44 protein-coding genes and 8 pseudogenes (3 of these 52 cut by a window edge) are annotated in these 57,671 nt (G+C 68.0%); 26 read left to right on the top strand and 26 right to left on the bottom strand.

The annotated features are described in order from the left end of the window. Positions 1–167 carry the 5' end (the start) of a hypothetical protein gene (locus IM697_RS23770; RefSeq protein ID WP_194038058.1) on the bottom strand. 670 nt of this gene lie to the left of the window's left edge, so 167 of the gene's 837 nt are visible here — the first part of the coding sequence; the start codon lies at positions 165–167; its stop codon lies beyond the left edge, outside the window. Then, positions 167–1,864, bottom strand: coding sequence for a KAP family P-loop NTPase fold protein (locus IM697_RS23775; RefSeq protein WP_194038060.1), 1,698 nt, complete (start codon positions 1,862–1,864; stop codon positions 167–169). The genes IM697_RS23770 and IM697_RS23775 overlap by 1 nt, the downstream gene beginning before the upstream one ends. A gap of 453 nt (positions 1,865–2,317) precedes the next feature. Between IM697_RS23775 and IM697_RS23780 the strand changes: the two genes are divergently transcribed. Beyond that, positions 2,318–2,509 (top strand): hypothetical protein, encoded by a 192-nt coding sequence (locus IM697_RS23780; RefSeq protein ID WP_194038062.1) that lies wholly within the window; start codon positions 2,318–2,320, stop codon positions 2,507–2,509. 580 nt (positions 2,510–3,089) lie between these two features. After that, on the top strand, positions 3,090–5,717 hold the full coding sequence (locus IM697_RS23785; protein WP_194038064.1) for a DEAD/DEAH box helicase: 2,628 nt from the start codon (positions 3,090–3,092) through the stop codon (positions 5,715–5,717). Between the two features lie 51 nt (positions 5,718–5,768). Here IM697_RS23785 and IM697_RS23790 read toward each other — a convergent pair whose 3' ends face one another. The 8 genes from IM697_RS23790 to IM697_RS23825 form a co-directional block, all read right to left on the bottom strand. Beyond that, complete coding sequence (locus tag IM697_RS23790; RefSeq protein WP_194038066.1) at positions 5,769–6,347, bottom strand: DUF6262 family protein; 579 nt, start codon at positions 6,345–6,347, stop codon at positions 5,769–5,771. After that, positions 6,344–8,938 (bottom strand): tyrosine-type recombinase/integrase, encoded by a 2,595-nt coding sequence (locus tag IM697_RS23795; RefSeq protein WP_194038069.1) that lies wholly within the window; start codon positions 8,936–8,938, stop codon positions 6,344–6,346. The genes IM697_RS23790 and IM697_RS23795 overlap by 4 nt, the downstream gene beginning before the upstream one ends. Then, positions 8,935–9,231 (bottom strand): tyrosine-type recombinase/integrase, encoded by a 297-nt coding sequence (locus IM697_RS45495; protein ID WP_265582664.1) that lies wholly within the window; start codon positions 9,229–9,231, stop codon positions 8,935–8,937. The genes IM697_RS23795 and IM697_RS45495 overlap by 4 nt, the downstream gene beginning before the upstream one ends. 1,065 nt (positions 9,232–10,296) lie before the next feature. Further along, positions 10,297–10,992, bottom strand: a complete 696-nt coding sequence (locus tag IM697_RS23805) for a DUF6308 family protein (protein WP_194038071.1) — start codon at positions 10,990–10,992, stop codon at positions 10,297–10,299. 108 nt (positions 10,993–11,100) lie between these two features. Beyond that, positions 11,101–13,005 carry a hypothetical protein gene (locus IM697_RS23810; RefSeq protein WP_194038073.1) on the bottom strand — a complete coding sequence of 635 codons (1,905 nt, stop codon included), beginning with the start codon at positions 13,003–13,005 and terminating at the stop codon, positions 11,101–11,103. Between the two features lie 144 nt (positions 13,006–13,149). Then, the gene (locus tag IM697_RS23815; RefSeq protein ID WP_194038074.1) at positions 13,150–14,643 is read right to left on the bottom strand and encodes a ThiF family adenylyltransferase; all 1,494 of its coding nucleotides are present in this window, start codon (positions 14,641–14,643) and stop codon (positions 13,150–13,152) included. Beyond that, positions 14,640–15,011 (bottom strand): hypothetical protein, encoded by a 372-nt coding sequence (locus IM697_RS23820; RefSeq protein WP_194038077.1) that lies wholly within the window; start codon positions 15,009–15,011, stop codon positions 14,640–14,642. Before IM697_RS23820 ends, IM697_RS23815 begins: the two co-directional genes overlap by 4 nt. Further along, positions 15,008–15,271, bottom strand: a complete 264-nt coding sequence (locus tag IM697_RS23825; protein ID WP_194038078.1) for a hypothetical protein — start codon at positions 15,269–15,271, stop codon at positions 15,008–15,010. Before IM697_RS23825 ends, IM697_RS23820 begins: the two co-directional genes overlap by 4 nt. A gap of 334 nt (positions 15,272–15,605) precedes the next feature. Here IM697_RS23825 and IM697_RS23830 point away from each other — a divergent pair, with 334 nt between their 5' ends. The 9 genes from IM697_RS23830 to IM697_RS23870 all read left to right on the top strand — a co-directional run bounded on the left by IM697_RS23830 (position 15,606) and on the right by IM697_RS23870 (position 26,185). Continuing rightward, complete coding sequence (locus tag IM697_RS23830) at positions 15,606–15,983, top strand: hypothetical protein (RefSeq protein WP_194038080.1); 378 nt, start codon at positions 15,606–15,608, stop codon at positions 15,981–15,983. Positions 15,984–16,030: 47 nt separating this feature from the next. Then, positions 16,031–17,176 (top strand): helix-turn-helix domain-containing protein, encoded by a 1,146-nt coding sequence (locus IM697_RS23835; RefSeq protein WP_194038083.1) that lies wholly within the window; start codon positions 16,031–16,033, stop codon positions 17,174–17,176. Between the two features lie 125 nt (positions 17,177–17,301). After that, entirely contained in the window at positions 17,302–19,512 is a 2,211-nt protein-coding gene (locus IM697_RS23840; RefSeq protein ID WP_194038085.1) for an ATP-binding protein, read from the top strand. A gap of 31 nt (positions 19,513–19,543) precedes the next feature. Beyond that, positions 19,544–21,652, top strand: a complete 2,109-nt coding sequence (locus IM697_RS23845; protein WP_228044132.1) for a helicase associated domain-containing protein — start codon at positions 19,544–19,546, stop codon at positions 21,650–21,652. 206 nt (positions 21,653–21,858) lie between these two features. Continuing rightward, complete coding sequence (locus IM697_RS23850; RefSeq protein WP_194038087.1) at positions 21,859–22,686, top strand: RNA polymerase sigma factor; 828 nt, start codon at positions 21,859–21,861, stop codon at positions 22,684–22,686. After that, positions 22,683–22,841, top strand: coding sequence for a hypothetical protein (locus tag IM697_RS23855; protein ID WP_194038089.1), 159 nt, complete (start codon positions 22,683–22,685; stop codon positions 22,839–22,841). The genes IM697_RS23850 and IM697_RS23855 overlap by 4 nt, the downstream gene beginning before the upstream one ends. A 496-nt stretch (positions 22,842–23,337) precedes the next feature. Next, positions 23,338–23,628 (top strand): hypothetical protein, encoded by a 291-nt coding sequence (locus IM697_RS23860; protein WP_194038091.1) that lies wholly within the window; start codon positions 23,338–23,340, stop codon positions 23,626–23,628. A gap of 1,064 nt (positions 23,629–24,692) precedes the next feature. Continuing rightward, on the top strand, positions 24,693–24,893 hold the full coding sequence (locus IM697_RS23865) for a hypothetical protein (RefSeq protein ID WP_194038093.1): 201 nt from the start codon (positions 24,693–24,695) through the stop codon (positions 24,891–24,893). A 404-nt stretch (positions 24,894–25,297) separates the two neighbouring features. Next, positions 25,298–26,185, top strand: a complete 888-nt coding sequence (locus IM697_RS23870; RefSeq protein ID WP_194038096.1) for a hypothetical protein — start codon at positions 25,298–25,300, stop codon at positions 26,183–26,185. A gap of 88 nt (positions 26,186–26,273) precedes the next feature. Here IM697_RS23870 and IM697_RS23875 read toward each other — a convergent pair whose 3' ends face one another. The 5 genes from IM697_RS23875 to tap form a co-directional block, all read right to left on the bottom strand. Next, positions 26,274–26,660 (bottom strand): hypothetical protein, encoded by a 387-nt coding sequence (locus tag IM697_RS23875; protein WP_194038098.1) that lies wholly within the window; start codon positions 26,658–26,660, stop codon positions 26,274–26,276. A 55-nt stretch (positions 26,661–26,715) separates the two neighbouring features. Next, complete coding sequence (locus tag IM697_RS23880; protein WP_194038100.1) at positions 26,716–27,552, bottom strand: hypothetical protein; 837 nt, start codon at positions 27,550–27,552, stop codon at positions 26,716–26,718. Positions 27,553–27,731: 179 nt separating this feature from the next. Beyond that, on the bottom strand, positions 27,732–28,337 hold the full coding sequence (locus IM697_RS23885; protein ID WP_194038102.1) for a hypothetical protein: 606 nt from the start codon (positions 28,335–28,337) through the stop codon (positions 27,732–27,734). 426 nt (positions 28,338–28,763) lie between these two features. Beyond that, positions 28,764–29,321: a telomere-protecting terminal protein Tpg gene (tpg, locus tag IM697_RS23890; protein ID WP_194038104.1), complete on the bottom strand. Its 558-nt coding sequence runs from the start codon at positions 29,319–29,321 to the stop codon at positions 28,764–28,766. Positions 29,322–29,331: 10 nt separating this feature from the next. Continuing rightward, positions 29,332–31,554 (bottom strand): telomere-associated protein Tap, encoded by a 2,223-nt coding sequence (gene tap / locus IM697_RS23895; RefSeq protein ID WP_194038106.1) that lies wholly within the window; start codon positions 31,552–31,554, stop codon positions 29,332–29,334. Between the two features lie 275 nt (positions 31,555–31,829). Between tap and tpg (IM697_RS45970) the strand changes: the two genes are divergently transcribed. Continuing rightward, complete coding sequence (gene tpg, locus IM697_RS45970; RefSeq protein ID WP_194038108.1) at positions 31,830–32,384, top strand: telomere-protecting terminal protein Tpg; 555 nt, start codon at positions 31,830–31,832, stop codon at positions 32,382–32,384. A gap of 18 nt (positions 32,385–32,402) precedes the next feature. Here the strand turns inward: tpg (IM697_RS45970) and IM697_RS23905 are convergent, their stop codons facing one another. The 4 genes from IM697_RS23905 to IM697_RS23920 form a co-directional block, all read right to left on the bottom strand. Beyond that, positions 32,403–33,503, bottom strand: a complete 1,101-nt coding sequence (locus tag IM697_RS23905) for a hypothetical protein (RefSeq protein ID WP_228044134.1) — start codon at positions 33,501–33,503, stop codon at positions 32,403–32,405. 13 nt (positions 33,504–33,516) lie between these two features. Continuing rightward, positions 33,517–34,260 (bottom strand): AAA family ATPase, encoded by a 744-nt coding sequence (locus tag IM697_RS23910; protein ID WP_194038111.1) that lies wholly within the window; start codon positions 34,258–34,260, stop codon positions 33,517–33,519. Next, positions 34,257–35,849 (bottom strand): Mu transposase C-terminal domain-containing protein, encoded by a 1,593-nt coding sequence (locus IM697_RS23915; protein ID WP_194049839.1) that lies wholly within the window; start codon positions 35,847–35,849, stop codon positions 34,257–34,259. Before IM697_RS23915 ends, IM697_RS23910 begins: the two co-directional genes overlap by 4 nt. A 101-nt stretch (positions 35,850–35,950) precedes the next feature. Then, the gene (locus IM697_RS23920) at positions 35,951–37,057 is read right to left on the bottom strand and encodes an AAA family ATPase (RefSeq protein ID WP_194038113.1); all 1,107 of its coding nucleotides are present in this window, start codon (positions 37,055–37,057) and stop codon (positions 35,951–35,953) included. Between the two features lie 348 nt (positions 37,058–37,405). Here IM697_RS23920 and IM697_RS23925 point away from each other — a divergent pair. The 6 genes and pseudogenes from IM697_RS23925 to IM697_RS23945 all read left to right on the top strand — a co-directional run. Continuing rightward, positions 37,406–37,852 (top strand): annotated as a pseudogene (locus tag IM697_RS23925) (transposase); the annotation flags it as partial. Positions 37,853–38,174: 322 nt separating this feature from the next. Further along, entirely contained in the window at positions 38,175–38,423 is a 249-nt protein-coding gene (locus IM697_RS23930) for a hypothetical protein (RefSeq protein ID WP_194038114.1), read from the top strand. Positions 38,424–39,125: 702 nt separating this feature from the next. Then, positions 39,126–40,356 (top strand): annotated as a pseudogene (locus tag IM697_RS23935) (IS110 family RNA-guided transposase). 34 nt (positions 40,357–40,390) lie between these two features. Continuing rightward, a pseudogene (locus IM697_RS44890) lies at positions 40,391–40,589 on the top strand (transposase); the annotation flags it as partial. A gap of 303 nt (positions 40,590–40,892) precedes the next feature. After that, positions 40,893–41,444 carry a hypothetical protein gene (locus IM697_RS23940; protein ID WP_194038117.1) on the top strand — a complete coding sequence of 184 codons (552 nt, stop codon included), beginning with the start codon at positions 40,893–40,895 and terminating at the stop codon, positions 41,442–41,444. A gap of 1,040 nt (positions 41,445–42,484) precedes the next feature. Beyond that, positions 42,485–43,365 (top strand): IS5 family transposase gene (locus IM697_RS23945; RefSeq protein ID WP_228044136.1). Its coding sequence is split into 2 segments (ribosomal slippage): positions 42,485–42,859 and positions 42,862–43,365, totalling 879 coding nucleotides; the frame shifts between segments, so codons are not numbered across the junction. Between the two features lie 70 nt (positions 43,366–43,435). Here IM697_RS23945 and IM697_RS23950 read toward each other — a convergent pair. Continuing rightward, on the bottom strand, positions 43,436–44,206 hold the full coding sequence (locus IM697_RS23950; RefSeq protein ID WP_194038123.1) for a transposase family protein: 771 nt from the start codon (positions 44,204–44,206) through the stop codon (positions 43,436–43,438). 173 nt (positions 44,207–44,379) lie between these two features. Between IM697_RS23950 and IM697_RS23955 the strand changes: the two are divergent. Beyond that, a pseudogene (locus tag IM697_RS23955) lies at positions 44,380–45,516 on the top strand (IS701 family transposase); the annotation flags it as partial. Positions 45,517–46,005: 489 nt separating this feature from the next. Here the strand turns inward: IM697_RS23955 and IM697_RS23960 are convergent. The 3 genes from IM697_RS23960 to IM697_RS44895 form a co-directional block, all read right to left on the bottom strand. Beyond that, positions 46,006–46,218 (bottom strand): hypothetical protein, encoded by a 213-nt coding sequence (locus tag IM697_RS23960; protein ID WP_194038125.1) that lies wholly within the window; start codon positions 46,216–46,218, stop codon positions 46,006–46,008. A gap of 228 nt (positions 46,219–46,446) precedes the next feature. Beyond that, on the bottom strand, positions 46,447–46,749 hold the full coding sequence (locus tag IM697_RS23965) for a hypothetical protein (protein WP_194038127.1): 303 nt from the start codon (positions 46,747–46,749) through the stop codon (positions 46,447–46,449). A 45-nt stretch (positions 46,750–46,794) separates the two neighbouring features. Then, entirely contained in the window at positions 46,795–47,130 is a 336-nt protein-coding gene (locus tag IM697_RS44895) for a DUF4158 domain-containing protein (protein ID WP_228045008.1), read from the bottom strand. A 208-nt stretch (positions 47,131–47,338) separates the two neighbouring features. Between IM697_RS44895 and IM697_RS23975 the strand changes: the two are divergent. From IM697_RS23975 to IM697_RS45975, 7 genes and pseudogenes are all read left to right on the top strand, one after another. Next, positions 47,339–47,800: pseudogene (locus IM697_RS23975) on the top strand (NF041680 family putative transposase); the annotation flags it as partial. A gap of 452 nt (positions 47,801–48,252) precedes the next feature. Further along, the gene (gene adhE / locus IM697_RS23980) at positions 48,253–50,940 is read left to right on the top strand and encodes a bifunctional acetaldehyde-CoA/alcohol dehydrogenase (RefSeq protein ID WP_194038129.1); all 2,688 of its coding nucleotides are present in this window, start codon (positions 48,253–48,255) and stop codon (positions 50,938–50,940) included. Positions 50,941–51,627: 687 nt separating this feature from the next. After that, positions 51,628–52,045, top strand: a pseudogene (locus IM697_RS23985) (transposase); the annotation flags it as partial. Between the two features lie 611 nt (positions 52,046–52,656). Beyond that, positions 52,657–53,199, top strand: coding sequence for a GNAT family N-acetyltransferase (locus IM697_RS23990; protein WP_194038131.1), 543 nt, complete (start codon positions 52,657–52,659; stop codon positions 53,197–53,199). 66 nt (positions 53,200–53,265) lie between these two features. Then, positions 53,266–53,733, top strand: coding sequence for a GNAT family N-acetyltransferase (locus IM697_RS23995; RefSeq protein WP_194038133.1), 468 nt, complete (start codon positions 53,266–53,268; stop codon positions 53,731–53,733). A 313-nt stretch (positions 53,734–54,046) separates the two neighbouring features. Next, positions 54,047–54,523: a hypothetical protein gene (locus tag IM697_RS24000; protein WP_194038135.1), complete on the top strand. Its 477-nt coding sequence runs from the start codon at positions 54,047–54,049 to the stop codon at positions 54,521–54,523. A 171-nt stretch (positions 54,524–54,694) separates the two neighbouring features. Next, positions 54,695–55,180 (top strand): annotated as a pseudogene (locus IM697_RS45975) (transposase family protein). 472 nt (positions 55,181–55,652) lie between these two features. On the opposite strand, the gene IM697_RS24015 reads toward IM697_RS45975, so the two are convergent. Next, a complete protein-coding gene (locus tag IM697_RS24015; RefSeq protein WP_194038140.1) occupies positions 55,653–56,156 on the bottom strand; it encodes a hypothetical protein in 504 nt (167 codons plus the stop codon). 1,049 nt (positions 56,157–57,205) lie between these two features. After that, positions 57,206–57,671, bottom strand: a pseudogene (locus IM697_RS24020) (transposase) (its annotated part continues 2 nt past the right edge of the window); the annotation flags it as partial. After that, positions 57,670–57,671 carry a 2-nt sliver of a hypothetical protein gene (locus IM697_RS24025; protein ID WP_228044137.1) on the bottom strand. 466 nt of this gene lie beyond the right edge of the window, so only 2 of the gene's 468 nt are visible here; its start codon lies off the right edge, out of view; its stop codon straddles the right edge of the window (only 2 of its three bases are visible, at positions 57,670–57,671). The pseudogene IM697_RS24020 and the gene IM697_RS24025, both read right to left, overlap by 4 nt.

The raw sequence follows: 57,671 nt of genomic DNA on the forward strand, positions 1-57,671 counted from the left end.
AACGCCTGCACAACGTCGTCGAGGAGCTGCTGCTGACTGTCGGGCAGGTCTGTGGTGTCCGGGGAGTCGGCGGATCCCGTTCCGGTGGCGGGCAGGGCGTCGAAAGCGTCATGGGCCGCGCTCCACTCGGCGGAGCCGCTGCCTCCGTAGGAGCCCGAAGTACCCATCAGGGTCCCTCCTGTTCCAGCTTGGCCGCTTCCCTCACCATCGGGTCGATGTCTGTCGCCTCTGCCAGGCGTGCCGCCAGGTCGCGCAGTTCCCCGCTGTCGCTGTCGGCGATGTCCAGGGCGGAGGCGGGAGTGAGGTTGCTGCGCATGTCCCACAGGCCGTCGGCGATGCGGCGGCGCAGATCCTCGGTGGCGTTCGCGAAGTACAGGAGGGACTCCACGAGCGGCTCGCTCTGCTGTTCCCGGCGGCCGCGCTCCAGCAGGGCCTCGACGACGGCCTGCTGCTCCGTGACCGGGCGGGCCGTCACCTCTTGCTGCGCGGTGCGCCGGTGCGGCTCCGACTGGCCGGCGAGGTGGGAGACCCAGGTGACCTGCTCCTGGGTGAGGGAGGCGGCCGCGGTGAGGCTCACCAGGGAGGCGGCCAGGCTGAGATAGGGGCCGATCGGGGCCGTGGTGAGATCGGGTTCGGACGCGGCCCAGTGCCTGCTCGTCTCACTGACCTGGTCCGGTCTGTCGTCGCGTTCCCCCTTCCCCCATGCCTGCCAGTGCGCGAGGAGTTCACTGCGGGCGGCGTCCTGGAGTTTGACGAGGGTTTCGAAGTCCTTGCCCGGGCTGTCTTCCAGCAGCATGAGCTTGACGATCACCGAGGGGTCGATGCTGATGCCCTGGCTCTCGGCGATCCGGGTCCGCAGGGCGAACGCGTTGAGGAAGCGTTTGATGCTGCGTGGGCTTCCGGACCGGTCGGCCGACAGACCGGTGGCCAGCCGGTCGGCCAGGGCGAGCGAGGCCACGTCGGGCTGCCACGGAAGATTCTGCAGGTCCGACAGGACCGGGGACTGCCCTGCGGCACGCCGCTGCTGGGCGTGCTCGACCAGTCGTGTGTAGTGCTCCGGCGAGCACTCGTGGGCCGAGAGCAGCAGCGTGATGAAGGTGGCTGCCTCGTCGGCGCCGATCCGCGGCAGCGACAGCGGCACCTGGACGATCTTCTCCAGGTAGCGGTGGGCGAACCGCTCGCTCCGGCCCGTGGCGTCCAGGCTCGCTGCGATCGACTCGCGCACCATGTCCTGGTCCGCTGCCAGGACGAACGCGACCTTCTCCACCGACAGGAAGAGCTTGATGGCCTCCAGCGTGGCCATCACCGCGTCGGGCAGACAGCGGTCCAGGTCGTCGACGAGCACGACCAGGCGCTTGAGCTGTGTCAGGTCCTTGAGCAGACTGGCGAACTCCTTCCGGAAACCCGCCAGACTCCTGGGATCGCTCTTCGAGCGGGGTGTGAGGGCCTCGACCAGGTCTGCGGACTGAGCGACCAGCGATCCCTTGGACAGGCTGACCGCAACGCGTGACCAGCTCACCCGTTCAAGAAGCCCATTGATCCTGTCCGGCAGGCCGTCCTGTGCCTTGTAGGCCGTCAGAAGATCCTGCAGGACTTCACCGATCACGCCGCCACGCACATCGAACTGGTCGTCGAACTCCCAGGGATCGAGACGGATCACCCGGTAACCGTCTTGCCCGTCCAGCTCCTTGTGCAAAAGTCGCAAAACCGTCGACTTCCCGCCGCCCCAGGGCGCGGCGATCCCGATCGTCACCGGGTCCAGATACGGGATCTCGAGCGTGGTCACCACCGTGTCGACGATGGATGCGAAGCCCAGCAGGTCCACACCCGTGGGATTGTCGTCCCACAGTCTCATTTCGCTCATCACGCCCCCAGCCTGCTGCCGCGCTCCGCCGGCGCCACGCGCACGCGCAATCGGTGGCCGGGCCCGGCCAAGCGGCCCCACAGGCCGCCTCACGTGCCGCTGACTCCTGTGCCGTTGACTCCTGTGCCGTCAACGCCCCAGCGCCATCCGGGAGCGGATGTCCCTGACCACAACGCGCCACGCCCCCTCTTCGGCCGTCATACTTACCACAACAGCAGCAATGGCCACAGCAGCTGACACGCCGTGACAAACATCTGCCCTTGTCACAGGATCACTCCGTACCCTCCCAGCGCCGACGCCGGAAGCTCCCTGAGCCCGGCCAGGGCTCTCACTCAGCTGGGAGGCTCAGCCGCCCCGAGCATCCGGGGCGCGCCCCTGCGTAGAGCACCGACCTGCCTCGTGAGACATGGAAACTCAGCTCCGCCAGCAGCGGCAGGCCCACAGACCGCCGCCATGCTGAACTTCTACGCCAAGCACGGCGGTACGACCGACACCGACGCGCACCTGGGCACATCCGTCGAGAGCGCGCCCGCTCCACGCCGTAACACGGGCGACGGGACGACGAGGACAGAGGGCGCCCACAACCTGAAGATCAACTACGACGCGGTCGCATCTGGCACCCAAGCCAAGAAATCATCTGTCTAGTTACGACATCTTCCGTCTATTCACAGCATCACAGGTGAGATGCCCAGTCAGCCTGCCATCCAGCAACGCACCTGATGAACCACAGCAGTTCAGATGCCATACCAGTCAAGATCACAACATCATCTCTGAACTCTAAGCACAGCAGGTCAGCAGCGCTCTCACGTCGTAACTACATAGAAGATCGACACACTGCGCGTATCGCTGACCGTCTTTGAGGCCCTCACAGTTCGGTGTCCGGTGGTAAACGCTCCCGCCTTTGGTGACATACACCCTTCGGGGAAGGTTGGATCGCAATGTTCGGCAGTGGTCGCACTGGGAGGCGGGGAGGAACATGACTTCGCAGAAGTCTTCAGCCATGGCCACTATTATCGTGCCCCTGACTTGGTACAGCAATGCCTTTCCAGACCGGCGATCGTCGCGAAATGGCCTTGCGGTGACGGGTTCTGAGCAGGTGGAACATTGACAGGGGATGACCCGTTCGACGGCCCGAGTTATGAGAGAGCAGGGAAATCAGCAGCAACTCCTGAATACGTTACTCGTCCATCTCTTTGTTATCCGATAAAGAAAATTTGGAGTGCCGGTGATCCAGCTCAGAGAGCACCAGGTGGATGCGACCGCGCGTATCCGTAGGTGGGTGGGGTTCCCTGCAAGGTCCTCTGTGCCCGGGGAAGGGGCGCGCGCCACAGTGGTGTCGGCCACCGGGTCCGGCAAGACGATCACAGCCGCGTGGGCCGCGCTGGAACGCTTCCACGGCGGGCGGATCCTCGTCATGGTCCCCACCCTCGACCTGCTCGTGCAGACCGCCCAGGCGTGGCGGAAGGTCGGCCACACGGGGCCGATGGTCGCCGTGTGCTCGCTGGAGAAGGACGACGTCCTGGAGCAGCTGGGCGTGCGGACCACCACGAACGCGATCCAGCTGGCGCTGTGGGCCGGGAAGGGGCCGGTGGTCGTGTTCGCCACGTACGCCTCCCTCGTGGACCGCGACGACCCGGAGGACCCGCTGGGCCAGGGACGCGTTCGCGGGCCGCTGGAGGCTGCTCTGGCGGGCGGAGAGCAGCTGTACGGACAGACCATGGCCCCGTTCGACCTCGCCGTGGTCGACGAAGCCCACTCCACCGCGGGTGATCTTGGTCGGCCGTGGGCGGCGATCCACGACAACACCCGCATCCCCGCGGCCTTCCGGCTCTACCTGACCGCCACCCCCCGCATCCTCGCCTCCCCCCGGCCGCAGCGCGGCCGGGACGGGCAGGAGCTGGAGATCGCCACCATGGCGTCCGACCCGGACGGCCCGTACGGCGAGTGGATCTACGAACTCGAGTTGTCCGAGGCGATCGAGCGCGGCATCCTCGCCGGGTTCGAGATCGATGTGCTGGAGATCCACGACCCCTCCCCCGTCCCCGGGGAGTCGGAGGAGGCGCAGCGGGGCCGGCGGCTGGCGCTGCTGCAGACGGCGCTCTTGGAGCATGCCGCCGCGCGGAACCTGCGCACGGTCATGACCTTCCACCAGCGGGTGGAGGAAGCCGCCGCGTTCGCGGAGAAGATGCCGCACACGGCCACCGAGTTGTACGCGGCCGAGGTCTCCGACGAGGCCCTGGCCGAGGCGGACGCCCTGCCGAAGTCGTCGATCGACGCGGAGTTCTACGAACTGGAGGCCGGCCGCCACGTACCCCCGGACCGGGTGTGGTCGGCATGGCTGTGCGGCGACCACCTCGTAGCCGAACGCCGGGAGGTCCTGCGTCAGTTCGCCGACGGCCTCGATGCCGGCAACAAGCGCGTGCACCGGGCGTTCCTGGCCAGCGTGCGGGTCCTGGGCGAAGGCGTCGACATCGTCGGCGAGCGGGGTGTGGAGGCGGTGTGCTTCGCCGACACCCGCGGCTCCCAGGTGGAGATCGTCCAGAACATCGGCCGGGCCCTGCGCCCGAACCCCGACGGCACGAACAAGGTGGCCAGGATCATCGTGCCCGTATTCCTCCAGCCCGGCGAAGACCCGACCGACATGGTCGCCTCCGCCTCGTTCGCACCCCTCGTAGCCGTCCTCCAAGGCCTGCGCTCGCACTCGGAACGCCTCGTCGAACAGCTCGCCAGCAGGGCGCTGAGCAGCGGGCAGCGGCATGTACACGTGAAGCGGGACGAGGACGGGCACATCATCGGCACCACGGCCGAAGGAGAAGGCGGGCAGGACGAGACCGGGGGCCCGGTGGAGTCAGCGCTGCTGCACTTCTCCACCCCGAGAGACGCGGCGACGATCGCAGCGTTCCTGCGCACCCGGGTGTACCGGCCGGAGTCCCTGGTCTGGCTGGAGGGCTACCAGGCCCTGCTGCACTGGCGGAAGGACAACCACATCACCGGCCTGTACGCAGTCCCCTACGACACCGAGACCGAAGCCGGCGCCACCAAGGCGTTCCCCCTGGGGCGGTGGGTCCACCAGCAGCGGCGCACGTACCGTGCGGGCGAACTCGATCCCCACCGCAAGACCCTCCTCGACGAAGCCGGGATGGTGTGGGAACCCGGCGACGAAGCCTGGGAGAACAAACTCGCCGCGCTCCGCTCCTACCACCGCACCCAGGGCCACCTCGCACCCCGGCGCGACGCCGTCTGGGGCGACGCCAACAGCGAACTGGTCCCGGTCGGGGAGCACATGGCCAACCTCCGCCGCAAGAACGGCCTCGGCAAGAATCCCGAACGCGCCGCGGCCCGCGCCGCCCAGTTGGCGACGATCGATCCGGACTGGAACTGCCCCTGGCCGCTGGACTGGCAACGCCACTACCGCGTCCTCGCCGACCTCGCCGCCGACGAACCCCACGGCCGACTCCCCGACATCCAACCCGGCGTGCAATTCGAAGGCGACGACCTCGGCAAATGGCTCCAACGGCAACGCCGCAACTGGGCGGAACTCACCGAAGAACAACAGCAGCGGCTCACAGCGCTGGGCGTGAAACCCGCCGAACGCCCCGCACCGTCCCCGACGGCCAAGGGCGGAGGGAAGACGTCAGCCTTCCAACGCGGTCTGGCGGCCCTCACCCAATGGATCCAGCGTGAGGGCGTCCACAAGGCAGTACCGAGAGGGCACGTCGAACGCGTCGTCATCGACGGCCAGGAGCACCAGCACAAGCTCGGCGTATGGATCTCCAACGCCAAGTCGAGGCGGGACAAGCTCGGCCCCGAGCAGCGGGCCGCACTCGCCGAACTCGGCATCGAATGGGCCTGATGGTGAACGAGGAAGCGTGCCGTCCTCAGCTGGCGATGCACCGAGGCGGGGTCACGGTGGCGGAGGTGGGGTGGTGAGATACGGCGCGAGTTGGGATTCAAGATCTGCGACACGTTTGTCCAGGAAGCGATTGTTCTGGCGGGCGCTGACCAGACGCTCTTGGAGGTGCTGGTTGTCCTGGGCGAGCTGTCGTACTTGCTGCTTCAGACTGGTGTTCTCGGTGACGATCCGCTGAAGTGAGCCTTCGGGGAGATCATGTTCGAGGTCTCGGATCTTGCCGAGGAGTTCTGCGATACGGGTGCGCTGAGTGAGGATTTCGCGCTGGGTTTGGGTGAGTGCCTCTTCGGCGTTGAGGGCGCGTTCTCTCCAGGCGGGCTGTGTGCGGCTGCGGCTGTTGGAGATTCCGGGCTGGGGTCTGCTCGTGCGGGTGGCCTGCTCGATCAGGGCTCTGGCCTGCTGGTTTTGGTAGAGGAAGGTGCGTGAGACGCGGGCGGTACGGGCAACGGCTGCGACGGTGACAGGCGTATGGTCGCGTGCCATGGCCGCCAGGGCGGTCTGGAGGCGTTGAAGCATCTCTTGGGTGGCGTGGCGGCGGGCTCGGACGGCTGCGTCGGTGCGGGAAGTGCTCATGGCTGCCCTGTGGCGTCGTCGGGGGCCTGCAGTGCTGCGAGGTCTCGGGCGCGGAAAGCGGTGCTCCAGGTGCGGTGGAAGTAGTCCTGGGGGCGCCGCAGGTCGAGGGTGAGGGCTTCGTCGAGGACGCCGAGGGCGGCCAGGGCCTGCTCGAGTCCTTTGATCGCCTTGGCGGTGGGTTCGAAGACGGTGTGGAGGTAGTCGGCGGTGGCGTCGTCGGGGGCGTTCTCGGCGATGGAGCGCCACTGTTCGGCTTTGCGTCGCCAGTAGAGGAGGTCTGCGCCGGAGAGGACGAAGTTGTCGCAGTTCTCGCAGTCGAGTTTCCAGGGGCAGGCTCCGCCGTCAACAACGGGTTGGTAGGTGCAAAATCCCCCGTCGGCGGGGGTGCTGCGGCGGGAGAGGTCCAGGGCCAGGGCGAGGGCTGTCTCGCGGTCGATGGGGGTGGTGTCGCCGGAGAGGAGTTCACCTGGGGTGGGGGCGCCGGGCCCGGCCACCCAGACGGTGTTCAGGACGTCTTCGAGGTCACTGTTGGTGATCTTCACGTAGTGCTCGGCCATGCGCTCGGACAGCTGGCCGAGGTAGCGGCGGATGTGGGTGAGCGTGGCGCCAGCGCGCAGCAGGTTGGTGGCCAGGGTGTGGCGGGCCTGGTGGGCGACGTACGCGCCGCCGAGGTCGAGGCCGGCGATCCAGGTCCTGAAACGCTCGTTGAAGTGTCCGTAGGAGATCGGCTGCCGGCCATTGGGGTTGCGGATGCGGGAGGGGAACAAAGCTAGGCTGGGGCGTTCGGCAGCCGCGGGAATGCGGCCGTAGCGCTTTTCGAAGAGCTGGAGTGTCTTGGTGCGGCGGACATCGAGGCGCTGGTAGACGGGCTCGGGGATGCGGATGCCCTCGTTGTAGTTGCCGACCTTGGTCTGGTCGTGCCACAGCATGGCCAGGCCGCGGTAGCGGCCGATGCACTCCAGCCGCAGTCCGACGACCTCGCTGCAGCGGCGCCCGGTGGCGACGATGGTCTCCCAGATGTCCCGCAGTCCCCGGTCGTTGAGGTCGAGTTCCTCCAGGCGGCGCAGGTTGATCTCGTCCGTCAACGCGCGGGCGACGTCGTCGCTGAAGGGGTTGCGGGAGCGCTGCTTGAGGCCGGTGCCGCCGAAGGGGATGGCGGTCAGGAAGCCGGTGTCGATGCCAAGTCGTTCGGCGTGGCCGGCGGTGATGGCGCTGTAGAGCAGCTTGCGTGCCCCGTTGAAGACGAATTGGCAGCTCAGGTCGGTGACGGTGGGGGATCGTCCGTCGACCAGGACCATGCCCAGGGACGGCAGCCCGTGGCGGGCGCGGTGGCGCTGGTCGGCGACGAACCGCTCGGCGTGCTCACGGCGCAGCACGGTGGGGTCGTGGCCGGCGTCGGGGGCGTCGGTTTCGAGGAAGACGCCCAGTTCGACGGCGGCGCGGCGCATCTGGTCGAAGGGGCCTCTGGTGCGGGGGCACTGCGGGGATCGGAGCCACTCGGCGAGATGGTCCCAGAGCAGGTCGCGCAGCCACCACTGCGGTACGGCGGTGATGTTGAAGTGGCTCTGGGCGTTCTTGAAGCGTCGCCCGAAGTGATCGGTCTCCAGGAAGCCGGCGTCCTTGGTGTCCGAGGGGCTGTAGTAGACGCAGCGCAGACCATTGACGATCTCCCAGATGATTTTGCGGACCTCGGAGTCCATCTGCTTGCGGGTCAGGCCTGCGTAGCCTCCGTCGTGCAGGTCCATCAGGGACGTGATGTCGCCCCGCTGGCAATGTCTGACGAGATTCCTGATGCCGTTGGTGGTCCACTCGGAGTGCTGTGCGGATTGGGCATGGGCATGCAGGCCCCACTGGATCTCGGCCCGCAGCAATGGAGGCAACGCATAGAGGTTGACCAGTCCCGGCTGTGACACGGGTTCCGTGGTGGCACACCATGCGTGGAAGGCGGACTCGTCGTCGTAGGTCACAGGGAGCGGGCGTCCGTCTGCGATGCGGCCATGGATGCGTTCCGACCGGGCTCCTCCCGGACGCTGCTCGGTTTGGTAGCGGGCCTGGTGCTGGATGCACAATCCCACCGAGCCGCAGGCCAAGAACGGGCAGCGGGCCTTGCAGAGGCCGAAGCCGGGTAACGCGTGCTGAGCCAGAGCCCATCGTCCGAGGTGCTTCCGGTCGATGCCCGCCGCCGAGCCATACTGCCAGCGGTTCTGGTGTTGGTGGCACAACTGGGTCGTGGGGCTCACGGCCGGGCGGTCCGGGCAGATCCGGCAGCGCCCGTAGTCCACTCCCCGCGCAGCCGGAAGAGGCGTTGCGGCGTGCATGAAAGCGCGCTTGGACTGGCCGGCCCGCTCTGCCTGCTCCCACTCCAGACAGTGAGAACCGCACAGATTGTGGCTGACGCGGCGGATGCGCTCACAGCCGTCGACGCCGCACTGCCAGGCGAACACCGGGTGCTGAGGCGGGATGAAAATCAGCGCGTCGCGGAAGAGCGGATCGAATGAAGGGGCCTCTATGAGGGCCGTGAGCAGTTCGAGCCGGTCGCGGCCGATGCGGGTGGTGTCGGTGCGGCCTGGCAGCAGCGTCAGCGGGATCACGGCCGTGTCCCCCAGACCTGCTGCAGCGCTGCGGTGAAGACCGGGTCGTGGACGTCCACGTGGCCGTAGACCTGCTCGACGGTCGCCGCTGAGGCCCAGCCGCCGGCCTCCCTCGCGATCACAGCGTTGCCCCGTGCGGCGTCCAGCACCGCGGTGGCGAAGCTGTGCCGGAAAGCGTGCGGGACCACCCGGCCGATCTCCAGACGGGCTGCGGCCCGGCGCAGCATGCCGCGGGCCGCGGCCGTGGTCCACGGCTGGCCCCGCGTGGGGCCGTGCAGGCTGACCAGGAGCATGCCATGAGCGGTCTGGGCGGGGTACTGGGAGGTGATGTACTCGAAGTAGGTGGGATCATCGCCGGGCTCACCCGGCGCACCGTCCCGCCGCTTACGGCGTTGTCCTGCCAGGTCCAGGGTGTCTTTGTCTTGGCCCGGGCCCGGTTGGCGTTGTCCTCGCGATGGCAGATGTGCACGTGCGGCCCCCAGCACTGACCGCACTCGGCCTGCTCGCGCAGGTGCAGGTCGACCAGACGCAGCCCGCACAGCTCACCGATCCGGAAACCGCCGTCGGCCAGCCACGTGACCACCACCCGGTCCCGCGCGCACGACACCGCCCCCAGCAGCAGATCCCGGGCGCCCTCGGGCAGCATCTTCGGATGCCGGCGCACCCGCTCCGCCGGAGCCAAGGGATTGGCGGGCATGCTGTGCAGGACGTGCCCGAGCATCGCCCGCCTCCGATCCGCCCGCGTCGGCAGCCGTGTCACACGCAGCGCCTCCGCCAGTGCTGGGTTCACGTCGAGGGTGCCCAGGCGGAGGTAGAAGCCCTTCAGACAGGCCGCCGCCGTCTTCAACGCGCTGTGCCCGTAGGGGCGTTTTCCCTCCCGCCACGGCAGGCCGAACGGCCCCGGATAATCCGCCCCGAGTGCCGCCATGTAGTGCCGCAGATCCTCAAGCGACACCGACCCTGTGTCCAGGCCCGCGAACCGCAGCCACCGCAGATGATCCACCAGCACATACGCGTACGTACGGTCCGTGCCCGCGGCGCAGGTACGCAGGAACCCGTCCGCCTCCGCCACCACCGAGCAGTCCGCATCCACGACCGTGTAACAGACCCACCCATCACCACGGACGATCTCCTGCCCCCGTAAATCCCCCACCACCAACCGGCCATCCACCATGCGCCGCCCCCTCCAGACCCAGGGCCGCCCCGGTGACGGCACTCCGGTCCCCGAGTCCACACCCCTCCCCCACGTCCCCGAACCACTCCACGCGAACATCCCGCACACCCAGGTGACGGTTGGTAAAGTCCGTCACCCTCACACGCCAGAACACCCCCTCGGGTCACGTTGACGGCAGACATCCTCAGGGACAGGCATGGCCGACGGCCCGATGGTTCATCCATACCGCCACATCGCACACCCGCAGCGCACTCACCGTCTCGGGTAGCCCCGCGACCTGGCGCAACTCCAGCAGTTGGCGGTGCACAGCGCCGTCGTCCTCACGCAGCGCGGCATGGAGAGCGAGCCAGAAGGACGGCGGCCGACCGACGGCGCAGCGGACGATTCGGTCGTAGACCGGGAGCAAGCGGGGACGCTTGCGGGCCAGGACCTTCCCGGCGATGACCCAGTTGATCCCGTACTGCTCGCAGAGCAGACCCCAGGCCTGATCCGCCGGCGAGCCATCGGCCACGACGACCGCGTCGGCGTCAACCATGTCAATGTCCCTGGGAATGGTGTGCAGCAGACCGGACAGCCGCGCGCCGAGGCGGCCCTCCAGAATGTCCAGCGCAACAGGCGCCGGAACGGTGACCGACAAAGTCTGCACCGCGACCAGGTCCTCCGCCGTGATCCTGTCCGCGACCTCCGGCCGGTCTCCCCCACCCGCCAGATGCTCGAACCGGCTCCCGGTGAACGGCATCCCGCCGGGCCGCAGACCGATACCGAAGTAACGCCGCAGGTCACTGATGACGCGCTCGGAACTCAGCAAGACGCGCAACCGCTGCCCCAACGGCGACAACGCTCCACCGGGAACACCGAACGCTGGGAGGGAAGTGGCCATGAGAACTCCGTCCTTCATCGAGATCGTGAGCGGGTGAGCGGCGCCAGAGGGTCCTGCCCGAGAAGCATGCGGCAAGCTGGTCGGTGGGGCGCGCAGGGGCACCGGCCATCAGCTGGTGGTGGAGTTCGGATGCGGCTGCGGCAGGGCGTCGACGAGTGGCCTGAGGGCAGAGTCCAGCAGCCCAGCGTGTCGGGCTGGTGCGTCGGGCTGTACTCGTATGACGTGCAGGATGTGGTCGCGTACGGCGGCGTTGCGCAAGCTGCCGGACTGCTTGCTGCGCAGGATGTCGAGGAGGCTGGGGCCGGAGGCTTCCTGCAAGGCCTCGATCATCTCCAGTTCTTCGATGTCGACGATCTCCACCGGGTCCGTGTCCGGCCTCGTCAGCAGCCCTTTCCTCCGGGCGCGTTCACGGATCACGGTCAGGGTGATGGGGTTGACGGGGAAGCCTTCCGGCAGCACGAGCAGCGGCAGGAAGCGACGGTCGCCGGCAGCAGCAGGTGCGCCGGTGAGGGCGGCCTCGTCGCCGCGCAGCGCGGTGATGGTCGCGTCGATCTGTTCGAGTTCCTCGACGAGTTTGTCGATGTCCTGGATCTGTGATTCGCCGGGTACGGCGGTGCGGGCTTCGCGGCGTAGCTGGGTGGTGGTGACCTCGATGACGATCCAGGTGCCGGGATAGTCGATCGCGGCGTCGGCGATGCGCTGGCCTGGGGCGGTGTAGGCGGCCTTGAGTTCGGCGTCGTCGTAGACCCGGCGTGTGGTGCCTTCGTCGCGGGTGATCGTGTGCAGGACCTCGCTGACGTAGACCTCGCTGCAGTGGCGCAGGGTCTGTTTGGCCCGGGCGGCCATCTTGCGGTGGCCGGTGGGCTTGGTACGCCCCGGCGGCGGGCACTCGATGTCGAAGATCGGCAGCCACCCGAAGGCCCGGCTGATCAGGTGGCGGGGATCGAGGATCAGCAGCCGGTCCTCGGGCAGGCGGATCACGGGCCACTGCTGGAAGGGGTCGAAGGACCATTCGGTGCGCTGTTCTGGGCGTTCACCGTGTACGGCCTCCCGCATGCCGGGCAGGTCGTTGGTGATCAGCATCAGGACCGACTCGACGCGCTGCGCGGGCAGGGTCAGGCCAGCCAGTTCGCCCGGCTCGATGACGAACCGTCCCATCGTGGTGCGCAGCCACAGATAGCCGACGACGGCCGCCAGGTCCTCCAGGCGGGCGCCGGTGCAGTCCTGGTAGGTCTGGCTGAGGTCGACGATTCCCGGCTCGCCGTGGTGTTCGGCGGGCAGTTGCAGCCAGCGCCGTGCGTAGCGGGCGAGGACGCCGGGGACGGACCAGCTGCGGTGGAAGTGCTGGTTGGCGATGAGCTCGCGGCCCAGTGTGCCGGGCCGGTCCGTGATGACGCTCGGGCCGGGATCGGGATGGTGGCCCAGCACCTGGGTGAGACTAAACAGAGCGCCGACGATGTCGCCGTCGGGTAGGTCGTCCGGCACGGTGTCCGGCGATACCTCCATGGCCCTGCGGGCCAGCAGCATGAGGGCCTGGGGCACGAGCAGTCTGCGGGTCTCGTCCCGGAGGAGGTTCCGGACACGGCTACGGACCGGCTCATCCAGCCACTCGCCGGCGAAGTGCGTCTCGACGGCCTGCACGGACACGCCCGGCAGCTCCAGGGCGTTGAGCACCTGGGCGCAGAACCGTATGACGCCTTCAAGAGGAAGGCGCTCCAGTTGGCGCACGGCGTAGTCGGCGGGCAGCTCGAACCCGAAGATCTCATCGGGCGTGAGATACGCCGCGCCCAGGTCGATGGGCGCGGGCGGCACGGAGGTGGCGGGCACCAGCAGGCCGCTGGGGTGCTCGTTCCAGCGGGGCACGAGAGCCGTCGCGGTGGATCCCTGCAGCACCGGGTGCCCGGCCGAAGGGTTGGTGGCCAGGTAGCCGGTACGCAATGACGCGGGCTCGGCATCCGTGAACATCCTGCTCAGCGTTTCGATCTTCTGGGCGAGGCGCTCTGTGGCGTCCATCGGCACTCCCGTCGTGCGTGTGACCACTTGCCGTGAACTACCGGCTGCCGGTGTCACGTTGTTGCGGATTTCAGTGTTGGTCTCGTGGGCCGGGCGGGCCAAGCGCGAATGCGTGGTCCCCCTGGATGCTTCTGGCCGGGGGTTTCATCGGAATCGGTGCAGGAGGTCGTCGATAGCGCGCCGGGCGCGGAGCGGCCAGCGGCGTACCGCACGGGCACGAGCAGTACGAGCCTGTTCAGCGGCCGGGTGCTGTCCCGTGACGGTGACGGGAGCGTCGTCACCGAGCGCCCGCAGCATGCCGTCGTACGGGCAGCCCTTCTCGCAGCCGTCCTCGCGGTGGTCGAGGGTGGCGGTGGTCAGGTGGTACAGGTGGGCGCCGGTGTCGGCGATCCCGCCCGGCGCGGTCGTCATGGTGACGAACTGGTTCAGCTGCGCGGCCGCGGCACTGGCCGAGAAGACGAAGACGTTCTCCTTGCGGCGCAGCGGATGGTCGGCGGGCAGGCCGGTGATGTAGGCGGGGTCGTCGAGGGAGCCGTCGCGTTCGGCTTGGACGTGGGCGGGGTCGTACTGGCCCAGGCATTCCATGCAGGCGCGTCCGGGGGCGGCGATGTGGGCGCGCCATTCGGCGCCGCGCAGGCGTCCGCCGCGGGCGTCGACCGCGATGCCGCCGTCGACGACGGGGATGAGGTGGGCGTAGGCGAGGAGGTTGAGGACGGCGCGGGGCCAGGGCCGGTCGACGCAGGAGAAGATCACGTCGCAGTCGGCCGCGGCGGCGAACCCGTCCGGCTCGACCACGCTCAGCTCGTACGGCGACGCACGGAAGCTCGTGGCGGTGGCCGCGCGGCGGGCACTACGGGCGGCGAGGCGGGCCTTGGCCCGGTGCAGGCGCACATCACGGAGGGTGGTGTGCAGCAGCCGGTCGAGGTTGACCTCTTCGACGGTGTCGAAGTCGAGCAGGCTCAGGCACTGGACGCCGGTGCGGGCCAGGGCTTCGACGACGAGCATGCCGACGCTGCCGCATCCGACGACACCGACGTGCAGGCGGGCCAGGTCGTCCTGGGTTGTCTGTCCCCAGGCGGAGACGGTGCGCAGCTGCCGGTTCGTGGCCGGCGGTGCGGAAAGGAGGCGGTTGTTGAAGGTGACCGCCAGGCGGCCGCCGACCACGCGGACGCTCTCCGCCTCGGTGGGCGCGTAGCGGCGGGATGCCTGCTGCTGCCAGATGCGGGCACCGAATCCGGCATCCGCGCCCGCGAAGGTCAGACCGACCAGCGGGCGGCTGGTGATCACCTGGGTCTGCGCGGCGAAGGACGCCTCAGCCTCGTGATCGATGGTGTTCAGTCGCTGCCATCCCCGGCCTACCGGGTGGGCGTGGATGAAGCCGAGCCCGCAGCCGTGCTCGGCCGCGAGGGCTGCGGCGCGCAGGAAGTAGGCGCTGGTGAAGTCCACCGTGCCGTGCACGATCCGCTCGCCCTCCCTCGGCAGCACCACCCCGGTGAGCAGCGCGGTGGTGCGGCTGGTGCCGGTACTCGGCCGCCACAGCACGAAGGCGCAGTCCTCCTGCCCGTCCCCACGGCGCAGGTGATCCGTCAGCTGCTGGGCGACCTCGCTGGTCATCGCGACCGAGAAGCGGGTGATCACGCGGAGGGTCCGTTCTCCAGCTGCGTGAACAGGGTGCGCAGGTGCCGCAGATAGCCGCGGAGCGTACGGTCCTGCGCCCAGTCAGCGGGCGGCCGGCTCCAGTGCTCCCACTCCTGCCCGAGCGGAGAGTTGTGCACCGCGCCGTGCGGATGTCCCAGGCGCGGGCTGATGTGCGGGCCGTGCGGGGCCGACAGCGGCCAGTCCGGCACCAGTTCCAGACCGATGCGTACCGTCGTCCCGGCCTGCGGGCCGACCTCGATGAGGTAGTCGAAGACGGCGAAGTTGCCGGTCTGCTCCACCGTGTAGCCGGCGCGGCGCAGGCCCGCGAGCATTCCCGCGGGCCCCGCCTCCGGCATCACCGCGGTCATGCGGTCGGGGTCGGGCCGGTGGAGACCGACACGAACGTCTCCCGCTCGTGCACAGTTATCTCCTCCTCCCCGCGGTCGGCGAACGAGTGCTGATGCCGCCCGGTGATCCGAACCAGGTAGTGCGTGGCCGCGTCGATACCGGCCAGGCCCAGGACCGCGTTCGGCGTCGTACGCTTCGGCACCTCCACCGGCTCACCGTCCACCGTGACCGTCACCGGCTTGCCGCCGGTCTCCTGCTGCTGAATGTCTGCCGTCGTCATGACGACCACCTCCCCTTTCCCCCGGCCCGCCGCAGCGGGCCGGGATATGCGAAAGGCGGGCTCGAAGCCCGCCTACTTGCTCTTCTTCGAGCCGCGCGACGCGCGCTCGTTCACCGTCGTCGACGGGTGCCTGCGCACCGTCGACTGCTTCACGAACCGACCCGTGACCGCGCTCCGACCACGCTTCCCACCAGACCCACTCGCCTTACTGGCCTTGCCGGGCATGACGCACCTCCTTTCGGGGCTAACCGATATGACCTGCAGAGACGTTCCATCGAGGATGGTTTCATGCACCCATTAGGTCAATGAAACTTTCCTTGATCGAGAAAGTAGCATGGAAGCGACAGGTATACGCAAGAGGTCTCTGGGGCTGCCGGTGGACATCGCCTTCGACGACGCGGAGCTCGCCCGCGTCTGCAACAGCGACGCGGCACGCCGGGCGCGCTACGGGCCGGAGGCCGCCGTCACGCTCCACAGACGCCTCGGCCAGATGGCCGCCGCCGACCACCTGGCCGACCTGCATCACCTCGCGGCCGCCCGGCTACGGCCCGACCCGACCGACAGCGGCGTCAGCCGGATCGTCTCGCTCGGAGACCACGGCCACCTCGTCGTACGTCCCCGCGACGGTCCGCCCGCCACTCACCACGACGGCATCCTCGACGAGCACTCCGTACGCGCCCTGATAGTCACCGCGATCGCCATCACGCGATGACCGCCCCCCGCCACCCCCGCCTCCCCGACCTCAGAGAGGCACCACCCGTGACCCCGCCTCCCGCCCCGCCCTTCGTCTACGCGCCCGACTCCGCCCAGCCACCCGGCGAGACCCTCAAAGAACAGCTGGAAGCACTCGGCATCCCTCAGGCCGACCTCGCCCGGCGTACCGGCCTGTCCACCAAGCACATCAACCAGATCGTCCAGGGAATCGCGGTCCTCACCCCCGAGACCGCGCTCCTCCTCGAGCGCGCCACCGGCATCCCGGCCTCCATGTGGAACCAACTGGAAGCCGCCTGGCGTACCTACGTCACCCGCCAGCAGGAGCTCCAGCAGCTCAGCAAGCGCATCGACTGGCTCGACAACTTCTCACTGACCGAGCTCGTCAAGCGCAACATCCTGCCGAACAAGGACAGGAGCACGGACAACCTCCAGCGTCTGCTGGCGTTCTTCGGCGTCGCCGACCCAGGCATCGCCGAAGACCTCTGGCGCAGTTACCGCACTGCCTTCCGCCGCTCCACCGTCTTGAAGACCGACGACTACGCCACCGCGGTATGGCTACGCCAGGCAGAACTCAAGGCCCGCGCCCTGCCCTGCCAGCCGTTCGACCGCGCCGCCCTCACCGCCCTCCTGCCCAGCCTGCGCGCCCTCACCATCGACGACCCGGCAACCTGGCCCAACCGCATCACCCATCTATGCGCCCAGGCCGGCGTAGCCGTCGTCTTCCTCCCCGCCCCTCCCCTGACCAGCGTCTCCGGCGTCACCCGCTGGCTCACCCCCGACAAAGTCGCAATCGCCCTCAGCGACAGGTTCAAAAAAGACGACCACTTCTGGTTCACCGTCTTCCACGAGATCGGCCACACTCTCCTGCACGGCAAGAGACTGACCTTCCTCGACAACACCGACCGCGCCGACGAACTCACGCCCGAAGGCGACCGCAGCGAAGAAGAAGCCGACGCGTTCGCAGCCCAGACCCTCATCCCACCCGAACACAACGCCGCCTACCGCCGCCTCGCCCGAAGGCCCATGCCCTTCGACAACATCAAAGCCTTCGCCCGCCAGGCTGGCATCGCCCCCGGCATCGTCGTCGGCCGCCTCCAGCACGACGGCGCCCTGCCCTGGACCCACGGCAACAACCTCAAACGCCCCGTCCGCTTTCCCCACAACGGCCCCGCCGAGGACCAGCCACAGTGACCGACCACCCCCGCAAAGGAACAGTCGCAGCACCGGGCTCCCCCGCCTTCGCCCTGCACACCCTGGGCTGGCGCGCTTTCCAGGACCTATGCGCAGCAGTACTCCGCGAAGTGTGGACACAGTCGGTGCGCACCTTCGCCGACTCCAACGACGGCGGACGCGACGGCGCCTTCTACGGCACCTGGCAACAACCACCGGACCCGATCGGCGTCCAGGACGTCCCCGACGGCCCATTCGTCCTGCAGTGCAAGCACACCAAGAAAGCCGACACCACCCTCGCGCCCTCGGATCTCGACGACGAGTTCACCAAAGTTCAGGCTCTGGTGGAACGGGGCCTGTGCGGTAGCTACGTCCTACTCACCAACGCGCGGGTCAGCGGCACCTCGGAAGCCACCATCCGACGACGGCTGCTCGATGCCGGCGTCGTGTACCCGCTGGTCCTCGACGGCCAGTGGATCTGCGACACCATCGCCACCCGCCAGCGCCTACGGACGTTCGTCCCCCGCGTCTACGGACTCGGCGACCTCTCTCAGATCCTCGACGAACGCGCCTACACCCAAGCACAGGCCCTGCTCGGCTACCTGCGAGAGGAACTGGCCACCTTCGTGGTCACCGATGCCTACCGGCGTGCCGTCCGAGCCGTGCAGGACCACGGCTTCGTCCTACTCCTCGGCGAGCCGGGCGTCGGCAAATCCGTCATCGCAGAGACCCTGGCCATGACCGCCCTCGACGCCTGGGGCTGCCTGACCGTCAAAGCGCCCGACGCCGCCGGATTCGTACGCTATTGGAACCCTCTCGAACCGAACCAGTTTTTCTGGATCGACGACGCCTTCGGCAGTGTCCGCCACGAGCGGCACCTCACTGACAACTGGGCCCGGCACATGCGGGAAGTCATGACCGCAGTTCGCGGCGGGGCAAAAGTGGTCCTCACCTCACGTGACTACATCTACCGTGATGCCCGCCGCTACTTGAAGGAGTCCGCTTACCCTCTCCTGCACGAACAGCAGGTCGTCGTGGACGCCGCGCAGCTCTCGCCAGAGGAGCGGCGCCAGATCCTCTACAACCACATCAAACTCGGCGACCAGCCCCGCGAGGTCCGCTCGAGCATGAAGCCCCACCTGCACGAGGCAGCCGACGCCGATCCCTTCTACCCCGAGGCCGCCCGACGCCTGGGCCTGCAAGCCTTCACCCTCCACCTCCAACTGAACGGCCGCGGAATCGGGGACTTCATGACACGTCCCAGCGACTTCCTCCGCGAGGTCTACGACGGACTCGACCCCGACGAAAAGACCGCACTCGCCCTGACCTACCAGGCCGGCGAATACCTCTCTTCCCCCCTCGACCTCGACCTCCACACAGCCCAGCACGATGTCCTCACCCGCCTCGGAGGAACCATCGCCGGTGTCAGCCGAGCACTCCACACACTCACCGGGACCTTCCTGAGACACGGTTCCCCACCCAGCCACGACACCATCACCGGATGGTCCTTCCGACACCCCACACTGCAAGAAGGCTTCGCCGCCTTCCTGGCCACCGACCTCAACCTCATCCAAATCCTTCTATCCGGCCAGAACTGGCGCACGATCCTCTCCCGAATCGACTGCGACACCGGAAACCAAGCCGGAACCCTGCTCAGAGTTCCACCCTCCCTATATCTCAGGGTGATTGAAATTCTCCGAACTGCGAACCAGGAAACGCTGACCGACTGGCTCGGCCAGCGCCTCTGGCACGGGTTCCTCGCCAGCAGATGCTCCGACAAGTTCCTCACCCTCTACACACAGGCAGAACCCACTGCCATCGACCGCCTGACCTGGTTCGGATCGTTCCTGAATGTCGTTGACGAGCCCCAGGTCCTCGCCAGACTGCAGCAGGCCGACCTCATCGAACCCCCGCACCATCAACGCATCGTAGAGCGGGTTACAGAGCTCGCCGTAGAGTCACCAGATGCCGGCTGGACATGGCTCCCAGAATGGGAAGTTCTCCTCACAGAATCCGAACGAGAACAGTTGCTCAGCCACGTCAAACAACAACTCCCCTCTCGGTTCGACCAGATACTCCAGGACTGGCGGAACAACTACAACCCCGACGAAACAGATCCACACACGTACTTCGACGAACTAGAGATAGAGCTCAACAGCTACCAGAAAGCCTTCGCAAACGATGCGGATGCGACCTCCGCCATCGAACAGGCCTTGGAAAAAATGAACGACACCATCTGGGCCATCGATGATGAACACCTCCCACAAGACCCTCACGCGGCAACCCCTCCCGGTCACTCCGCACCCGCGGACGAACCTCACGAGCGGAGCATCTTCGACGACATCGACGACGACTAACGACCGCACCGCCCTCGCCAACACCACACACATGTTCACCGCGAAGAAACACCAACCCAGCCTCGCCCCGCACACCTCAACGATCGGTAAAACGGACGAAGCCCACCGCTGTTCAGGCCGGATCGGGAAGCCCTGGGCGGTCGTCCACAACAACCAGAAGATCCCTTCCCTGCGCCGCCTGTACATGACGGCCACGCCCCGGCTGTGGCAGCTGGACGAGGACTCTGAGCAGGGCGCGCCGGGCGAGCTGGTGGCGAGCATGGAAGACGACCCCAACGGTCCGTTCGGCAGCAGGTGTTTCACCCTGACCTTGTCGGAGGCGATCGACAGGGGGATCTGTGCGCCGTATCAGGTGGTGTGCGTGGACGTCACCGACACGCAGCTCCAGGCGGCCGTGCTGCTCGGTGCGGACGGGCGTTCGGCGCAGGTGCGCGGGGCCCGGCTCGCCGCGCTGCAGACGGCTCTGGTGAAGGCGGCCTCGGAGGAGGGCTTGCGCCGTACGCTCTCGTTCCACCACCAGATCCGCGAGGCTGAGGCGTTCGCGGCCGGCCTTCCCGACATCGCCGCGCAGCTGCACGACAGCGATCCGGAGCTGTACCCGGCGACGATCTGGGCGGACTGGCTGTGCGGTGAGCACAAGCCCAACCACCGGCGGCGGGTTCTGATGGAGTTCGCCGACGGGATCGCCACGGACGGAACGGTCGTGGAGAAGGGCTTCCTGAGCTCGGTGAAGGTGCTCGGGGAAGGGGTCGACACCCGGGAATGTGACTCTGTGTACTTCGCGGACGTGCGTGGCTCGATGCCGGACCTGGTCCAGGCCGTGGGCCGGGCGCTGCGGATGCAGCCCGGCGAGGGCAAGATGGCCAGCCTCGTGGTGCCCGTGCTTCTGGGGCCCTGGGAGACGGCGGACAACATGCTCACCAGCAGGGCGTACGGCGGGTTGGCGAAGCTCCTGGAGGCCCTGCGAGCTCATGACGCCCGCATCGTGGAGGCTCTGGCGCAGCAGCAGGCTCCGAGCCGCTACAAGCCCGTCCAGAAGGGCGAGAAGGCCAAGGCGAAGGGTGCGGGTGAGGGCGGCGCCTCGAGACCGGCGAAGGCGTTGCTGAAGTTCTCCACACCGCGTGATCCGGCGCAGCTGGCGTTGTTCATCAACCTGCGGGTCCTCGATCCGGAGCACGAGCACTGGCGGCGCGGCATCGAGGCCGCCGTCATCTACGCCCGCGAGGTGGGCGACCTGAAGGTGCCGTTCACGTACCGGGTGCCGACGGGTGAGGAGGCTCAGGCTGAGGGGTGGCCGGCCTCGCTCGCCAATTTCCCGCTGGGGCAATGGATCGCCGACAACCGCAGGTTCTTCGCCCGCGGTTCGCTGGACGAAGAGCGTGTCGAGCAGCTGGAGCGCCTCGGCATGGTGTGGTCGCACTACGACGTCGCGTGGGAGGAAGGCCTCGCCGCGGTGCGCGGGTGGGCTGAGGAAAACGGGCACCTGCTGGCGCCGCTGGACGCCACCTTCCGGGGGGCGAAGGTGGGGATCTTTCTGAAGAACGCGCGGGCCGCCGCGCGGCGGGCTGCCGAGATCGAGCAGCGGCGTGCCGAGGGGCTCCCGGTCGGGTCGTCGGCCGGTGCGCTGTCGGATGAGCGGCGTGAGCAGCTGGAGGAGATCGACCCGTCGTGGTGCCCCACCTGGCCGGTGGAGTGGCAGCGGGCGTTCTACCTCACCCGGCTTCACCTGGAGCAAGGCGGCGAACTGCCCACTGAGCCGGGCACGGTGCTGGTGCAGTCCGAGGATCTGGGGCGGTGGGTGCGCGCTCAGCGTCTGGGCTGGGACAAGCTCACCGCCGTGCAGCAGTGGATGTGTGAGCAGGTCCTCGGGATCACCCCCGCGACCGAGGAAGAGAAGCCCCAGCCGCGCCGCACGCAGGCCGACAAGTGGGCCGCCAACCTGGCAGCCGCGCAGCAGTTCTACGAACGCGAAGGCCACCTCCAGGTGCCCAGGAAGCATGTCGAGACCGTGGTCTCCGAAGAGGGAGGGGAACTGCAGTTCCGACTGGGGGCATGGATCAGCAACCAGCGCTCGCGCGTGGCGACGCTGTCGGAGGACCGGCGCGAGCAACTGTTCGCCATTGGCATGCGCTGGTCGTAGCCGCGTCGCGGTCGTCGTATTTGGAGCTCGTGCCAATTGGTACGAGCTCCAAAGCTTTTGACGGCAAAAAAAATCGGTCAGGTGTGACGTTCTCAAGCCCGCCCTGCATAAGAGCGACCGAGCGCGTACAACCAGCCAGATGTCTATCTCGCGCGCGGCTAGTGATCGGGCCAGTCGAGGGGACATCGCAAACCGGGGTGGATTTTATGTCTGACACAGATGTGATCGCGGAGGCCGTGGACGGCTTCCTTGCTGACCCGCGCACGCTGCGGATCCAGCGCGATGCCGCGCTCGTCGCGGATCTTGCTCTGGGCGGCTTCGAGGGCCTGGAATACCGGGTGTTCGAGGACCGTCTGCTCCGGGACAGCATGCCGATCCTGCGTGGCATGCTCCGCTCCGGCACGTTCATCACGCTCTCCGTGCAGAGGTACGAGACGCTGAACATCCCCTTCTTCGTGAGCAGCGAGAACCGGCAGCTCCTGCACAGCAGCGACGCCGAGCGGGACGACATCATCGTCGACGTCCTGATGCACGCGCGGAAGACGTTCCGCACGAGGGCTCTCCTCAACGGCGGCTGGAATCCCAACTTCAGGGGTCCTAAGGGCGCCTGCTGCCTGATGAGCTACTTCATCGGCAGGTGCATGTGGGACTTCCGCCGTGTTTACCTGCGCTGGGTCAAGGAGCGGGAGCGCATCGCGCAGGTGGAGGCCGCCCTGCTCGACCCGGAGGCGTTCTTCCGTCTGCTGACGGCTCTGCCCCACCACGGTGAGCCCGAGACGATCCTGTTTTCTGGGGCCTTCATGGAGCTGCTGGACGCCCAGCCAGCCGAGACCCGGGCCGTCGTACGTCTGACATGCGAGGGGTACGCGGACGGGGAGATCGCCGACCGGCTCAAGTCGACGCCCGGCGCCGTCCGCACCCGCCGGTACCGCTTCAAGAAGGTCCTCTATCAGGCCGCCAGCGAGCGGAAGATCTGGATCCCTGCGCAGTTGCACATCAACGGCGTCCGCGAGCAGCAGCGGAGTGCCGTATGAGCATGCACGACCTCCTGTTCCTGTACCTCACGCTGGCCGTGCTCGGCATGGCGGCCGCCTTGGTGGGTGTGATCGGCCTCGGAGTCGCCCGGTGGGCCGGCTCCCCCTCCCCGACGACCTCGTCCGCGGGGCCATCGTCTGCGCCGGGACCCTGACCATCGGCATCGCGGTGCTCGGAGTACTCGTCACAGCCATCCGATAACCGTCTACGTCGCACGTCACAAACGCGCTCCTGCGCCCCATTACCCATGTACGCCGTGGAGGCCCCGACCGACTGGTCGGGGCCTCCACGGCGTCTCCCGAGCTTCTTCTCCCCTGGGCCCTGTCCGTGGCCCCGCCCGGTGCCCAAGGGACGAGGACACCGGCGTTCATGAGCCCGCGACGCAAGCAGCAGTCGCAGGCCACAGCCACCCGCCCCGACAACACCACTACTGAGAGGTGCTGCTGATGAGCACTCACCAAATGCCCGAGGGAACGAATTCCCACACCGCCGATACGCTGGACACGCCACCCTGGGCCAGAGCCGAGGCTCCACAGGGACGCTCTCAGGCAGAGAGCCGCAGGGCCGCCGACCGCGCGGCGCACACCCCCGCGGACGACACCACGCAGGTGTCCGCGTTCCCTGCTCTCCCCGCCCAGAGGAGCCCCACCATGAACCGGGACATCGATCCCGCGCTGCCCGTTCAGCCCTCCCCCGGCCACCAGGCCGCCGTACCCGCACGCCCGAACCGGTCGCGCCGCCTCGCCCGGCGTCCACGCATCATCGCCGCCCGCATCCGGGCCATCGCCTGGAAGCTGGTGAAGCTGTCCGGCGAGGAGTTCGTCAAGGGCTTCGCCAACAAGGCCGGCGCCGTCACCGCGCTCGTCCTGGGCGTGATCGCCGTCGCCTACGCGCTGGGCGTGGACCCGGCCGATGCCATACATCGCATGCTCGGCATGTAACTGCCGTCGTGCCCGGAACCCGGTCGGCCGGGTTCCGGGCACGACGGCGACACGCCACTCCGCTGTGGTTGTCCGCGGCTCTTGGGACGCCCGGCCAAGGACATCTCCACATGGAGGGGCGCGACCTTGGCAGTGGGAGAGTCCTTCTCAGAAGGGAGGTTCGTCGCTGTAGCCACCTGGTTGGGCGGGGGTCTTGGCGGGGGAGCCGGTAGCCCATGGGTCGTCTGCCGGGGGCGATGAAGAACTACCCCACCCGCCGGAAGCCTGCCGGGCTGGGGGCACCGGCGCCGACGCGGCGGGTGGAGTTGCCGGTGCTTCATCCGGCTCGAGGCCGTCAATGTCGTCGTTCCACAGTCGCCGCAGATGTTCGCGGCAAGTCGTCGGATCGTTCTCGTCCCAGCGGTTATCGTCCGGCTCCGGCCAGCGGCGGCCGTCGGGATCCCGATCTTGCAGCTGGCACAGAGCAAGCAAGAGGGCATCGACGACCCCCCATTGGCTGGTCGTTGTCCCGGTAAGCAGGCGCCGAATGGTTTCCCTACTCACCTTGTGAGGGTTGGACTCGGTGCCGGTGAGCGCCGCGATCTTCGGAAGCGGAGGACGCGCTGCCAGCCGGTAGTGCACATAGAGCTCGGCGACGAGGTCACGCTTGGGACCGGGCGGCAGCACATCTTTACCGGGCATTCGAAGCATTCGCGGCATCCGACAACTCTGCCACGAACAAACCCAGTTAGACACAGGAAAGCTCAGTCTCACCCGGCATCACGCCACACAAGAGCCCATGTGATCCCATATGGGCTCACTCAGACCGATCTTGGCCTCACCTGAACCCACATCAGCTGGCCTTAGACCATCTACAGCCCGCAGAAACACGTTTGAACAACCCGCTGTTTTTGCTGGTCAGAGGCCATTTCAAGGTGCTTTTGTTGTCGCAGTTCACCCCCGGGATTCGGGATGCGTCTCAAGGAGTGGACACGGCGCGGCTGTCACCGGAAACGGCGACGGCCCCCTGGTGCGCAGGGAGCCGTCTGCAGAAGACCGAACATCCCCCAGCGAAGGAGAAGCTCATGTCCAAGCCCGAGCGTAAGGGCAACAGCCCGGACCCGGAACCCCTCCCGACGCCGGATGGCGAGTCATCGGCGACCCGGTGGGCCAGGCGCGCCCGTCGGCTCCGCAACGAGGCCGGCCTGCATCTGCTCCGTGGGGCCGCAACGGCGTTCGGCGGCGCCGTCGTCGCGTACGGCGGCCTCTGGATCCAGTCGCGCTGACCGCGGGCAGGGAGAAACGGAGCGTGGCCGACGCCGGTCGGGCGGTTAGTCCCGCCCGGCGTCGCGCGCAAGCAAGACCAGCCGCCCCTGATGTGGCGACAGCCCTGGGAACTCCCAGGAGGCACGGCGGGCCCCTGTGCGTGAGAAGATCCTCCGCCAAGATTCACTCGCCCTGAAGGACCCCCATGCATGAGCAATCTCTCGATGCTGCGTCGAGTCATGAACTTGAGGAGATACCGCAGTCAGTGGATCAGCGCTTGGTCGAACATAATGGTTCCTACTACCAGGTGCGCTAGGCAGAGCTCGCGGGTGATGTGCACTTTCCACCCGTCCAGAACGGTCTGGACTACTTGGTCAGCGTGGCAGAGCACCTAGAGGGTGGAAGCGAACCGAGTGCAAGAGCCATGAAGTACGCCGTGCTGCACCTGGCTGCGGGCGCCGAAGTGCTTCTGAAGGCGCGTCTGCAGATGGTGCACTGGAGCCTGGTGTTCGCCAACCCTGGGGACGCTACGCGAGAAGCGCTTGAGAACGGAACACTGACCAGTTGTTCTCCTGACGAGACGCGTAAGCGGCTCACCAACATGGCGGGTATCAAGTTCAGCCAACGTGAAAAGGATGCCCTCTCCGACCTGGCCAAACGCCGCAACGCTCTGCAGCACTATGGCTTGGTTGGCGAGAACGCCAAAGCTGGCAAAGTGGAAAGCACCACTGCCCAAGTGCTGAACTTCCTCATCAGTTTCGTCAGTGAGCACATTCTGGAGCGCATCACGGATGAAGAGGAACGGCACCACGCGGAGATCGACATGGAGCGGATCCGCGGAGGAGTCCGTGCGATCCAGGGCTATGTAGCAGAGCGTATGAAGGACCTCGCTCCGGTGCTGGGCCCCGTCAGAGCGCGTACCCTCCAGTGCCCGCAGTGCCGGGAGTTCGCCCTTACTCCGACAATGATCAAAGGTGTGCCCGAATGGTGCCAGTCGGACGCCGGCCTCTCCCCCATGTACTGCCACCTCTGTGTCGAAGGCTATGGCGCTCTGGGCCTGGCGCTGGGCTACGCCGTCCGCGTTCTCGACCGCGCCGCACCTGACGCCTCGTACGACGGTGACGCCCCGAACCGGTGTCCCGTCTGCAAGATGAGCAGCCTGGTGCGAGGGGCGCGGACTGCTGCAGCTCCAGAGACACCTATCGACTTCTGCTTCCGTTGCGCAGACGTGGTCGATGGGCTGCAAGAGTGCCAGCGCTGCGGCTTCATTTACACCAATGAGCTGGGACATCGGTGCCGACTCGGTAGCTGAATGCCCCGCGCATGAGGACATCGCCTATAGGCACCAAGCAGCAGGGGCGGGCAAGCCAGTGCCGCCAACACCGGGAGTCCGACCTTGCTCAGAGCCCCGGCTCCTTGGGATAGCTGGGGACGCCGTAGCCCTGGTCGCGCAGCCACTCACGGGTCACAGCAGCTCGCTGCCGGAGGGTGAGGTACGAGTCGGCCTCTCCGCTCTCGCCGGTGTGTGTAACCAGCGTGTAGCCGTCCTCCATCGCCTGGAGGAACGCGGCGGACACCTCGTCCACCGTGTCTTCGTCCAGTTGCTGCTCCTGGAGCCACCGGGTCAGCCTGCCGCTGGCCTGCTGCCACTCCGTCTGGCGCTGGTCGGCATCCGGCGTGCCGACCGCCAGCTCGGCGTTGCGCTTGGCCGCCGTCAGCCGGTCACCGAGGTGGCTGGTGATCGAGAACTGGGCAATGAAGGCGCGACGCTCTTCGTCCGGTGTCATGCCACCATCCTGCTGCCCTCGCGGGCACCGCGCGAAGCGAGCGGCCGCTGGCGCGCTACGGCAGGTCTTCCAGCCGGGCGAGCAGGCCTGCGGCGGCGGTGACGGCCGCGATCGCGTCGGCTCGGGTCCAGGTGAAGTTCTCGGTGGTGCCCGCGTCATCGTGCGGAGCGCCGCTGAAGAGGTTGAAGGCGCTCTGGATGAAAACCGCCCAGCGCTCCTCCTGATCCCGTTCCGCCGGCTTCTTCTTCAACGCCTCCATGTTGACCATGTGGGTGTCGCAGGCCTCGCGTACGGGATCGAGGGCTGCTCGGGCGAGGGCAACGGCGTACTCGTACCGTCCGTCGCGGATCGCGGTCTTCGCCTCCCGGATTCGTCGTGCCCCGGTGGCCCGGGCTTCCACGGTGGTGATCGGGATGAGGACGTCGACGAAAGCGCCGGCATCGAGCTGGGTGAGGGCATTGCTCCACGTCGCGTGCGGAATACGGATGACTTCCTGATCCTGAGCGACGGGCCAGTGCTTCGGTTCAGCGAGGGCGGTCAGGGCAAGGTTGGCGCGCAGGACCAGGTCGGCACCCGCGCGCAGCTTCTCCAGGCCGCGCAGCTGCCGGTCCGTCACGGCCGTCTCCAGCACGAGCTCCGTCTTGAACGACTTCAGCGCGACGGGTCCCTTCGGGGCGTGCAGGGCGCCGATGTAGCTCGCGGGGTTGGGCATCTCGTGCACCCAGAGGTCGCCTGCGGCGAGGAAGGGCGCGTCCACGGTGTAGTTGCCGCGGCCGGTCACCTCGAAGGTCAGGGCGAGACGGTGCACGTCCCAGCCCGGGGTGAAGGTCACGGTCTGCTGCGCCTGCACGCCGACGCTGTAGTCGTTCATGCCGAACTGGAAGTCAGCCATCGTTCCTCGCCTAATCGAGCCCCTTGCCCGATGTTCGCAGGCCAACCACCGCAACGGCAGCGGTTTTCGCGGCCCACGACGGCGTGCTCTGCACAGCGGGCCGTGTCGACAGCTCCGGCGCGCGGGCAGGACGAGACCCCAGGCTCATTCTGAGCTTGGGGTCTCGTGCACCGGGTGGGTCAAGCCTGTTGGTCCAGGTGCCGCAGCCGCTCGTGGGCGGACTGCTTCGTGACACCCAGGGCGCGGCCGATCTCCTCCCACGAGAATTCGGCTCGGGCCTGCCGCACGGCGTCTGCCTCGGAGTCGTCCGCGATGCGGCGCAGCAGCCTGACCGCGTTGAGGACGGCCAGGGGGCGGACCTCACCGAGCTCGGTCTCGCCGTTCCTGCGCTTCTGGCTCATCTCGTAGCTGGTGCCAGTCAGGTCGTTCAGATGCCACTCCAGCGTACGGAGTGCCTTGTCGACCTCGTCCGGGAGCTCTTGGGCCAGCTCGACTTCGGCGTGATGCGCCCACTCGCTGTAGGGGGCCTCGCTCGTCTTGTCGGGGTCGTCGAAGTTCTCCTGCGTCACCGGCCGTGCGCGTCCCTCCCACCCGCAGCCGCAGACGACCTTGACGGCGGTGGCGCGTGGGCGGCCGTCGCAGCCGTCTGCGAGCAGCCAGCCCCACCCGAGCCGCACCTTGTCCTCGAACGTCGCCTTGGGCGGCTCGACACCGCCGTCGACGATCGCGACCAGATCCGCATCATGGAAGACCTTGCCCCTGTTGTGGGGGTGATCGAAGCTCATGCCCGTCCCTCCAGACAGCACGCCAGATACCGGCGTCAGGATATCCTGACAAGCCATGTCGCGTCAGGAGTTCCTGACGGTAGGACGGGTGAGGTGACAGCGCGACAGGTTCTGCGGGATCGGCCCGGGCGGGTGGATTTTTTCCCTCGCGCACGAGGGCGCGGATCCGCGTGAAAGAGTCCAACTTGCATTGCCATGAAGACTCTTGACAGCTTTTCAGGTGTCTTCTCGCGGTAATGTCCGCCCGCTCCGGGCGGACCACGAGAGGGGAAGATCCCCCATGACACGACGCACCGAGTACAGCGAGAGCCAGGCCGCCGGACGTCTGCGGGTACCGATCACGGCCTCCACATGCGCACCCTGGGACAGATCAAGCCCACCGAGTGGCGCGATTGTACGGGGTGGCCGCGACGGCCCGGCGCCGATCTACAGGTCGAACTCAAGGTGCTCAATGTCGGTAAAGCGAACCTCCTCCAGCTGGCCGGCGCGGCGGCCGCCGTCCTGGAAGTACACCTCCTTGAGTGCCTCGGCGGCGATCTGCCGGAGCTGCTGGTCGCTGGCTCCCTGTTCCTGGGCGTCGAAGAGGCGGGCGGCGTAGCGGGGCGGCAGTGCGACCGTCAGGTGCCGGAGCCGGTTCTCGTCCGTCGTGCCGATCGGCGCGGTGTAGCCGATCCGGGCGCGGGTGTCGATGACGATGCCGCCGGTGGTCGCCGCCTTCTGCCGTGCCTTGGCGCGGATCTGCGGCTGCCACCGCTTCTTCACCTCGTTCTCCAGGCGGGCTGCGAGGTCCGGGCGGGGCTTCTTGATCTGGTCTTTGACGTAGCGTTCGACGGTGCGCTGGGAGATGCGCAACATCCGGGCGACCGCCCTGGTGCCCTTGAGCTGCTTGACCAGGTAACGCATCTGCGCGCCCGCATTCTTGGGCGCCGGGCGGGTGAACGCCTTCTGCACCGCGGCGTCCAGGCCGTTGCCGAACAGGCTCATCGCGCTCTACCTACTCCCCCGTGTCCTGGTCGGTGACGGTGCCGTCCTTGATGTACCGGGCGAGGTTGAGCTCCGGGGCGTTGAACTGCTCGCGCACACCCTCGCCCCACAGCACGCTCTGGGTGCCCTCCCACTTCACCAGCCCCGGGTTCACTCCGAGCTTGAAGCCGCCGGGCAGCGGCTTGCCGTCCCGGTAGGGCAGGAAGTCCAGCGGCGACGGCCCGTCGGACGCGTAGACGGCGCAGTCCGAGAGGACGGCCACCGGGTACTGCCCGGTGAAAGCGGCATGCTTCACGATCTTGCGATGCATGTTGATCCGGGTCCGGGAGATGACCGCGGCGCGGATGTCCGGGCGCCAAGTGGGCCGGGCAAGGGCCCGCCACGGCTGCCCGGGCTTCCAGCCCTCCCCGCGCGGGCGCTCGCGCAGCTTGCCGATACCGCCCTTCACAGTCGCCTTGATCGCGGACACCACGACCGCCAGCTGAGGGTCACTCTGCCGGTAGCCGTCCATCGCCTTCAAGAACTCCTCCGGAGGCAGGTCCGCGCCCACCCCGAGGTCGGCCATCGTGGCGAGGTAGGCATCGCGCAGCCGGTTGTACCAGGCGTCCAGGTAACGGCCGTTCTCGTACCGGACGTACGCCTCGATCGGGCGCACGTCGTAGCCGAGCTCCACCGCATACGCCACCGTCGGCGTCGCATACCACGCCGGCCCCTCGGGCCCCTCACCCTTCGGCGTGAACGGGCTCGGCAGCAGCTCGCCGTCCAGGTCCGCCCACTTGCCCTTGGCGACCTTTACGCGGGACAGGTCGACGTGGGAGAGGTCGACCAGCCAGGAGCCGGGCAGTTTCGCGTCGAAGACGGGGCTCTTGACGTGCGTCGGCGCGCCCAGGCCGACGTTAAGGCCGTTCGCGCCGGCCGCGAAGGCCATGTTCACGTCGATGCCCACCAGGTGCCGGCGCAGGCATTCGGCGTCGGTGAGCGGGCGCGCCCAGTCGTACGCCTCCTCCATCAGTACCTCAGCCGGGGTGCGCTGGTGGAAGCGCGGCAGGTCGGCGAGGAGCGGGTGCCCGTCGGGGGCCTCGCACGGCGCGCAGTCCACCGGATCCTTGCCCAGCGAACCGGGATTGTGCTCGGAGTGCCGCCTGCCCGTCGCATCCGGTTCGGAGGCACGGGTCGGCGGATGCAGGGCGGTCATCAGCTCCAGGCCGGTCACGGCGGTGGAACCGCGCGGCGTCATCACCCGGGCCGCATAAGTGCCCAGGAGCCGCGCGAGTTCGGCCGACGGAAGCTGGGCGGCATCGGCCCAGTGGCGGCTGTCGAGTGCGTCCCACGACGGGATGCACAACTGCACGCAGGATCGCTCCGAGGCCTGCGCGGGGCGGTAGATCCTCGCCCACGGCCCGAACCCGCGTTTCGTCAGCTGCCAACTGGCGCGCGTCAGCTGCTTGATGACCTTGTGGCCCTCCGGCAGCCGCCCGGCCAGGCGCTCCTCCTTGGTGAGCGTGATGGGCAGACCGTAGTGCTCGCACGCGGCCTCGGTCAGCACGATCAGCGGGTCGGCGTCCTTGCCCGGCCCGGACAACTTCGGCTGACCGAGCCGCCCTTCGACAAGCGTCCACTCCACCAGGGCCGGGATCGACTTCGCCGGTACGTCCAGGACCAGGCCGCCGACGCAGTACGCCAGCACCTGACCATCTGCGTCGACGTCGACGACCGCAAGCGGGCCGTTCTCGAAACGCGAATCGGTGCCGGTCTCCGTCGTGCCTGCGGGGGCAGCCTTCCGCGCGGCCGGACGGCGCGACGTCGGCCGGGTCGTGGCCGCCGGACGCGGTACTGCAGGGCCGACGGAGCAGCGTGCAGTGTTCGCAGGCTCCGCAGCCGGGCCAGTGAGTGCGGTGCGGGCTCGGGCCGGTTCAACTGCCGATGACGCAGGAGCGGCCGGAACGGCAGGCGTCTCGGGGATAGCCGTGTCCCCGGGGGGCACCGGAGCGTTGGCGGGGTAGAGCTGGGCGAGTTGCTTGAGCATGCGGGCGTATGCGTCGCGTTCCGGGGGCCGCGGCTCGGTCTTGCCGGCCTCCCAGCCGCTGACCGTCGCCCGGCGCACCTGCAATGCGGCGGCCACCTCGTCCAGCGTCAGGCCGTGCGCCTGGCGCAGCCGTTTGCGTTCCGCCGGGGGCGGCAACGGAGAGCGGGACGCGATGAGCGCGTCGACCGCGTCGAACAGCTCGGACATGCAGCACCTCCTGTCTCTCAACCCTAGCGTGAAGCGCACGTTTCGCGTACCAAACGCGTACGGATGCCGTAAACACATGTGGGGAGTTCACGGTTGTCCCCGCAGGGACGCCCCCGGGGAGCTTGGGTTGCTTCACGTCCTTTAGCCGAGGGGCGGCCGGGGTGTCCTGGCTATGCCTGAACTGGCCGGGTGAAGCGGCTTGGTGTGAGAGATCTGGGAGAGCAGACGGCCGCCGTGCACCAGCCATCGCGGTGGCAGAACGCTCAGGGGCGGGCATGGGTGAGATCGTCAAAGGGCTCGAACGAGCGTTGCTGACCCGCCCCGTGCCCAGACGTGACGCCGCTGTGCGTTTCCTACTCAAGGCGGAGAAGGGCTCCACGAAGAACGTGGCCGTCCTCCTGGGGATTTCCCAGCGCACGGTACAAAGGTGGGTCACTACCCGGCCGGGAATGCGCCGCCGTCCCAGTGCTGTGCATGCGGGGTCGATCGATGAGGCCGTCAGGGCACGGTGGCAGCCCCTGGTGCGCGCCCGCCTGCGGGCCCGGGCCGAGGCCGACGGCTTTGTCCTCCACACCAGGGCGCGGTTCGGATTCGCCGCTCCGGCAGGCTCGTCGGACGATCCGCGAGTACGTCTGATCACCCAGTACCTGTCAGGAGAAGTGGCCCGCGAGTTGTTCGCCGCCCGGGACGCCGGCGGAGGCGAGCAGCAGCAGATGGTGATCCTCGCCCGAGCGCTGGGGCATGCCTACTTCCGGGACGGAGGCCGGCGTGCCCACGGCCTCGGAATCGCCTTCACCGACGTGGAGTTCGCCGAGTTCTCCATCGACTGACATGCACCAGGTTCGGGTTCAGCGCGAGGGCGGGATCTGGTGCCGTGCCAGCATCACGTCGTAGTGCTGTGCTTCCTTGCGTTCGCGCCAGTCCCACTGGATACGACCGGTGCGCTGGTCGGCGGGCGGCTGGGGCGGGCGGAGCCTGGCGCCCTCGGCCACGCGCAGCAGGTGGGTGCGGTCGTGGGGGCCGGCCAGCAGATGCTGGTCCTGGCCGGGCGCGAGCCGGGCGAAGCACACGGCGGCCTTCAGGAAAACGCGCGCCCACGGCGGCACCCGGTAGGTAGCACAGCCATCGGTATAACGACCGCGGTCATGCAGGGCCAGGGTGGCCGCGGCGTCGTCGTAATCGCCAGGGCGGGCGGTGGCGAGCTGCTGGAAGGAGGCACCGGTGAAGAGCGCGGCGGCGAGGGCAGCGGCCAACCGGGGATGAGCGGTCACGGCGGCCAAGCGCCGAGCGGCTTCCCGGGCCGTCTGTCCGGTGAGGGGTGTCGGTGGCGGGCGGTGCCGGAAGACGATCGGCGGCGGCGTACACGAGGCAGTACAGGGAGCGGGGCTGTCGTAGGAGACCAGGCGGTCCAGTGCGGGCAGGGTGAGCCACCGGTTGGCCGGCCGGGCGGGCTCCTCCGCAGGCTGGGGTACGGGAGCGGTCGTGCCGTAGTAGTGGCGGCAGGCGGCCTGGAAGTCGGCGGTAATGGCGTAGTCGGCCGTCTCCAGGGCCTGGTGCAGGGCGGCGGGCAGGTGAGGACGGTGGCACACCAGGGTCAGGTGGATGCCGGTCAGGGCGCGCAGTTCCAGGAGACGCATCATGCGGCGGGCGGTGAGGCGGTGTGCGCGCAGGACGGTCAGCCGGTTCACGGGCAGGGCGGTGATCCAGGCGGTGGCGGCTTCCCAGGCGGGCTGACGGCCGGCGGGGAAACGGCCCGGGAGCAGGGGCGGTTTACCCAGGGCGGCCAGAAGGTCGTGGGCGAGGCCGGCTTCGCTGGTGGTGCCCGGGCCGGGGTGCAGGGTGATCCGGCCGGACGGCGGATGGTGGGCGGCCAGGGCGGTGTGCGTGTGGACCGCGTCGTCGCCCGGGTCGAGGACCACGGCGACGGACGGTGGCACGGCTGGCGGCATGGCGACGTGATGGTCAGGCGAGGCGGCTGAAGGCCCAGCGCAGCAGCTCCTGATCCACCCGGGGGCGGCCGGTGCGGGCCAGGGCGGTGCGGGTGTGGGCGGCCAACTGGGCCCAGGCGCGGAAATTGCCGTGCGCGGCGTGCTGGTCGGCGAACGTGATGTCGTCGGGGTCGGCGTCGGCCCAGACCGGATGAAACAAGGGAATGGCCTCGAGGACCTCGCTGGGGGTAAGGCGAGTGAAATGCTGCCAGATGAAAATGCGGGAGGACAGCATCGGTTCACGGCGCAGCACGGTGTGGCAGCCCTCCCCGCCGACGAAGATGATCGCGAGCTGGGTTGAGGGTTCGTCCCACAGATAGCGGAAGTACTCGAATGCCTCCCCGTTGAGCCACTGGGCCTCGTCCACGAGGAAGGTGCGGGGGCGTTCGGCCAGGGCAGTTTTCAGCAGGCGGTCGAATTCGCTGGGATGGCGCGGTGGTTCACCGGCCAGGTCGAGCGCGGTGAACAGTTCGTAGCGCACCGCACGGGCGGTGGGACGGGCACGGAAGGTGATCTTTCGGACGTCCTCGTGCGGTTCGAGTCCCCGCAGGCAGATGTTGACGGCGAGCGTCTTGCCGAAGCCAGCGCCGCCGTGGATGCACATCATGGCGCGGGCGGCGACGGTGTCGGAGATGTTCTCCCGGGCGGCGAGCAGGGCACGGGTGGTGACCACGGACGCATCGGGCAGGTCGACGTACTGGTAGGTGGCCGCGATCACGAGGCGTCTCCGTCTTCAGCGGTCTGTGCAGTGGGTTCGGGCGGGAGGTCGGAGGCAGGTTCGGACGGGACGGGAGAAATCCGGCCAGGCGTGGTCCGGGTGGCGAGGGAGGGAGGGGTGCGCCAGTCGGCCGGGGGCGCGGCGGGCGGGATGAGGTCCGGCAGCGCGAGCTGCGCGAGGTCGGTGCCAGCGGTCTGGGCGAGTTCGGCCTCGGCCTGCGCGGTGGTCAGCGCGCCGAGCCGCCGGGGCGCCTCCGGCTGGTCCACGGCGGCGTAGCGCTCGCGCTGGGAAGCCTCCAGGTCCTTCTTCAGACGGCGGGAACGGGCCGCCCGTGCTCTTCGTACGGCGCTGATCTGTTCGTCGGTGGCCTGGTCGGCCAGGTCCGCAGGACCCAGGTAGCGGCCGGTGACCGCGTGGTAGACCTCGATCCGGTGGTCGTGATGGGGCATGAAACGGACCCGGACCTGGATCCCGGCCTGCCCGGTCATCCACGGCCCCACATAGTCGCGTCTCCTGAAACGGATGCCGCGAGTGGTCAGCGTGCGGGTGCCGGCGTCCTCCAGGGTGAACGTCCACAGATCCGTGGCCGGCACCTCCCGCAGCGGCGTGGGATCCTCCTGCCACGCCTCAAGCGGAGTCCTGCCCCGCAACGGCGCGGGGCGGTGCTCGGTGTTCCACCACAGCGTCCAATCCAGCAGCCGGGCGGTGAAGTCCTCGAAGCCGAGCAGCACTTCGTCCTTCGGACGGGAGGCACGCTTACCGGGGCGCGGCTGACGAGCATAGCCAGGCAGCGCGGCCAGAAACATGCCCTCCACCGCCCGGTTCAGTCCCTCCACCGTGCCCTTGAGGTGAGGGGTGTAGGCGGGCAGGTCCTCCACCGTCACGTCCAACAGATCGAACGCGGCCGTCACCGTTCGGGACAGGAAGTCCTTGCCACGGTCGACACGCACCTTCTCGGGCAGACCACCGAACGGACCGTACGGCTCCTCATGCAGGACCGCGCAGCGCAGCGCGGCCAGCACCGACTCCCGCGATGGGTCTCCCGGCGTAACCGCAACGCCGGTGATCGCGTTCGTCGCGCAGTCGGTGAACCAGGTGATCCACGGCCTGCGAGCCTTGCCATCGACATCGACCAGCACCGGCGCCTGCATGTGGTCCGTCTCCCACACCTGATTGCGCCAGCCCCGCGGCCGGGCCAGGAACACATCATGCTTGCGCGCCGCCCGCTCCCCACCCGCGAGCCCCGCCCGCTCCCCCGGCGTCAGATCACGCCGGATCGCCCGGTGCAGCGTCGGAATCGACGGAGGCGGCTCCCCCTCGCCCTTGGCCGCGCGAGCGATCAGCTCACGATGGACCGCCGCGACGTTGCCCTTCCACAAGGCCAGCAGGCGGCGCACTTCCGGGGTGACGGAGAAGCGGTCTTTACTCTGGGCCCGCGCCCCGGGCTCCGCGGCCGCGGACTCATCCCGCTCGGCAGCGGCAAGCCACCGCCACACCGTGCGCTCGGTCACTTCCAACGACTGAGCCATCAGCCGTACATGCCGGGTCGTCAGTTTCTGGTCCTGCCGCAGGGCGAGCAGCCGGCGCACGGCAGGGCCGCGCAGCGCCGACAGGGAGGACGACGGCAGACCTCCCCGCGCGTGCGGACCGTCCTCGTGGTCGCCAGCCTCTCCCGGACCGGAGGCCCCGGTCACAGCGGCCCCATGAGCCGTGCGCAGGCCCGCTCCAGCAACCGGCGGTCCACCACCGCACGGCTCTTGCCGTAGATCTCGGCGGTCAGGTGCGAGGTCAGCTTCGCCCACGTCCGGAAATTGCCGTGGCCCACATGCTCGTCCACCCACACGACATCGTCCTCGCTGACGTCCTCCCACAGCGGGTGGAAGGCAGCCATGACGGTTGCCACCTCGCGCGGGCTGAGGCGCGGCACCAACTCCCAGGTCAGCACCCGAGAGGCCAGCGCGGGCACCCGGCGCAGCGCCCGTTCGCTGCCCGCGCCCGCCAGCACGAGTGCCGTGTCCGTGTCCGGGTGGTCCCATAGCCCGCGCAGAAACTCCAGCGCCGGCCCCGGAAGGCGCTGTGCCTCGTCCAGTACCAGCACGCGGGGCTGCCGTAGCGCGTTCACCAGCATCAGGTCGGCCTCCCCCGCCCCGCGCGGCAGACGCCTGCCCAGCTCGAGGGCGTCTGCGAGCACCCGGCGCAGTTCGGGAACCGTCGGGTGCACACCGACATGGACCCGACGGACCCGGGCCGGGTGCGGCAACTGGGAAAGGGCGTACTGCAACGCGACGGTCTTACCCTGGCCAGCGTCGCCGTACAGACACACCACCGCCCCGACCGCGGCCGCGTGCGCGACCGTCCGCAGCACCGACCGCACAGCAGGCGTGTGCACCACCTGGGCATCCGGGACCAGGACCGGGACCTGCGCCAGGTGCTTCTGCTCCCGCAGAAACACCTGCCCACCGACGCCTTTCTCGGCCACCACGTTCAGGCCCAGCTCGCTGAGGGGATCCGCCCGGCGCGGCCCGGCCACCTCAGGCTCCCGCCCGGTCAGCAAAGCCCGCCCCGCCCGTCGGTCCCTGCGGATCACCCGGCTCAACGTCGACATCGACGGAACTGGCACCTCACCGCCGGCAGCCACCAGCCGACGCCTCAGCTCCGAGACATTGCCCCCCGCCTCACCCAGCAGCTCCCACACCTCGTCCGACACCACGTATCCCTGCCGGACCGGCGCCTCCGCCCGCCCCGTCGCCTTCGCCTGCTCCAGCCAGCGCCAGACCGTACGCTCCGAAACACCCACCGTCTCAGCAACCGCCCGCACATGCCGCGTCGACAACTCCCCAGCCTGCTGCCGCTCCAGCAGACGACGCACCACCAACGCCCTCGGCAGCACAGCCCCCCGGCCGGCCCCTCTACCTTGATCCACCCCCCGATCACACCTGCCCAGCCCGCCCCACCGCATCAGAACTCACGAACCTGAGACAGCATCACCCACCATCAGATAAAGCCTCACGACAGCGACCCCGCCCATCAGGCTCTCGCCTCATGACAGTGCCGATCCCGCCCCAACACCCCACTGACCAGCGCCGACACAGCACACCACCAGACCAGCACCACCGACTCTCACCACTACCGACCCCAAGCCGCAAGGTCACACTTCCGCTATGCCGCCCGCCAGGACTGGGACAAGATCGCCAAGTTCCTCAAGCCCGTCTACACGGCACCGACCGAGGAGGCCGCCCTGGAGCGGTTCGCGGAGTTCGCTGACGCGTGGGGCAGAAAGTATCCGGCGATCGTGAAGCTGTGGGAGAACGCCTGGGAGGAATTCACCCCGTTCCTGCAGTTCGACACCGAGATCCGCCGCATCGTCTGCACCACCAACGCAATTGAGTCGGTGAATGCGCGGATACGACGGGCGGTCAAGGCCCGCGGCCACTTCCCCAGCGAGCAGGCCGCGTTGAAGTGCGTCCACATGGCGATCATGTCGCTCAACCCCACGGGCAAGGGCCAGGCCCGCTGGACCATGCGCTGGAAGACCGCGCTGAACGCCTTCGACATCACCTTCGACGGTCGACTCTCAGCAGCCCGACAGTAACCAACAACCCCAGTTACACCGCTCGTTTGACAGACCCGTTTCCGGAAGTTCGCCCGCTGGCTCGAAGCCAGGGGCATCGCGCGACTCACGGACGTGGACCAGGAGATGCCGTCGCAGTACGCCGCACACCTGGGCGAGAAGGGCTCCACCGGAGTGCACGAGCGGCAGTTGTTCGCCCTGACCCGCGTGCACCTGCTGCCCGAGGACCGGCTGGTGATGCCGCCGTGGGAAGACCCGGGCGCGGGCCATCATCGACTTCCTCGGCGACAACGTCAGCCGGGACAGAGGCGAGAACAAGGAGGTCGTCATCCACTCGGCCACCATGTCGCCGCTCCTGGTCTGGGCGCTGCACTGCGTCCTCGACCTCGCGCCGGACATCATCGACGCCCACTGGGCCTGGCGCCGGCTCAAGGTGAACATCCGCCCCAGCAACGCCGCGCCCGCAGACGGGGCTCAGGCTCGTTCGCGTCCGCGCCTACCTGCAGCACCTGGAGGCGAACTGCGGGAGACTCCCGGCGTACAGCGGCAACACCGGCCAGCGATCATCACGGCCGCAGCCAGTACTCCCTGACCCGACGAACCCACTCGTATGGCTTGTCGAGGAAAGGCAGGACGAGGCGGCGCTGGCGCGCAGCGCGGTCTCCGGCGATGCCCCCTCAGTCCGACGTCGTCGGGATCACCCAGCGCCTCCAGCGCACAGGCGAGCTGGTGGATGCCCCGACCAGCCGGGACCGCCTGTTCCAATAGCTCATCAGCGGAGACGGTTCGGCTGTGGCAAGTCCCGTCCCGCCGAGGTGCGGCAGGGCGGAGGCCTTCGGTTGTTCTGGGAGTCCATCCCTCGCGCCAGACCGGTCCCTCCCGCCGCTCCCGCGACCCCTGGTCGTTCGTCCTGGAGGGCAGACCAGGTGATGGTGACGCGGAGGCTTACCGCCGTTCCGGGACAAAGATCCCCAAGGCTAGACAGGCCCCGCTCACCAATGGCGGCGCACTGGGCGTAGAACTGCAAACCGTCAGGCCCACAGCCTCCCGGCGGGAAGTCTCGCCCGGTGATGCTGCCACCGTGAGTTTCATGTCCTCAGCCCGCTGGCAGGGGCCGACCTCTCAGCAGTTCTCGAGCCTGGAGCTCTCCCATAGACCGAGGTCCCTGCCGGTCGCGGGGGACACGAACGCCTCGTGAGATGGCGTGCCTGGAGCACTTCTAATTAGAGCGCCGTGTGCTCCGCACAGAGCTGACCTGCGTGTACGTGCTTCCGATAGGCAGAGGAGAACAAGGTTGGGCGGAGTGACCTGCGGGATCGACTGGGCGGAGAACCACCACGACATAGCCCTTGTCGACCAGGCCGGCGAGCAGCTGGCCAAGCTGCGGATCAGCGACGACAGCGCGGGCTTCCAGGCCCTGCTCGAACTGCTAGCCCGCCATGCCGACAGCCCCGACGATCCCATCCCCTTCGCCATCGAGACACCCCGCGGCCTGCTGGTCGCCTGCCTGCGGGCCACCGCCCGGAAGGTCTACTCGATCAACCCGCTGGCGGTCGCCCGCTACCGGGACCGCGGCAGCGTCTGCCGCGCGAAGTCGGACGCCGCAGACGCCCGTATCCTGGCCAACATCCTGCGCACCGACATCAGGGCCCACCGGCCGCTGCCCACCGACAGCGAGCTCGGCCAGGCCGTCGCCGTGCTGGCCCGCGCCCACCAGGACGCGGTCTGGGACAAGGGCCAGCTCGTCAACCGGCTCCGCTCCCACCTGCCCGAATACCACCCAGCAGCCCTGCTGGCCTTCCACGGCAGCGGCCGGCTGGGCCTGGACTCGGCTCCGGCACGAGCTGTGGTGGAAGCGGCCCCAACGCCGACCCAGGCGGCCAGGCTCACCCGGGCCCAACTGCGGTCCCTGATCAACCGGACCGGCCGCCGCCGCAACACCGACGAGCTGGTCGAACGGCTTCGCAGATCTTCCGAGCGGACCAGTCCCACCAACTACCTCTGGTCGAGCAGGCCATGGGTCGCCAGACCGCTGCCCTGTTCCAACAGCTCGACGCCGCCTGCAAGAGCGTGGAGGACCTTGCGGAAGCAACCGAACAGGCCTTCCTCGCCGACCCCGACGCCGAGATCATCACCAGCCTCCCCGGCTTGTCGACCATGTCCGGGCCCGTATCCGCGCCGGGATCGGCGACAACCCGAGCCGGTTCGCCGACGCCCGAGCCCTCAAGGCATACGCCGGCGCGGCACCAGTCACCCGAGCCTCGGACCGCAGCGATGTCGTCGTCGCCCGCACCATCAAGAACCGGCGGCTCGCCTCCGTCAGCTACGTGTGGGCCGTCGCCGCTCTGAGATCCGAAGAACCACGTGCCCACTACGACCGCCGACGAACCAGCGGCGAACGCCACACCGCAGCGTTGAGGAACCTGTTCAATATGCTCCTCGGCTGCCTCTACCACTGGCTGCAGAACCGCCCCCTCTACGACCCCGAACGCGCCTTCGTCAGTCACCTCGCGCTGGTCGCATGACCAACCGACCTGACCGCCAACGACATGAGAGGTCTGCCACGTCTACGGCCGCATCGGGCTCGGACCAGTTCGTGCCTGGTTGGCCGTACTCGTTCGTCGCCGCCCTGGAATCGGGCCGGACGTCCTGGTGCCAGCTCCTGGACGCTGTCCATCTCGGCCCGGCCGACGATGTCGCCGAGGTCACCGCCGCCCAGGCCCGCAAGGTGGTCGTCGATGGGCCGGTCTCCGGGAGAACCGCGCCCACGCGGTCGGACGGTTGCTGTGGCGAGAGGGCACCCCGGGCTCTCAACGCCGTCCTGCCGCACCCGTGCTCTGTCCCACCAGCGTCCCAGCGGGTCAGAGGAAGCACGAGGTCCTTACCTGTTTCGGCGTCCCAGCGTCCCATGAGACACCGATTTCTTGCGCGCCGTTGGAGCGCCCTGCCAGCGTCGGCATCCCTCGGGACACGGCCACGGGACTCCAAACCCTGCCTGACCACCAGAACCGGCAGGCGCGGGTGCCAGGCCGCGCCCGTCACACCTCACGGAGGGAGTGCTATGAATGCTCGCAAGGGTGCCGAGCGGACCCGCCGGCCGCTGGCGGTGATCGCCTCGGTCCTGCTCATTACGGGTGTCTCGACCGGCGCCGCCACGGCGGACGGTGCGCACGACGGCAAGCGGGACGGGAAGTACTGCGTTGTCGAGGTCGGCAAGTCGGTCGACGGGGGCTTCTCGCCGGTGAAGTCCCAGACATGCAGCAATGACCCGACCTCGTCGGCCTTCAGGGCGGCGGCCGCACTCAACATTCTGCTCATGGAGTGGTTCTGGAACGCCTACAACAACCCGGGGGACGTCACGCGCATCGTCGTGTCGGACGCGGACCAGCGCTGCGACTCATCCGGCTACCGCCTGCGGCCGAACCTCATCTGGGACAACGAGATCTCCGGCTTCTACACGTACAGCTACTGCCGTGAGGTGACCATCTACGACGGTTACAACAGGGACGGCGACTCGCAGTACTGGTACGACGGGACGGGCGACGGGCCCAATGTGCCTTATGTCGGCGACTGGATGAACGACCGGACCAGCTCCCTCTGGATCCGGGCCTGACCCGCGATCCCCACGCACCACCCGGGCGGGAGGCCGGCTCGATCCGCCGGAGCACGGATTGAGCCGTTCGGTCAGGTCACGCCGTTCGCCGGAGCGTTTGAGGCTGATGCGTGCCGGAGCGGACCCCCATCCCCTCGGCACGCTCAACTCGGCCCCGACAAAGCGCGGCGGCGTGGCTGACGACCGCTTCGCGACGGCGGGCCTACCTCGATCGGGGCCGACTGGTCCCGACGGTGCCCCCGGTGCCCAGCGCCCACTGCCCGGCTACAGCCCCACCAGCACCACCACTCGTGGCACGGTCACGACTTCGACTTCACAGCCGTCACATGCGACGACTTGCGGTCTTCAAAAGAGGAGGAGTTCGAGGAATGAGGACGAAAATCGCCAGAATGCTTACGGCGCTCGCTGTCGCCATGGGCGTTTTGCTGACAGCATCACCAGCGAGGGCCGACGGTGAGGAGTTACGGCGTGACATATTCCTTGCCAGTCGCGCGGGCGACTATGGTGGATATACGACAATCATTCCCAACGACAGGCGGATCTGGCTAGCCGCAGGGAACTATCACTGGACCCACGAGTGGACCGAGCTCTACCCGTGGGGAACGGCTCGGACCGCGTACAACTTGCGGCTGGGTCAGGGATGGCACTACTGGAACTGCCATGTCTTCCCGCACCCGACCAACTTCTGGCGCTATCAGACCAGATGCTATCTGCGCCCGGAGGGGAAAGGGAACATATACTCCCCGATGCTTGAGATCCAACCGCATGGCTGGTCCGACTGGAATGGCTACCTCGGATCCGACTACATCTGGGAAAGCACTTTGACCCTACTGTAGAACGGGCCAGCCGAGTGAATGACCGGGGCGTCCTGGACTGGGTGCCCCGGCTCCTGCCTGTCCGGCTCGCCCACGTGGAGGCCACGTGGCGGTGGCCACGTCAACCGCTGGATGGGGTCTCTTCGGATATGACCACAGCTGACACGACCGCTGCCCCCCGGCCGACTGCCATACGACCTAGGGTCTGTCTTCAAAGATCGTCAGATGGTGGATCATGGTGGGGTGGTATGTCGTCATGAACTCAGCGATCAGGAGTGGGAGTTACTCGCTCCGCTGATACCGCGGGCTGCCACAGGGCGGCCGCGTGTGGAAGACCGGCAGGTCGTCAACGGGATGGTCTACAAGATCCGGACGGGGATCTCCTGGCGTGACCTGCCGGAACGCTATGGGCCGTGGCAGACGGTGTACACCCGCTTCCGCCGCTACGCTCTGGACGGTGTGTTCACCCGGGCCCTGCAGCAGATCCAGGCCCGGGCTGACGCGGCCGGTGACATCGACTGGCTGGTGCAGATCGACTCGACCATCGTCCGCGCCCACCAGCACGCTGCCGCTACCGGCCGAAAAGGGGGCAGCACCGGCCGGACGAACCGGACGATCACGCCCTCGGCCGATCCCGAGGAGGCCTGACCACCAGAATCCACCTGGCCTGCGACGGCCAAGGCCGCCCTCTCGCCGTGCTGGTGACCCCGGGCCAGCGGCACGACAGCATCTGCGCACGCCCTCTTCTCGAACGGATCCGTGTCCCTCGCCACGGCCTGGGCCGACCGCGCTGTCGGCCCGACCATGTCATCGCGGACAAGGCCTACAGCTCCCGCGCCTTCCGCGTCTACCTGCGCAAGCGCGGCATCGCGCACACCATCCCGGAGAAGAACGACCAGCGAGGGCACCGGCACAATCGCGGTCACCGCGGCGGCAGGCCACCTGGGTTCGACCGGGAGATCTACCGCCAGCGCAACATCATCGAGCGCTGCTTCAACCGGCTCAAAGGCTTCCGCGGCATCGCCACCAGATACGAGAAGACCGCCACCTCCTACGAAGCGGCGGTCACACTTGCGTCGTTCCTGCTCTGGGCAAGATCCGTTTGAAGACGGACCCTAAAGCGTGTTGCAGAACGCTGTGATCAGGCAGGCTGAACTGGGCGTTTGTCGCGTCTGGTCACGCGGTGAGGGCGAGGTTGTGCATGCGGGCGACGGCCTGAACGGCGTGATGGAGGCCGTCGCCGCGCTGCCGGCAGTCACGCAGGATCTTGTAATTCTTCATCCGTCCGATCACATGCTCCACACGGGCGCGGACCTTGCGGTGCTCCGCGTTGTCCTCCTCTTCGCCCTTGAGTAGCGGCCGTCCGGGGCGTTTGCGGTGCGGGACGATCAGGCCGGTGTTGAGATAAGCGCCGTCGCCGAGCACCGTCACGCCTTCGCAGTGCTCGGCCAGTCCGGAGCGCCGCCAGGCGTGCGCGTCCGCGGTGGTGCCCGGCAGCGGACGGGCCGCGGCCACCACGAGCCGGGTGTCTGCGTCCACGATGACCTGCACGTTTGCTGAGAAACGGTAGTTACGCGAGGAGGCACCCACACCTCGGTCACGGACCGGGATGAGGGTGCCGTCCACGATCCACAACCGCTCGACTGCCTCCTGCGGGGCACGTACCGGCTCGAGCGCGAGCAGCGGCCCCAGCCGCTGGATCACCCGGCACACGGTCGCCGGGGAGATGCCGAACAGCGGGGCGAGCTGCCGCATCGTGAGGTTCGTGCGGTAGTAGACAGCCACCAGCAGCACCCGCTCGGCCAGCGGAAGCCGCCACGGACGACCCCACCCGCACCCCTCACCACCACGTTCCCGAACCGCCCTTAGCAGCCGCCCGAACTGCTCAGCCCGCAGACCGGTGAACGTCTCCACCCAGACCGGCTCAGCCCTCAACACCCCACCCATGCAAGGGAAATGCCCTGATCACAGCGTTCTGCAACACGCTTTAGTACTCCAGTTGCAGTTCTCCATATGCCCTGGTCAGAGGGCTCGTTCGGAGTCTAGTTGGCTGACGTCCCGTCAGGATGGCGGTGGTTCGTGACTCACCCGATCGGGGTGCGTTGGAACCGGTTATGGAGATGGAGAGCGGTGTCGAAGTAGGTCTGTGGGAAGGCGAGTTGGAGTCGCTGCTGCTCCGGGTGGGTGAGCGGTTCGGCCGCGTCGAGCCGCGGCGGCGGATGCGGGACTACGTGCGTGGCCTGTTGGCGCCGGTGGGCCGGAAGAACAGCTGGCAGCTGGCCGAGCATGCGGGCCATGACACCCCGTACGGGCTGCAGCGGCTGCTGTCGTGGTGCCAGTGGGATCCGGATGAGATCCGCGCCGACCTGCAGGATTACGTAGCCGAGCGGCTCGGGCAGCATGGCGGTGTGCTGATCGTCGACGACACCGGCTTCATCAAGAAGGGCACCGTCTCCGCCGGGGTGCAACGGCAATATTCCGGCACCGCCGGCCGCACGGAGAACTGCCAGATCGGGGTGTTCGCCGCCTACGCCTCAGCCAAGGGAAGGGCCTTGGTGGACCGCGAGCTCTACCTGCCCAAGTCCTGGACCGAGGATCCGGACCGGTGCCGCGCCGCCCGGGTCCCGGAGGACAGGTCCTTCGCGACCAAGCCGGAACTTGCACGCGCCATGGTCCGGCGGGCGCTGGATTCCGCCTTGCCGATCGCCTGGGTGACCGCGGATGCGGCCTACGGGCAGGAGTGGCACTTCCGTCGGATGCTGGAGGAGGCCGGTGTGGGCTACGTCCTGGCGGTGCCCAAGTCGCAGCAGGTCAAGTCGCCAGCGGGCAGCTGGCGCATCGACCATGTCCTGACCGGTGCCCCGGCCGAGGCATGGGAGCGGATCTCCTGCGGCCATGGCGCGAAGGGGCCGCGGGTCTATGACTGGGCCGCGGCCAAGCTGCCCACCGTCGACGGTTCCGATCCCGCCCACGACCGCTGGGTGCTGGCCCGTCGCAGCCTGGCGCGTCCCGAGGAGATCGCGTACTACCTCGCTTTCGCCCCGGCGGACGCCACCGTCTCCCAGCTGGTCCAGGTGGCTGGCTCCCGATGGGCCATCGAGGAATGCTTCCAGGCAGCGAAGAACGAATGCGGCCTGGACCAGTACGAAGTCCGCCGTTACGTCGGCTGGTATCGCCACATCACCCTGGCCATGCTCGCGCACGCTTTCCTGGCGGCGATGACAGCCCAGGCCCTCGAAAAGGGGGTCGAGGAAACGGTTCGAGCAGCCTCGCTCCCCTCACCGTGGCAGAAATCCGAAGGCTCCTGGACCTTGTCCATCCCCCCACAGTCCGACGCCACTCGCCCAGGCACCGTCTCCGCTGGTCAAGCTGGCGCCGACGTCACCAGGCCATCGCCCGCCACTGCCACTACCAACGCCGCACGCACCCCGATCGGGTGAGTCACGAACCACCGCCATCCTGACGGGACGTCAGCCAACTAGACTCCGAACGAGCCCTCTGACCAGGGCATATGGAGAACTGCAACTGGAGTACTAGACCCGCTGGACCGCAGGACCCAACCGGCCCCGCCCCCACCCGTGAGAGAGGCCTTCGCATACCGCCGTGAGACCAGACCACGTCACGCTGACCTGCGAAGGGGAACACGCGTGGGACTTATGAGACCGTCTTACGCGCGCGGGTGCCACGAAGGATCGGCCTCGCCGTACGCCCCGCGTCCGTGAAAACTCCTCGCGGAGCGCACTGTCTCAGGAGGCACGAGCCACCAGGAACCACACCACGCCGACGCCCAACAGCAGGCCCAGCACGATCGCGCTCTGGATCCATCGCGTCCGCACGACCTGCCGACGCCAGTGCTCGTACCGCTGCTGCTGTGCCTCGCGGCCTTCCTCTGTGTCCTTGCGCCAACGAGGCTGGAGCACGGCCGTGCCATCGGCGATCGCGTGGGCGACCCGCTGCACGTCGTCGGCGTGGTACTCGGTCCAACTGTTGGTGCCGTACGTGCCCGTCGCTTGCGCGGTCTTGGTTCGGACGCCGTTGGCTTGGATGACCGCGTCGAAATCCCAGACGACCGGCCAGGCGCCTGCGACCTCGTCGGAGCTGAGGTAACCGTCCCCGGCGTGGTAGCGCCCCCCTTCGGCGCTGCGCGATCAACTCCGCCACAGAGACGGGAGCAGGGATGTCCGTTGTCACGAGGCACCTCCGACCAGGTTGCGCGCCAACCACTTTGCCGCGCGACCACTGCTCCCACAAGGTCCGTCCGGGCCAGCGGATCGGGGCTGCGGCACGCGTTGGCCGGAGACCGAGCCGATCAGCATAGACGCGTCGATGTCGGTGGGGCCGATCTTCTTGCGGCGCATCAGGACCGGCAGTGTCCGCAGGGCCTTCAGCACGGGCGGGCCCTTGGGAGTCGCGCCGAAGTCGACGACTTGGACCAGGAGCTTCAGGAACGGCCGTACGGCGCCGAACCGGTTGCCGAGCTCCCTCGGCACCCCTCCAGCGAACCGGGTCTTCACCCGAACCGGGTCTTCACCCGTTCACCGTGCGCCTTCAGCATTGAGGTGTCCGCGATGCCGAGTCGTTCGGCGAGGTAATCGGCGGGCGACCTCCGCCGGGATGTCCGTCGAGTCGTCCCGGAACACCCCGACGTAGCGCACGGTCGTCAGCTGGACCGCGGAGCCCAGCCGGTCGTGGGACCGACGCCTGGACTCGATCAGAGCCCGGTCCGCGTCGTCCAGCACACCGACGGAGAAGGGGGTGCTCGCACAGGGCGGCGGGTTGGCGGCGCCGACGAGTTCGGCAGCCTGGTCCCCGGCCAGCAGTCCGGGGACGTCGATGTCGGCGGCCATGGCCTCTACCGGCTGCCACAGCATCGACGGCACCAGGCCGACGATCCAGCATGCCGCGGCCCACGACAGGCCGCACGTGCCATCCGGGAGGTCCTTGTCGAGGGTGAGGCCGCAGCCGGACCGGGCGGGCGGCCGCACCCCCGTCCTGGGCCTGGGCCCCGGCGTCATACGGCCCGATCAGGGTGTGGCCCTGGTTGTTCCCGGCCCCACGGCCGCACGCAGTCCAGAGTCATCGGCCACCGCTCAGGTCGCCGACCGGTACGGCACCGCCTGCGCGATGGCCTGGGACCGCATCCACCCCCAGCTGACCACCCGCTCGGCCTGGGTCGACCACACCGGTGAACTCCCCGTAATCGAGGGCACGTTGATCCGTCTGGAGGTACACCACCTGCCCGGCGACGGCGACCCGCTCCCGGTCTGGCTGAGGTCGTCCACCACCGGCCTGAGCGGCGAGGACGTCGATGTGCGCTGGCAGGCGTTCCTGAGGAGATTCGACGTGGACCACACCTTCCGCATGATCAAGCAGATCCACGGCTGGACCCGGCCGAAGCTCCGCACCCTCGGGGCCGGCGACCGCTGGACCTGGCTGATCATCGCGGTCCACACCCAGCTCCGGCTCCTCCGACAGTCCGCCTCCGACCTGCGGCGCCCCTGGGAGAAACCCGCCAAGCCCCGCCGACTCACCCTCGCCCGGGCCTCCCCCCACGGAGCCTGATTTATCCCGGTCCGACGCACCCGCGGGCGCCCTACGCAGGCTCAACGCACCGACACGCTCCCGTGGACGCGGCCGCAGCCGGTACCGACCCGGCGTCACGTCACGCAACGGGGCACCAGTCACTCGCAGCACCGGTCCCCGCCCCCGGTCCCACAAGCCCCCCGGCCGGCTCACCGGCACCCACCGACAGGCAGGCGCGGCCCCCAGGCAGGCCGCCGGCGGTGTATGACCCGCCCCATGATCGGCCATGTACCCGCTTTGCCCCACCCGCCACTCGCCCGAATCAGGGCCGGTCGGCCCTCCGCCGGGGCCCATCGGCGCGGGGGTAACGCAACGGGCCCGAGGGACAGTGGTCGTGGGAGCGGTACCGATCCCTCGCGGTGCCGCTCCCCACCCGCGCTGTGGAACCCGACGACGGAGGCACGCCCACCATGACCGGACAGGACGACCGCAACCGCACCCCCACTCCCGACAGCGGACCGTCCGAGACCGCCGTAGCCGTGGACCGGCTGGTCGCCAACGGTCTCAAGGCTCTCACCGACTACGAGACGCTGGACCAGGAACAGGTCGACCACATCGTCAAGAAGGCATCGGTGGCCGCCCTCGACCAGCACACCGAACTGGCCCTGCTCGCCGTGCAGGAGACCGGACGCGGCCTGTTCGAGGACAAGGCCGCCAAGAACATGTTCGCGTGCGAGCACGTCACGCACAGCATGGGCAAGATGAAGACAGTCGGTGTCATTGCCCGCGACGACATCGACGACATGGTCGAGATCGCCGAGCCGGTGGGCGTGGTGTGCGCCATCACCCCGGTCACCAACCCGACCTCCACCACGATCTTCAAGGCGCTGATGGCGCTGAAGACCCGCAACCCGGTCGTCTTCGCCTTCCACCCCTCCGCCCAGCGCTGCAGCGCCGAGGCCGCCCGGATCGTGCGCGACGCGGCCATCGCCGCCGGAGCACCCGGGCACTGCATCCAGTGGATCGAGACCCCCTCCATCGAGGCCACCCGCACCCTCATGCACCACTGCGGCGTCTCCCTCATCCTCGCCACCGGCGGCAACGCCATGGTCAAGGCCGCCTACTCGGCCGGAAAGCCCGCGCTCGGCGTCGGCGCCGGCAACGTTCCCGCCTACGTCCACCAGAGCGCCAAGCTGCGCCGGGCCGTGAACGACCTGGTGCTGTCCAAGTCGTTCGACAACGGGATGATCTGCGCCTCCGAGCAGGCCGTGATCCTGGACGACGAGATCTACGACGCGGCGCTGGCCGAGTTCCGCACCCTGCACGCCCACCTGGCCACCGCGGAGGAGAAGGCGAAGCTGGAGGCCTTCCTGTTCCCCGTTTCCGGCGCCGCGAACAAGGGCTGCGAGCCCAAGGTGAACGCCGCCGCCGTCGGCCAGAGTTCCGCGTGGATCGCGGAAAGGGCCGGGTTCAGCGTGCCGGAGGGCACCTCGCTGATCCTGGTCGAGGCCGAACGGGTGGGGCCCGAGGAGCCGTTGACCCGCGAGAAGCTCTGCCCGGTGCTGACCGTGCTGCGCGCCGGTTCACAGCGCCACGGCTTCGACCTGGCCGCCGACATGGTCGCCTTCCACGGCCAGGGCCACAGCGCCGTCATCCACACCGAGGACCGTGAACTCGCCGAAGCGTACGGCCGGCGGATGAAGACCGTCCGGGTCATCGTCAACTCCCCCTCCTCGCAGGGCGCCATCGGCGGCGTCTACAACAGCCTGCTGCCGTCGCTCACACTGGGGTGCGGTTCGTGGGGCAGCACGTCGGTGTCCAACAACGTCTCCGCCGCACAGCTGCTGAACGTCAAGCGGGTGAGCACCCGTCACAACAACCTGCAGTGGTTCAAGGTGCCGCCGAAGATCTACTTCGAGCCGCAGGCCATCCGCTACCTGCAGTCCATGCCGGACGTTCACCGCGTCACGATCGTCACCGACGCCGTCATGACCCGCCTCGGCTTCGTCGACCGCGTCAGCCGGGTGCTGCAGCGTCGCGCCGAGCCGGTGACTCTGCAGATCATCGACAACGTCCAGCCCGAGCCGAGCATCGACTCCGTGCAGCGCGGCGCCGCCCTGATGCGGGACTTCCGCCCGGACACGATCATCGCGCTCGGCGGCGGCTCGCCCATGGACGCGGCCAAGGTGATGTGGCTGCTGTACGAACAGCCCGACATCGACTTCGCCGACATGCGGCAGAAGTTCTCCGACATCCGCAAGCGCGCCTTCCGCTTCCCGGTCCTCGGCGCCCGCGCCCGGCTGGTGTGTGTGCCCACCACCTCCGGCACCGGCGCCGAAGTCACCCCGTTCGCCGTCATCTCCGACCCGGCGACCGGCAAGAAGTACCCACTGGCCGACTACGCGCTGACCCCCAGCGTGGCCATCGTCGACCCGCTGCTGACCTCCGAACTGCCCCCGGCGCTCGCCGCCGACAGTGGCTTCGACGCCCTCACGCACGCCATCGAGTCGTACGTGTCCGTCTACGCCAACGACTTCACCGACGGCCTTGCCCTGCACGCGATCCGGCTGATCTTCGACAACATCGCGGCGTCCGTGAACGGCGGCCCAGAGAACGGCGGCCCCGACCGTGCGCACGCCAGAGAGAAGATGCACAACGCCGGCACCATCGCCGGCATGGCCTTCGGCAACGCCTTCCTCGGCATCGTGCACGCCATGTCCCACACCCTCGGCGCCACCTTCCACATCGCGCACGGCCGCACCAACGCGGTGCTGCTGCCGCACGTCATCCGCTACAACGGCACGGTTCCCACGAAGCTCACGGGCTGGCCCAAGTACGAGAACTACCGCGCCCCCGAACGCTTCCAGGACATCGCCCGCACCCTCGGCCTGCCCGCCGACTCCCCCGAACAGGGCGTGGAAGCACTCGCCGCCGCCGTCGAGCGGCTGCGCGACGCGGTCGGTATCGAGTCGTCGTTCCAGGCCCTCGGCGTCGACGAGCACAGCTTCCTCGACGCGCTACCCGAGCAGGCCATGAACGCCTACGAGGACCAGTGCGCGCCGGCCAACCCGCGGATGCCCATGCTCGACGACATGCAGCAGCTCATGCGCGCGGCGTACTACGGGAAGGCTGCCACCCCTGGTCCGGCCTCCGCCTGACTGACCGGTCGTCCGCGAGGAGGGGTACCGGTACCCGTGCCTTCGACCGGGAGGTCCGACCGCGTGCGAGGACTGTTCACGTCGTCCAGTCGCAGCGGCCGGGGGTCCGTATCGGCAGCCCTGGGATCGTCCCTGTCCCTACGGGGATTCCCCTGGCGGCGATGGTCCGTCTGTTCGTCCATGCCGACTTGATGAGCTGCTTGCATCTTCATCCGCTCGCCGCTCCCTGCTCGGCGTCGGCAGGCGGTATGCCGATCTGCCGCTGGGGCCGACTGCGACCATCCCGTCCCGCTGTCCGGTTCCGAAAGCTGCTTCGGCGGCTACCGAGACCGCCCGCCCACCGACGCGTGCGCGGGGCGCAGCAGCCGGACGAGCATTTTGTCGGCCATTGCGGTCACGACGCACGTCACGGCCAGTGCCGCGATCGATCCGCCCGAGCACCCCGGCGTCGGCGGAGACCGCTCAGCTTCACGGCTTTGGCGTGCCTGACCTCCGCACGCTCGGTATTCGTCACGAAGGCCAGCAATCGCCCGGACGACCTGGTCAGCCACGTCTCAAGCCGGCCGTTGTCGAGCCTCGACCGAAGGGCCTCCGGCACCGTCGCGCACGGCACAGAGACAGGGCTGTCGTCATTGATCACCCAGGACTCGATCACGAGCACGACGACCTCACGGACGGACCCAAGAGATGGCCGATGTGTTCGCCTCGGTTCCGCGCAAGGACCAGCGGGCCAAGGGCGGCTGCTTACTTGCGGGAGCTGATGCCGGACGGCGACGAGCAGAACCCGCAGCAGTTCGTGAGTCAGTCGACGTGGGATCCGGTGCCGGTGCAGCGGCTGCTCGCCCAGCGGATGGTACAGCTGATGGGCCCGGATGCCTGGGCGGTCGACGATGTGTCGTTTCCCAAAGATGGCCGGATGTCGGTCACCGCCGCGCACCAGTACTGCGGCGCTGTGGGCAAGCAGGCCAACTGTCAGGTCGCGGTCAGCGTGCACGCGGTCACCGACGCCGCATCGATCCCGCTGCACGGGTGGATGTTCCTGCCCCGGGAGTGGGCAGACGATGCTGGACGCCGGGACCGGTGCGGGGTGCCTAATGCCGTCGGGCAGAGTGGAGTTCGCGCGGGACCCATCAGGGCTTTGGGGCAGTAGAGAGCGCAAATGAGCAGGTGAGGGCCCTTGTTCTGCCTGCGACTCGTGCGTGTCAACTTCTCCGAGTCATTGGCAGATTCTGCGAGTTCGGCCAGCAGCTCGCGAGGCCATGCGGGATTCGGGAGGTCGCCGCCGTCTGGCGCGGACTCAAGAGGTGCCGGAAGAGATCCAGTCGTCGCTGTTTCGATGGCGTCCGAGTCCCACGGCCTCAAATTCATCTTCACCAAGGCTCCTCCTCACGCCGAGCCGCTGAAGAGCATGCGAGATCGGGCTGACTGCCCGCGAGAACCACCTCTTCGCCGGCCCGTCCAATGGCCCCACTGCCAGCGCCCCGTCAGCCCAGACGGCAGCCCGCTGCTCGCCGACGCCACCGAAGTACTCGGCCTCGACATAGGCGACAGGCCCTGCAGCGGACCACTGAGCGAGTGACATCTCAAAGCCTCCCGGCAGCTTCCGGAATCCCAGAGCCCCCACGGCGCTGCCTTCCGTGACGGCGTCGAAGGGCGTGTATCGAAAGTGGCTGGTGAGAATGGCGGAGAGCCCCGACAGTGATCCAGAATGATTGGATGGTCAGGCTTGAGACTCCCCGTTTGATCCTGCGTCGCTGGCGCGAGGAAGACGTTGCGCCCATGGCTGCCGTCAATGCCGACCCCGAGGTCATGCGGTGGATCCGTGACGGCAGCGTCCGTGACGAACAGCAGACTCGCGACGGGGTCCAGGCATGGGAGAAGGAGTGGGAGTCACAGGGCTTCGGCCTGTTCGCCGTGGAGATCCGGTCCACTGGCGAGCTGGCCGGGTTCACCGGCCTTTCGGTGCCCAACTTCTTGCCGGAGGTACTGCCGGCGGTTGAGGTCGGCTGGCGGCTGGGACGTTCCCACTGGGGGCAGGGCTTGGCCACCGAGGCCGCTGCGGCCGCTGTACGGTTCGGGTTCGAAGAGCGAGGGCTGGAGCGGATCGTCAGTATCACTCAAGTGGGCAACGACGCCTCCGAACGGATCATGACCAAACTGGGAATGCATCCGGTCCGTGAGACCGTCAATCCCACCTGCGGTCGGCGAGTACGGGTGTTCGAGTTGTCGTCGGGCGACTACGTCACAGCCACTCGTTGAGTGCCTGGTGGCCACGGCTCGATGTCTCCGTGCGGACCTTCGCCTGCAACGGCCAGGGCGCCTGCCATGATCGTCACCATGGGGATACACATCGGCACGGCCAGGGTGGCCGACTTCCATCAGGTCCTGACTGATCACCCCCGTTACTGGGGCGAACGCGACCTTCGGTCGCTACACCTTCTAGCCCTGGTGCAGGAGTTCAGTTCCACCTGCTTGGTCGCCCGAGCCGAAGACGGAATCCGTGGGTACATCTTTGGGTTCGTCACCCCAGACGGCACCGGGTACGTGCATCTGATCGCCACACGGGACGACGTCCGTGGCACCGGTCTCGGACGTCGTCTTTATACGGCGTTCGCCGAAGCAGCGGAACGTCACGGTGCACGGCAGCTGAAGGCGATCACGTCAATCGAGAACACCGGCTCAATCGCCTTCCACCGCAGCCTCGGTTTCAACACGAAGATCGTCGATGACTACAACGGCCCCGGCCAGGCTATGGCCGTCTTCCACCGCGATCTGCCGCTCAACGTCTCGTAGCCCTGACCAACCAGCGGTCACTGATAATCGCCCCCAGGCCATTAGTTTCACCGAGAGGCAACAGCGGCGATGGCTGTCCCCTGGTGAACAGCGCAGGCGGGCGAACAGCCGGACATCACTGTGCAGACCCGAACCCGGCGGTGTGCCCGCACTCGGAGCACCGCGGCGAAGCGTAGGCCGGATCGCCATGCGCCTTTCGGCCCGGGCCGAAACACATGGAACCTGTCGGCCGTCGGCAGCATGCTCATTTCAGCGTCGGCGCCGCACCACGGTACCGGCGGCCATCAACAGCAACGAGCAACGGGGAAGACACATGGCACAGTCAGGCAAGTTCAAGCGGACGCTTGTCGCCTCCGGCGCGGCAGCCCTTCTGTCGGCCGGCGCACTCGGTGCGCCGTCAGCGCTCGCCGACAGCACCGGACCCCAGGCAGGCGGCACTACCACCACCGCTCAGCCGAGGGCGATGGCGAATGACACTCCGGACGGCTACGCCTGGGAGGCGTACATCCAGAACCACCGCTACGCCAACGTGATCTGGGACGACTACACCTCCGACGGTGCGGACGTGGACAGTCTCACCATCGACGACACGAACTTCGACGGCTACTCGTCGGAACTGCGGGTCTACAAGAGCAATGGCAACCTGTACAAGAAGGTCCACGCCTACAACGGCGGTACCAAGACGATCCAGAAGAAGACCTCGAACGGCGGGAAGGCCTACTTCCGGGTATGCGGCTGGAACAACGGCGCCCAGAAGGGTTGCACCGGCAAGCACTACTTCCGTGAATAACAGATCCTCTGCCGGAGATCTACGAAGCGCGCCTGGGATGCCTGGCGCGCTTCACTCTGCCGCGAGGACGGGTCGCCGCGGTCGTCCTCGCCGCTTTGCAACCATGACCAGCGGCTTGCCGGCATGGCGGACGGCAACAACATCTCCGCGACCACGGTGCGCCGCTGGGTGATGGAGGAGATCGCACTGCTCGCCACACGGGCCGATCGCCTGCTCCGCGTGTTGAAGGAGGTTACCCGAAAGGGTAGCCATATCGTCCTGGTCGACGGCACTCTGATCCGCACCCGGCGCCGCACCGGAGCGCACAACCGCCGCAGCTACAGCGGGAACCACAAGGCCCACGGCCTGCTGTTCCTCGCGCTCACCGACGAGCGGGGCCGACTGCTGTGGCTGTCCGCGGCCCGCCCGGGATGATCCTCGGAGATCACCACCACCCGCAACAACAAGCTCGTCGAGCGGCTGCACGCCCACGAGTTGGGCGCCATCGGTGACCTCGGTTTCACCGGCTTGGACGGGGACCCGGACAATCCGGTCGTCATCAGCGGTTACAGGGCCGCCCGCACCAAGCCCCTCACGTCGGCGAAGAAGCAGGTCAACAAGCTGATCGCGTCGGTCTGCGCGGTCTGCGAACACACCTTTGCGCGCCTGAAGAACTAATCCCTTCCCAAGAGCACCCGGCAGGAGCCCCCTACGCGACCATGCTGCTGCGGGCGCTGCTCGTGCTGCCCCACACCGAAGTCGCCCCCTGACAGGCGATCTTGGGAGCAGGCACCTCCCACGACCAGTACGAGTGCAACAACGCTGACTCATACCAGCCCCGGCGACCTGCGGAGTTGTTCGACCTTCGATGTGCGGCGTACCCCACGCCACGACCTCATCGGCTGCGGTAAGCCATGGTGCAGAACCCGGCGGACTTGAGAACCGAAGACGCCGTGCATCGGGGGGCTCTTCTCGAAGCCACGGCCACCGGGCACGCTGGCATCGCGACCACGGTGCGAACCGGAGCGTCGGCCGTCTCCTCCTCACCACCGCCCAGGCCAGACAGCCGAAACGGCCCGTCAGAGAACCGACGGACCGTCACGAATGATCGAGGCCAAGACAGAGCCTCAAGGGGCATCCTCGTTACACGTCAGCACGGGTCAAGGTACCAGATTGGGTCCCAATAGACGCGCATCCCGCGAATGTCCACATCATAGTATGTGTACTTCTTATCCTGGCCGGCCAAGCCGACCGGAGCGACTCCGGACTGATTGTTGACGATGGCGCCATATCCCAGGAAGTTGGAGAGGGTGCGTTCGCTGCAGTAGTAGAGCTTGAATACGGTGTGCAGACCGTTTCCCTCACCGGCAGCAACGCATAGGAACTCGGTCTGGCAGTTGTTGATGATTCGGTTTCGTTCGTCCGTGGTCAAATGTCGTAATGCAGACTCTTTGGCGGTATACAACGGCCTCACCCCCGGGGACCAGGCCATTGCTCCGACGTCAGCCGTGCGCCCCGCGCCTTTCGCTTCCGTGGCCCGCGCCGTCGGAGCGGTCATCGAGAATACCGAAAGCAGGATGCCGAACGCAGCGACGATAGCCAGCACCCCCTTCCGCGAGACACGCGGCGTGTTTGCCATAAATGCCATGACCATCGACCTTCCTACTCTTCCCCTTGCACAGAGTCGTTTACGAGTCGTTCATGCTCCTGGCAGACCGGAGTTTCCCATGTGAGCGTCCCGGGTGTGTCGGCCTACCGCGCCGGGGCAGCGCGACACAGGTCACCTTGATTCCGAAGACGCGGATCAGCTGCGTGCAGCCGAGAGGTGAGCGCCTACCATTATCGCCGTCGTAGTCCGCCTGGGTTTCTGGCACTGGCGCTGATAGTGATGCTCCAGTGTCGCTCAATGCTTCCTCTGGATCCTGTCTTCGGTCTCGTGGCCCATGCTGTCGTCGGTAGCCACGCCGCCGCCACACGTTTCGACGGTGCTCAAACAGTGCTGGTTGGAGGCTGGAGCCCCGTCCGCACCAGCTTTGCGCTCTGCGACACGTGCAGGAGGGAGAGGCCCGCGGAGGTGATGGTGTGCAGAATGTGCTGGCCGTGGCGCACGCTCAGCAGGAAACCGGCCCGCGCAAGGCAAGATGGTGGTGTGGTGTGTGACGGTCGCCGCGGTGATGCCGAAACGGGCGGCCAGTTCGCCTGTGTGCGCCCGGTGACAACGTCCTTCAGGATGGCGGCGCGGGTGTGGCCGATGAGCGCGCCGAGATTCGTGGGCCGGGGATGTGTGCCGGGCTCGCGGCCCAATTGAGGCTGTGCTGGATCGGGTGGACCAGGATGGGTGTCATGGTCCAGCTCGGCTGGTGCCACGGGCCTGCGATGGCAGAAAAGGGACAGCTGTAGCAGTAATCCGCGGCCGGCCAGGTGGAGTTCGCGGTGGACCGGATAGCCGGTCTCCAGAACGGGTGAACGCCAGCACGGTACGGGACAGAGGCCGGCCAGCAGTCCTCGGTGCCCCTCCAGTACCGCCCGGGCACGGCTGGGCCGGTCCTCGGCGTCGTCTTGGGCGCGGATGTGTGGCCAGAACGGGGCCAAAGCCTTCCGGTGATAGGCGCGCAGGAGGAGCCGAAGCAGCGCAGGGCTTCGCAGTCGCCACCGGCCAGGGCGCGGATCTCGGCCTGCGGCGGGCGTAATCGACGAGAGGAGGCGCCGCCCACGGACAGGCGGGACCGCGTCGAGCAAGGGGAGGAGTTGGGTGACGTCGTTGCGATTGCCGCCGTTCAGCAGGACCGCGAGCGGAGTGCCGTGTCCGTCGGTGATGAGGTGGTGTTTCGAGCCGGCCCGCCCACGGTCGATCGGCGACGGGCGCGTCTGGCTCCCCCTGTTTAGCACCCTGACGTGCGAAGAGTCGATCACGCAGCGGGACCAGTCCAGCCGGGAGGCCGCGTTGAGCCCGGCCGGCAGCACCTCATGCAACCGTTGCCGGACGCTGGCCTCGTTCCAGTCCCGCAACCTGCGCCAGCACGTCATGCCGGAGCCGAAACCAAGCTCCTGAGGGAGATGCTTCCACTGGATTCCGGTGTGCAGCACGGTCGTCGTGCGCGGACGGCGCGGGCGGGCGGCGTGTCTTCTCCCCGCTGCTGGCGCGCCGACGAACGTCAGCTTCAAGATC

It is taken from the genome of Streptomyces ferrugineus, from assembly GCF_015160855.1.
Classification (GTDB): Bacteria; Actinomycetota; Actinomycetes; order Streptomycetales; family Streptomycetaceae; genus Streptomyces; species Streptomyces ferrugineus.

What these genes read in the sequence shown, in the direction of transcription:
- IM697_RS23775 (WP_194038060.1), bottom strand. Translation starts at nt 1,864, where the DNA reads ATGAGCGAAATGAGACTGTGGGACGACAATCCCACGGGTGTGGACCTG.
- IM697_RS23780 (WP_194038062.1), top strand. Translation starts at nt 2,318, where the DNA reads ATGCTGAACTTCTACGCCAAGCACGGCGGTACGACCGACACCGACGCG.
- IM697_RS23790 (WP_194038066.1), bottom strand. Translation starts at nt 6,347, where the DNA reads ATGAGCACTTCCCGCACCGACGCAGCCGTCCGAGCCCGCCGCCACGCC.
- IM697_RS45495 (WP_265582664.1), bottom strand. Translation starts at nt 9,231, where the DNA reads ATGCTCCTGGTCAGCCTGCACGGCCCCACGCGGGGCCAGCCGTGGACC.
- IM697_RS23805 (WP_194038071.1), bottom strand. Translation starts at nt 10,992, where the DNA reads ATGGCCACTTCCCTCCCAGCGTTCGGTGTTCCCGGTGGAGCGTTGTCG.
- IM697_RS23810 (WP_194038073.1), bottom strand. Translation starts at nt 13,005, where the DNA reads ATGGACGCCACAGAGCGCCTCGCCCAGAAGATCGAAACGCTGAGCAGG.
- IM697_RS23820 (WP_194038077.1), bottom strand. Translation starts at nt 15,011, where the DNA reads ATGACCGCGGTGATGCCGGAGGCGGGGCCCGCGGGAATGCTCGCGGGC.
- IM697_RS23825 (WP_194038078.1), bottom strand. Translation starts at nt 15,271, where the DNA reads ATGACGACGGCAGACATTCAGCAGCAGGAGACCGGCGGCAAGCCGGTG.
- IM697_RS23830 (WP_194038080.1), top strand. Translation starts at nt 15,606, where the DNA reads ATGGAAGCGACAGGTATACGCAAGAGGTCTCTGGGGCTGCCGGTGGAC.
- IM697_RS23845 (WP_228044132.1), top strand. Translation starts at nt 19,544, where the DNA reads ATGTTCACCGCGAAGAAACACCAACCCAGCCTCGCCCCGCACACCTCA.
- IM697_RS23850 (WP_194038087.1), top strand. Translation starts at nt 21,859, where the DNA reads ATGTCTGACACAGATGTGATCGCGGAGGCCGTGGACGGCTTCCTTGCT.
- IM697_RS23855 (WP_194038089.1), top strand. Translation starts at nt 22,683, where the DNA reads ATGAGCATGCACGACCTCCTGTTCCTGTACCTCACGCTGGCCGTGCTC.
- IM697_RS23860 (WP_194038091.1), top strand. Translation starts at nt 23,338, where the DNA reads ATGAACCGGGACATCGATCCCGCGCTGCCCGTTCAGCCCTCCCCCGGC.
- IM697_RS23865 (WP_194038093.1), top strand. Translation starts at nt 24,693, where the DNA reads ATGTCCAAGCCCGAGCGTAAGGGCAACAGCCCGGACCCGGAACCCCTC.
- IM697_RS23870 (WP_194038096.1), top strand. Translation starts at nt 25,298, where the DNA reads ATGAAGTACGCCGTGCTGCACCTGGCTGCGGGCGCCGAAGTGCTTCTG.
- IM697_RS23875 (WP_194038098.1), bottom strand. Translation starts at nt 26,660, where the DNA reads ATGACACCGGACGAAGAGCGTCGCGCCTTCATTGCCCAGTTCTCGATC.
- IM697_RS23880 (WP_194038100.1), bottom strand. Translation starts at nt 27,552, where the DNA reads ATGGCTGACTTCCAGTTCGGCATGAACGACTACAGCGTCGGCGTGCAG.
- IM697_RS23885 (WP_194038102.1), bottom strand. Translation starts at nt 28,337, where the DNA reads ATGAGCTTCGATCACCCCCACAACAGGGGCAAGGTCTTCCATGATGCG.
- tpg (WP_194038104.1), bottom strand. Translation starts at nt 29,321, where the DNA reads ATGAGCCTGTTCGGCAACGGCCTGGACGCCGCGGTGCAGAAGGCGTTC.
- tap (WP_194038106.1), bottom strand. Translation starts at nt 31,554, where the DNA reads ATGTCCGAGCTGTTCGACGCGGTCGACGCGCTCATCGCGTCCCGCTCT.
- tpg (WP_194038108.1), top strand. Translation starts at nt 31,830, where the DNA reads ATGGGTGAGATCGTCAAAGGGCTCGAACGAGCGTTGCTGACCCGCCCC.
- IM697_RS23905 (WP_228044134.1), bottom strand. Translation starts at nt 33,503, where the DNA reads ATGCCGCCAGCCGTGCCACCGTCCGTCGCCGTGGTCCTCGACCCGGGC.
- IM697_RS23930 (WP_194038114.1), top strand. Translation starts at nt 38,175, where the DNA reads ATGTCGCCGCTCCTGGTCTGGGCGCTGCACTGCGTCCTCGACCTCGCG.
- IM697_RS23940 (WP_194038117.1), top strand. Translation starts at nt 40,893, where the DNA reads ATGAATGCTCGCAAGGGTGCCGAGCGGACCCGCCGGCCGCTGGCGGTG.
- IM697_RS23950 (WP_194038123.1), bottom strand. Translation starts at nt 44,206, where the DNA reads ATGGGTGGGGTGTTGAGGGCTGAGCCGGTCTGGGTGGAGACGTTCACC.
- IM697_RS44895 (WP_228045008.1), bottom strand. Translation starts at nt 47,130, where the DNA reads ATGCTGTGGCAGCCGGTAGAGGCCATGGCCGCCGACATCGACGTCCCC.
- adhE (WP_194038129.1), top strand. Translation starts at nt 48,253, where the DNA reads ATGACCGGACAGGACGACCGCAACCGCACCCCCACTCCCGACAGCGGA.
- IM697_RS23990 (WP_194038131.1), top strand. Translation starts at nt 52,657, where the DNA reads ATGGTCAGGCTTGAGACTCCCCGTTTGATCCTGCGTCGCTGGCGCGAG.
- IM697_RS23995 (WP_194038133.1), top strand. Translation starts at nt 53,266, where the DNA reads ATGATCGTCACCATGGGGATACACATCGGCACGGCCAGGGTGGCCGAC.
- IM697_RS24000 (WP_194038135.1), top strand. Translation starts at nt 54,047, where the DNA reads ATGGCACAGTCAGGCAAGTTCAAGCGGACGCTTGTCGCCTCCGGCGCG.
- IM697_RS24015 (WP_194038140.1), bottom strand. Translation starts at nt 56,156, where the DNA reads ATGGTCATGGCATTTATGGCAAACACGCCGCGTGTCTCGCGGAAGGGG.